The following is a 57,671-nucleotide window of genomic DNA, read 5'->3' as shown; positions in this document are numbered from 1 at the left end:
GCGCGCCAAGCTGGATGAGCAGTTCAGAATTACGGCATTGACCGAGATTACCAAGCTGGAGTCCAAGGATGGCACGGTGAAATTCCTGTTCGGTCTGCATGATGATCATGCGATTGAGACAGTTATCATGAAGCACAACTACGGTAACAGCGTATGCGTAACAACGCAGGTGGGTTGCCGGATCGGCTGCACCTTCTGCGCCTCTACACTTGGCGGACTTAAGCGCGACCTGACGGCAGGCGAGATTGTAGCCCAGGTCGTCCGCTCCCAGCAAATTCTCGATGCGCGCGGCGAACGCGTCAGCAGCATTGTCATCATGGGGACAGGCGAGCCTTTTGAGAACTATGAAGCAACGATGCGGTTTCTGCGCCTGATGATCCATGAGAAGGGCCTCAATATCGGCCAGCGGCATATTACGGTCTCCACCAGCGGGATTGTGCCAAGCATCTATAAATTTGCCGATGAAGATACCCAGATCAATCTGGCGATCTCCATTCATGCGCCCAATGATGCGCTGCGCTCCAAGCTGATGCCGGTCAACCGGCGTTATCCTTTTGATGATGTTATCGAGTCTCTGCGTTATTATCAGGCTAAGACCGGCCGGCGTATCTCCTTTGAATATGCGCTGATTGGCGGCGTCAATGATCAGAAGGAGCATGCGGAGGAGCTTGCCGGAGTGCTTAAGACTATGCTCTGCCACGTCAACCTGATTCCGGTCAATCATGTGCCGGAGCGCAAATATGTACGGACTTCCCGCAATGATATTTTTGAATTTCAGCGTGTTCTGGCCGACCATGGCGTGAATGTAACCATCCGCCGGGAGCAAGGCCACGATATTGCGGCCGCATGCGGACAGCTACGCGCCAAACACATGGAGTTGGGGTGAGGATATTTGATCAGAACAGTTCATGCCAGCGACATTGGCCGGGTACGTACGGTCAATGAGGATTCGGTCTGGATCGGCGTGACACGCCACGGTTATACCCTTGGCATTATCGCCGATGGAATGGGCGGACATTTGGCTGGCGACACCGCGAGCCGTCTTGCTCTGGAGACAATGAAGAATGCCCTGGACGGGCTCTTGCCTGATCTTCCGGAGGAAAGCTTGCGCGAAGCGTTGTCTGCCGCTATTTTGGAAGCTAACAGCACAGTCTATCAAGAGGCTTCAAGTGACGAGAAGTACCATAACATGGGCACCACTGTCGTTGCTGCGCTGCTGAAGGGGCCGGCGGGATTTATCGGCCATATCGGAGACAGCAGAGCCTACTTGATCAAGGACGGTGCAGCAATTCAGTTAACCGAGGACCATACGCTGGTCAATGAGCTGTTCAAGAGCGGACAGATCAGCCTCGAGGAGCTTGATAACCATCCGCGCCGCAATGTGCTCACAAGAGCGCTTGGAACGGATGCCGAGGTTGCGGCCGATCTGGCTCCTGTTAACCTGGCACTTGGAGAGCTTTTGCTGCTGTGCAGCGATGGACTGAGCAATTTCGTCAGCTTGGAGCATTTGGGCAAGGTTGCAGGAATCCTCGAAATACCGTTAGAGGAAAGAGCAGACCGATTACTTCAACTGGCATTGCTCGCCGGCGGCGGTGATAATATCAGTGTCGCTATGCTAGAACATCAAGGAGAGGCCGCAGTGCCCGAAACAAAGGAGTGGGGTAGATGATCGGTCACGAATTGGGCGGCCGTTACCAAGTCATCGAACGGATCGGGGGAGGTGGCATGGCGCTCGTCTATCGGGCACATGACATACTGCTTAACCGGAACGTCGCTATTAAAGTATTGCGCAACCAGTTTGTGCATGATGAGGAGTTCATCCGCCGCTTTCGGCGGGAGGCGCAGTCCGCTGCATCATTATCGCATCCGAATGTGGTCAGTATATACGATGTGGGACAAGAAGATGAAATTCATTATATTGTTATGGAATATGTCGAAGGCAAGAATTTGAATGAGATTATTAAAGAGCGGGCTCCGCTTCAGGTGGACGAATCCATCCGCATTGCTTCCCAGATCTGTGACGCACTTGATCATGCGCATCAGAATCAGATTATTCACCGCGACATCAAGCCGCATAATATTCTGATTGGCCGCAATGGCAGGGTAAAAGTGACGGACTTCGGAATTGCCCGGGCTGTCACCTCTACAACCATTACCCAGACAGGTTCAGTGGTGGGGTCGGTTCATTACTTCTCGCCGGAACATGCCAAAGGGGTTACTACAGGCGAGAAGTCCGATCTGTATTCTCTGGGAATCGTACTCTATCAGATGCTGACCGGAGTACTGCCATTCTTGGGCGAAAGCCCGATCAGTGTTGCTTTGAAGCACCTTCAGGAGGAATTTGAGGAGCCGCGTCTGCTGAATCCGCTGATTCCGCAAAGCGTTGAGAACGTGATTTTAAGATCTATGCGTAAAAATCCGGACGAGCGCTACCAATCGGCGAAGGAAATGCTCCATGATCTGGAGACCTGCCTGCTGCCGGAACGGCGGAGTGAAGCCAAGGCCATGTTCAATGACGACGATGACGAGGATCGAACGCGGGTTATTCCGGCAATCAAGCCGTTGCAGCGCGGACTCGGCAGCCGTGGCGGCGGAGATGACAGGGGCTGGCGCGAAGAGGAAGCTGCGTCTCCAGGCTCCGGTAAGGCGAAGCGGGGACGTGCTGTGCTGTGGGTGAGTCTCACGCTGATTATTTTGCTGGCTATGGGCGGTGTGGTATGGTATGTGAACGCCAAGCTTGTTGTGAATGAAGTGGCTGTTCCAAGCCTGACGAGCAAGTCCTTTGAGGACGCCAAAACTGCCCTCTCTGAAGTCGGACTCATCGCGGAGGAGCCTCCGCTGCAAGTATATAATCCAAATTACGATTCTAACATCGTATGGAAGCAAAGTAAGAATCCTAATACTATGGTAAAAGAAGGCACACATATCACTCTTACTGTAAGCACGGCCAAAGTACTCCCCAAGCTGCCTGAGTTGTCCACCAAAAGCTATGAAGATGCGGTGAAAACGCTGATTGCCGCAGGGGTGGAGCAAGGCCGGATCAGTCAGGACCCGCGCTTCAGCGAGGATTATCCTGAAGGTCAGGTAATCAGCTCTGAGCCGGCCGCCGGCACCGAATATGATCCGGAGACGGCAACCATCAAGCTGATTGTCAGCCAGGGGAAAGAGACCACGCCAATACCGGATCTCGTCGGATCGACTCAGCAAGAGGCCCAGGCGAAGCTGGCGGAAGCGGGACTTGTGCTGGGTGAAATCAAAGAAGAGTCCAGCTTTACTGTCGATAAAGGCAAGGTAATGGTGCAATGGCCCTATGAGAAGGGCGATACCGCTTCACCGGGCGAGAAGATTAATATTACGGTAAGCACAGGTTACCCGCCTGAGGCCTTGGAGTATACATTCAATGTGCCAGTCACTCCATCAAGTAAGGGCAAGAAGACCAAAATCCGCATTATCTATGCTGACGCACGCAAGGATGGCGAGAACCAGGAATGGGGCATACGCACAATTGCGAAGAATCAGATGCTGTCGGTGAATCTGCTGCTCGCCCCTAATAAGGACGGTTCCATCTCCGTCTACCAGGACGGGGAATTTATCGCAACCTATACAATAAAATACGCGGATGCCAAAAACGGTACTGTGCCGCAGCCTGAGCTCCCTACTGAGCCAACGCCTGTCCCAACACAGGCGCCTACTGATGTTCCGGTTACCAGCGAACCGACCATTGAACCGGAGATTCTACCGCCCAGCACGGATAACAGCGGAAATACCGGAGCGGTGAATCAGACGGGTTTTGTAACAACCAATGCAAATGATAAAGGAAAAAAGTAAGACAAATAAAAGATAAAGCGGCAGACGATTCTGAGATTTCTCAAGACAAGGCTGCCGCAGCAGAATGACCCATGTACCTTGCAGGCTTGGGTCATTTGTGCAATATCAGGAGAGGAAGGCTCATTATGTATGCCTGAGGGTATAATTGTCAAAGCGTTAAGCGGATATTATTATGTCAAGCCGCTCCACGAAGGATCAATCGCAGCGGAGGAGAAAGCTGTGCAGTGCCGGGGACGGGGGATTCTTAAGAAAAAGGGAATCACACCACTGGTTGGCGACCGGATTATTTATGTTCTGACCGAGAACGGGGAAGGCATGGTCGATGAAATTCTCCCCCGGGAGTCGGAGCTGATCCGTCCGCCGGTTGCCAATGTCAAGCTGGCTGTGCTGCTCTTCTCTGTGCGCGAGCCGGACATGAATCTGAATCTGCTGGATAAGTTTCTGGTGCACATTGAGCATTCCGGTCTGGAACCGCTGATCGTGCTCACGAAGCAGGACCTGGCAGATGATGAGGGCGAAGTCACTGCGCAGGTCAAAGCACTGTATGAACGCATTGGGTATGAAGTGCTGGTGACAAGTTCCCTTACGGGCGAAGGCGGCGAGGAATTGCGCAAACGTCTCGCAGGAAGCATCAGCGTCTTCTCCGGCCAATCCGGTGTCGGCAAATCAACGCTGCTGAACCGTCTTGTCCCCGGCCTTGAGCTGGAGACAGGAGAGATCAGCCTGCGCCTGGGCCGCGGACGCCACACTACCCGCCACGTGGAGCTGATGGACATCGGCGACGGCGGATTTGTGGCGGATACTCCAGGCTTCAGCCAGTTGGACTTTCTGGAGCTGGGTGTGGAGGAGCTGTCCACCTGCTTCCGGGAATTCGCCCCTTACGCCGAACAATGTAAATTCCGCGGTTGCAGCCACCTTCATGAGCCGGGCTGCCGCGTTGCTGAAGCTTTTCAGGCAGGCGACATCGCCAGCAGCCGCTATGAGCATTACAAGCTGTTCTATAATGAAATGAAAGATAAAAAGCGGAGGTACTAACATTATGATTACAATCGCACCATCAATATTGTCAGCCGATTTTGCCGCACTTGGCGCAGAGGTTGCAGAAGCCCAGGCCAGTGGTGGAGACTGGGTCCATGTTGACGTCATGGATGGCCATTTTGTGCCGAATATTACGCTTGGACCAGCGATTGTAAAAGCAGTGAAGGCACACACCTCATTGCCGCTGGATGTACATTTGATGATCGAGAACCCTGAACGTTATATTGCCGAGTTTGCAGCGGCAGGAGCCAGTGTGATTACGGTACATGCCGAAGCTTGTGTTCATTTGCACCGTGTGGTGCATCAGATCAAGGAGCTGGGTCTTAAGGCAGGTGTGGCTATCAATCCGGGCACTCCGGCGCTGGCTGTCCGTGAGGTGCTGGAGGATGTGGATTTGGTGCTGGTAATGACGGTTAACCCCGGCTTCGGCGGCCAAACCTTCATTCCGCATACTCTGGGGAAGATCCGCCAAATCCGCGAGTGGGCCCGGGAAGTGAATCATACGGAGCTACGCATTGAAGTTGACGGCGGTATCGCTGAAGATACGGCCCCGCTGGTTGCAGCGGCAGGCGCTGATGTGCTGGTGGCCGGGAATGCCGTCTTTGGACGCAGCGACCGCGCGGCCGCGATTAAGGCGATCCGGGAAGCTGCCGAGGCAGCGCTCCGTTAATCCTGACCCTGCTCAGACTAAAGGTTATAGGTCAAGTTATGAGCGCATAAACATGGTTACATGAGCAGAAATCTCATGTAGCCTTTTTTTGTTCAACAGGGAGGTCTGCAGTTCGTTTCGAAAGGCCGAGAGCCGGGAAAGTCTCCTACCGTACGGCATGAATTGATTGGAGGGTTAAGGATGAAATTTTACACGTTCAAGCTGCCAAAATTTTTGGGAGGTTTTGTTAAGGCGATTTTGAATACTTTTCAGAAAAATTGAGGAAGAATCTGAACAGAAAACATGAAAAAAAGCACCTTACGAATGTAAAGGGTGCTTTTTGCTTCATTATGAGATATCGCTAGGTCTAGGATAATCCAAGACTAAACGCGTTCAACTTTACCGGCTTTCAAAGCACGGGTGCTGACGTATACGCGTTTCGGTTTACCGTTCACGAGGATACGGACCTTCTGAACGTTAACTCCCCAAGAACGACGGTTGCGGTTGTTGGCATGGGATACATGGTTGCCGCTGCCCGGTTTCTTGCCTGTTACAGTACATTTGCGGGACATAGATTACACCTCCTTGATTACTTACACCTGCATAAAACAATACTTAAATATAATATCACAGCAAAAATTGCTTCGTCAACCGCTTCAAAAACATTTATTTCTTTAGTCTCTTATAGTACAATATAGATTAGTGTATTATGTCCAGTTAATCCTAGAATTGATTAGGCATAAAGTTAGGAAGGGGAATTCTCATTGAGTAAGCGTTCTATAAACGGGACAGATTTTACCGCAATGGTACTCGCCGGAGCGGAACAACTGCAGCAGCATGCAGAGCACGTCAATTCCCTTAATGTTTTTCCGGTTCCGGATGGTGATACGGGAACAAACATGAATTTGACGATGACCGCAGGCGCGAACGAATTGAAGAAAAATAATACGGCCTCTGTCGGCCAATGTGCAGGAGTATTGTCCAAGGGTCTCCTGATGGGTGCCCGGGGGAACTCTGGTGTTATTTTGTCACAACTCTTCAGGGGGCTTGGACGTTACGCAGCCCAATACGATGAACTGAGCGCGCAGCAGTTCGCAGCAGCGCTGCAGACCGGTGTGGATACAGCCTATAAAGCGGTGGTGAAGCCGGTAGAAGGCACGATTCTTACCGTTGCCAAAGAAGCGGCCAGACATGCCGTCTATTATGCGCGCCGCACGACAGATGTAACTGAGCTTATGACTGAAGTTCTGGCCAAAGCCAAAGAAGCGTTAGCCAACACGCCTGAGCTTCTGCCTGTGCTTAAGCAGGTTGGGGTCGTTGACTCCGGCGGTCAGGGCCTGGTGTACATTTATGAGGGCTTTCATCAGTACTTGACGAGTGGTGGCGCAGTTGTGCCGCAGTCTGTTCAGGGACAAGCTCCAGTTCCTGCAGCGGCACCGGCAGTGGTACTCAATAAACAAGAGAATATTTTGTCCTCCGTGCAGTCTTCTGCACAATCCCAACTGTCTACGGAAGATATTGAATTTTTATATGATATGGAATTTTTCATTAACCGGTTGCTTGGGAGCGCCGTAAAAGCGGAATTTGATGAGGAAGCTTTTCGGAAAGCGTTATCAGTAAATGGCGATTCGATTATTGTCATTTCGGATGATGAGACCATCAAGGTCCATGTCCATTCCAAAACTCCGGGCGATGTGCTGAATTTGGCGCTGCAGTATGGCGAGATTACCCAGATCCATATTCTGAATATGCGCGAGCAGCATCGTGATCTGCTGACCGCCGGGATGGATATTGCACCGATGCCGGATGTGTTTGCGGATATTCCGAAGGAAGAGAGCAGTGTGCAGTCACCGGCGGTTCCTCCGGCGGATGAAATGGCGCTATACGGATTCATTGCAGTCTCCTCAGGGGAAGGGATCTCGGATATTTTCCGAAGCCTTGGCGTAGATGCTATTCTGTCCGGCGGACAGACGATGAACCCCAGCACGGAGGATTTCGTGAACGCGATCTCGTCTATTTCCGCGAAGCATGTCTTCATTCTGCCTAACAATTCGAACATTGTGCTTGCCGCCCAGCAGGCCAAAGAGCTGCTCGAGGGTGAACGCGAAATCACCGTAATTCCAAGCAAGAGCATTCCGCAGGGAATTGCCGCTGCTTTTGCTTTCCAGGAGGAAGATACGGTAGATGCCAATACAAGCAGCATGCTTGAGGCCATTTCACAGGTCAAGTCGGGGCAGGTTACGAATGCGGTCCGCGATACGGTTATCGAGGATCTGGAGATCAAATCCGGTCAGTATATCGGGATTTCGAACTCCAAGATTGTCACTGCTGCCGATGACCTGCTGAAGGCAAGCCAGGCGCTGCTCGCTAATATGCTGGAGACCGGCGATGAGATTGTCACCGTGTTGACCGGGGCGGATTCAGAAGATAAGGTTACCGCATCGCTTGAAGGCTGGCTGGAAGAGGCCTTTCCGCAGGTTGAGGTTGAAATTCATAAGGGTGGACAACCGCTGTATTATTATCTTTTCTCAGTTGAGCCTTAAGTTAAAAGGTAGGGGGAGAAATTCATGAATCGTACCGTAATTGTCACCGACAGCACTTCCGATATCCCGCCGGTCATGGCGGAAGCGTATGGTATAGAGGTTGTTCCGCTGAACCTGATGTTCGGCGGGGAGACGTTCCGGGATAATGTGGATATGACACCGGAGCAATTCTATGAGCGTCTGCCCCTCTCGGCTCAACTGCCGACCACCTCTCAGCCGTCGCCGGATCAATATATGAACGTATATCGTGACCTTCTGGAGCGTAACCCGGATCGCACGATTCTATCCTTTCATATTTCTTCAGGGCTTAGCGGTACCTATCAGTCTGCTGTTCTGGCTAAATCCATGCTGGAAGAGGAGGGAGCGGCCATCACTGTTGTGGATTCGCTGTCCGCTTCTTACGGGTTCGGATTCATGGTGGTGCAAGCGGCGAGATTGGCTGCGGAAGGCAAAGACCCTGAGGAAATTTTACGGACTGTAGAGAATCTGCGTCAGTCACGCAAGCTGTACTTTCTAGTGGATACGCTGGAATATTTGCAAAAGGGCGGCAGAATCGGCAAAGCCTCCGCTTTTTTGGGTACGCTGCTTAATATTAAGCCGATTCTCTCTATTGATTCAGAAGGGATTATCTATGCGGTGGAGAAGGTGAGAGGCCGCAAGAAGGCAGTAGCCCGCATGATCGAGCTGTTCAAGAAGGATCTGCCGGGTGTGGACAAAATCAACGTGGCCGTGGGTCATACGGCTGAACCGGCTGCCGGCGAAGAGTTCCTTAAGGAGCTAGCCGGGCACTTCACCCTGGAAGAGAAAGTGCTGACCAATGTGGGACCTGTAGTAGGGAGCCATGTCGGCAACGGAACCTTAGCCGTATTCATTTGGCCCGCGTAAATAGGGGATGAACATGCTGCTATCACTCGAATCAATTGAAGTGAAACAAATAAATGGCGTGAGCGCTCAAAAGCAAAGCGAGCTTCACGCCTTTGGCGTCTTTACAGTGAAGGATCTGCTGGAGTATTATCCATTTCGCTATGAAGATTTTCGGCCCCGCTCACTTAGCGAGGTCAAGCATGGCGACAAGACGACTCTGGTTGCCAAGGTGATTGGCATTCCTGTATTGCAGCGTTTCGGCGGCAAGTCGCGCTTAAGCTGCAAGATGGTGGCTGAACCATGGATGTTCACGGCTACGTGGTTCAACCAGCAATATGTGCGTGAGCAGTTGACGGTTGGCCGTGAAATTGTGCTTACCGGCAAATGGGATCAGAAGCGGAACGCCATTACCGTGACCGATTATGAATTTACGGACAAGGGAGAGGGCAAAATCGGCACACTTCAGCCGGTCTACTCCGTTGGGGGCAAGATCACCCAATCCTGGATTCGTAAAATGATCAATCAGGGCCTTAAGCAGTATGGCGAGATGATTCCGGAAATCCTGCCGCATACGATCATGCGGAAATATGACTTCATGTCCCGCAAGCGGGCGATTGCCACGATTCATCAGCCGGAGGATACACGTGAAGGCCAGCAGGGCCGCCGCAGAATGGTGTATGAAGAGCTGTTTCTGTTCCAGCTCAAGGTGCAGGCTTTCCGTGTGCTGAGCCGTGGCAGAATGGACGGTGTAGTGCATACCGTGGACAACGCGACCGTTCGCCAGTTCGTGCGCAGTTTGCCCTTTGAGCTGACGGATGCCCAGAAGCATGTTGAACTGGAAATTCTGCATGATATGCGGGCGCAGTATTGTATGAACCGTCTGCTGCAGGGCGATGTAGGCTCCGGCAAAACAGTGCTGGCGGCGATCGCGCTGTATGCCACAGTGAGATCGGGATTTCAGGGGGCGCTGATGGTGCCCACGGAAATTCTGGCTGAGCAGCATATGCGCTCACTCACGAAGCTGTTTGAACCGTTTGGCATTACGGTAGGCCTGCTGACGGGAAGTGTGAGCGGGCGCAAGCGCAAGGATCTGCTTGCTTCGCTGCAGATGGGAGTGCTTGATATTGTTGTCGGTACCCATGCCTTAATCCAGGACGATGTTTTCTTCCGTGGACTCGGGCTGGTGGTCACCGACGAGCAGCACCGTTTTGGCGTCAACCAGCGCAGCGTGCTGCGCCGCAAGGGCTACAACCCGGATGTGCTGACGATGACCGCGACTCCGATTCCGCGCACACTGGCCATTACCGTCTTCGGTGATATGGATGTATCCACGCTGTCGGAGCGCCCCAAAGGGCGGGTTCCCATTACAACCTATTGGGTCAAGCCTGATCTGCTGGAGAGGGTCTTGAAGCTGGTCAGCCGCGAGATTGACCAGGGACGTCAGGCTTATCTGATCTGTCCGCTCATCGAGGAATCGGAGAAGCTGGATGTGCAGAACGCGATTGATCTGCATATTCAGATGTCGCAGGCTTTTCCCGATTACAAGGTAGGTCTGCTGCATGGCCGGATGACTCCGGGGGAAAAGGACGAAGTCATGCGTGCCTTCTACAGCAATGAACTGCAACTGCTCGTATCGACAACCGTCGTTGAGGTTGGCGTCGATGTTCCGAATGCGACGCTGATGATTATTATGGATGCGGACCGCTTTGGCCTTTCCCAACTGCATCAGCTCCGCGGCCGGGTTGGCCGGGGCCAGTATGCCTCTTACTGTGTGCTTATCGCCGATCCGAAGTCGGAGATCGGGCGGGAGCGGATGACGGCCATGACCGATACGGATGACGGCTTTGAGGTCTCAAGGCGGGATCTGGAGCTGCGCGGACCGGGGGATTTCTTCGGGACGAAGCAGAGCGGGCTGCCGGAGTTCCGGCTTGCGGATATGACCGCTGACTTCGAGGTGCTGGAGATGGCCCGGGATGATGCAGGTGAGCTGCTGAAGGATGCCGCGTTCTGGACCTCCCCCGAGTATGCGCCGCTGCGGGGTTATCTCCAGAACGAACAGATTTTCCAGGGAGATTTAATTGATTGAACAGGCACATGCCGCTGCTGCTCCTCATATACTGTGAATGATTGGATATGATTGGAGGTGCTGTGCTTGGGTTATCAGCAATATGGGATCAGTCCCCAACTGGTGGAACGCATCAAGCTTAAGATGAAGAATCCGGCTGTCAAAGAACGCATTAAGAATATGATTAATGGAGTTTCCAAGCAGGAGCTCCAGGACACAGCGGTTGTACGAAGACTGGTGCGCAATGCTTCGGCGGTACTGGGCGAGAGGCTGACGTCGGTGCAGGAGGACCAAATTGTAAAATTTGTTATTGCGCAAAAAATTGACCCCAGCAATACCTTTCACCTGATCCGGTTATGGGGCATGTTCCGCTGAAGTCGCACTGCTGCTGAAACGGACAAACCAAAAAAAGCGTTCCTGCGATGACAACGCAGGAACGCTTTTTTACTGGTGCGCCCGATAGGGACGATAGCTAGGCGGGGAAAGTCGGCTGAGGCAATGAACGCTAGTCACGGAAGAGGGCGGCCAGTCTTCTTCTGCCGGCGGTGTGGACAACCATTTGGCTGTCCTTATCGCACTCTCGGACAATGGAAGCAACCTCTTCCTCCTCCAGTTTGGTCGCGATACAGAACAGAGTGCCGGGCTGGCCTGCCGGATCTGCAGCCTGAATGAGCTTGGCTTCGCGGTCCAGCAAGAGACGCAGTGCCTGGCGGATTTCTTCAGTACGGCTGCTGGTGATCCAGATAGCCCTTGAGCGGGACAGATCCCTTAAGGAGATGCGTACAGCCTCAAAGGCGAGCAGATAGGCAATAATCGAATACATTGCCTGATCCCAGCCGAACAGCAGCCCGCCATACAACAGGATGGCGCAGTTTAACAGCATAATGAGAAGTTCCGCCGATTTGGGCGGACTGCCGCTGAGCAGGGCATAGCCCATGTCCGCTGCTCCGCTGCTCATCCCCCCGAAGCGGATGGAAATACCGATTCCGAAGCCAAGACATAACCCGCCAGCGATAGCCGCGCTTAGTGGCTCGCTGACCGCGGCAGGAGCATGATGCAGGGCAAGGGAGCCGATGATCAGGCAGATTAACGCAAGCATCACATACAGCGCGAAACGCAGATTGATCTGTCTTCGGGAAATTAAGATAAAAGGCAAATTGAACAGGAACAGAAATAAGCCAAGGCGCATTTCCGTAAGATGCGCGAATAAGGCGGACAGACCGGCGGGACCGCCGGGAACAAGCTTATGAGGCATCAGAAACAGTTCCAATCCGGCAGCGGCAAGCAGGCCTCCGGCAATAACGGCCAGGATACGAATGGCTTTGCGGTGGCGCGGCTGGGGTATTCCGTTCAGATTTTTCTTCACATGTTCTCCTCTCTCCCGGAGAGAACCGGAATTTTATTCGGGTTCCATTACAGACGCAGACTGTTTGGCTTTGCGGGCAAGATGCCGTTTTTCGAACCTGAAGATTTTATCAAGCAGCTTGTATATGATTTTGGATTCTTTGGTTAACAGGGGCCCCAGAATAGCCAGCATGAGCACATACATGGCCGCAAAGGGCTGAAGAATAGCCAGCAATCCGCCCGCCTTGCCCAGATTCGCCATAATGATGGAGAACTCGCCTCTGGAGACAATGGTCAGTCCAATGTTGGAAGAGGCACGCGGACTCAGACCGGCGCTGCGCCCTGCCAGCATCCCTGCTGCGAAATTGCCGATCAGGGTAACGATTACGGCGGCAAGCGAGTACCAGAGCGCATCCCCGCCCAGGGAGAGCGGATCAATGGTCAGCCCGAAGCTGAAGAAGAAGATGGCTCCGAAGAAATCGCGGAACGGAATGACCAGCTTCTCAATCCGTTTGACATGCTCGGTTTCGGCAAGCACCAGTCCGATGAGCAATGCGCCGATGGCTTCAGCCACATGAATCGTCTCGGAGAACCCGGCGATCAGAAAAAGGGCAGCGAAGATGACCACTGCAAACAGCTCGTTTGAGCGGATGTTGAGCACCCGGTTCAGCCAGGGAACCAGCTTGCGCCCGATCACGAGCAGCGCCAGCATATACCCGAGAGCGATCAAGGCGGACAGCAGCACACCGCCGAGCGAAGAGGAGCCGCTGAGCACCAGCCCTGACAGAATCGAGATATATACGGCAAGGAAAACATCCTCGAACATGATGATCCCCAGGATCATTTCGGTTTCAGGGTTGGCCGTTCTTTTTAAATCAACCAGGACTTTGGCGACGATCGCACTTGAAGATATGGTAGTGATTCCGGCAATAACGAGAATTTCCTCAAGCGGGAACCCGAGCGCCCAGCCAAGGATCAGACCGAGGGAAAAATTAATCAGGATATAAATGGTACCGCCCGATACGATCGAACGGCCCGCCTTGACCAGCCGTCCTACGGAAAATTCCAGACCGAGATAGAAGAGAAGGAAAAGCACACCAATCCTGCCCATAAACTCAATCAAGGCAGCACTTTCAATAAAACGGAAATCGAGGTGCCATATTTTGAAGGCGTGTGGACCTACAGCCATGCCGATCAGAATATAGAAAGGAATGACGGAGAAACGGAGCTTCGCGGAAATTAATCCGGCAAGGGCAATCAGGGCAATCGCGAGTCCAACTTCAAAAACGATATAATGATTCATCCATTAACCACATCCGTTCCGCAGAATGTGTTTGAATTGCTTATGCTGATGTCTCTCCCCGGCGGCAATGACGGTGCACTCTGCGCTTAGCACCACGTCCGGCCCGGGATTGATATGCTTCTGATGGTTTTTCTCAATAATGGCAATGATGGTTACCCCCGCGCGGGCGCGGATATCCAATTCTCCGATGCTGTAGCCCACACAGCCCAAGCCATTCTCCAGCCGGTACCACTCGATAATCAGATCATCAAGGGCAACTTCAATAGATTCCAGAGCTTTGGGTTTATAAGTGATTCCGCCGATCAGGGCAGAAATATGGCGTGCTTCATCATCATCAAGCGTAATCATGGAAATGCTCTGTTCCGGGTCCTCATAATCAAAATGGTACAGCTCGCGCCTGCCGTCGTCGTGGACAATCACTACAAGCTTATCGCCGCCACGGGTCTGCAGCACGAATTTCTTGCCGATTCCCGGCAAATCCGATTCTTTATAGTTCATGAAAGTCAAGCCTCCAGTTGAGATGTGTTTGGTTGTTCAGCACGGTATTTACAATGAATAAGGAAGAGGTTAGACGTATTGTGAAGTATATTTAAGCGGAGACAGCCGCCGCCGTTTGAGAATAAGGTAAATAATGGGATACAAAGATACGCTAAGGACAACAGCAAAAGCCTTCGCCGGAGGCACCGGGATGATTCCAGGGGGTGACAAACGCGATAAGGTCAGGATTTTTTGCGGCAATGAATGGGTACGTGCCGGGTGCATCATTTTATGCTCAAGCCGTACAATCTCGTAGCGGGTATGCTCCTCACTGCTGCTCTGGAAGTGCTGTGCATGCACCCCGGTAAAAGACAACAGCAGCAGCGGAATAAGAATTATCCTAAGCAGTCTCAATAAGGCCGTACGCGCTAAATATGTCATCTTGGGATCACCTCCTTACTGTATCTTGTGTATCAAGAATAACATAGGTGCCACAGGTGAACCAAATCGGAGACACATTTTTTTATTCAAAAAGATCGCGAAAAAGTGACTTTATAACAGATAGGATGAGAAAAACGAAGTAAACTGGACTTTTTAGATAAATTTTGCTTGGGAAAAGAATAATATGAACAAATGGATGCTTTTAACGGGTTCGACCCTATGGTGTAAGCATTAAAAAATGCAAGAAGCTCATGAGTTTCGGCTGTCCGAATCTCTGATCTCCTTGCATTTATTTGTATATGTCATTTGCACCCAGCTAGAGTACCCGCTGCATATTCAGCGTGACTTTGCTCCAATAGCCGCTGTCCAGCTCGCTGATTTGAACCCCAGGATCACCCCAGGTGTGGATGAATTTACCGTCTCCGATATAGATGCCAACATGGCCCGGAATCGCATCGCTCGTAAAACGTCCTGGAACCGTGAAGAAAATCAGGTCGCCTACGGCAAGCTCCCCGCGGTTGACCCGGGTGCCAAGATTGGCCTGGTCTTTGGCGAGGCGGGGCAGATTGACCCCGAATTTCTTGAAGACATGCCGGGTGAAGGAGGAGCAGTCAAAGCGCTTGGTTTCTTCATAGGGTCCTGCACCGAATTCATAAGGAACACCCAGGAACTTCTTGGCATAGGCCACCAGCTCGCTGCTGTCCGCTGCGGACAGGCTCTGAATGCGCAAAGGCTTTGGCGTAGCGGTTTTTCCGGTCATTGTATGGTCTTCACGCACAGCCGGCGAGGCAATATTGATCTCCCCGGTGCTGGGATTCCAGCCTACCTCGGTTTGCAGGAGCTTGGACAATGCGTTCGGAGTGATATAAATTTGACCGTTCCGCCGCATGGGAGCCTCTTGCAGCTTAACCTTCCGGCCGAGGGAGAACACATGGGGGGAATTAGGGCGCAGCATGTACATAACGTCTGTATAGCCGATTTTGGCATACCCTCCGCTTGAGGTGTCATCTTTCATCCGGTAGCCGATGGATGCGGCTGCTGGCTTCAAGGGAATCCAATAAAGGCCGTTCTTGTCGGTGAAAGAGGATTTCTCATAGTAGCTGCCCGCATTTGATCCCGAAGGGGTTATCGAATTGACCTTTGGAGTCTGGCCCTGCTTAGTGTAGCTGCAGGCGGTACTCGATAGAAGAGCAGCAGTGAGGAGGGCGGCGGCAGCAATCTTTATAGGTTTATTAGTTGTCATATGGCACGCTCCATGTTCAGAACTGTACCCTAAGTTTGTGCAGGGAGTGCGTTTTTATGTGAACCGGAGGAAGGTAATGAATGTCAGCAACGAATGAAATGGAACAATTTATGCTTCTAACAATTGGAGTCCAGCAGTGATAAATCATTGACGGAAAATCATCCTTTATATAATATAGGTCTAATAGAATTGCGACATGGCTGCGGGATTCGTGAGGGCTTTTGCTTTAACGCTTTTATATATAAAAGCAATACTGCTGAGACGCTGACTCCGGGTGAACGCGCTGATCCTGTAACCAGAAAAGGGGTTATTGTATGAAAACAAAGAAAATATGGTTGAGCTTGAGCTTGTGTCTGATGCTGGCCGCTACCGGCTGCGGAGCTAACAAAAATAGTGACAGCGCGGCTGGACCTTCAGCAGGTGCAAGTGCTGCAGCGTCTAACGGAGGAAATGCTGACAAGAAATCTTATACAATTGCTATTTCGCAATACGTTGAGCATCCGTCGCTGGACGCTACCCGGGAAGGGTTTCTTGCCGCGCTCAAGGATGCCGGCATCGTCGAAGGCGAGAACCTGAAGGTCGATCTGGAGAATGCGCAGGCGGACCAGTCCAACAACCTTTCCATCGCCCAGAAGATTGCGGCGGATAAGAATGATCTGGTGCTTGGTATCGCCACACCGTCTGCCCAAGCTGTTGTTCAGAATGTAAGCAAGGATACACCGGTTCTCTTCGCGGCGGTTACTGACCCGCTGGACGCGAAGATTGTGAAGGATCTGGATCATCCCGGCGGTAACGTTTCCGGCGCATCTGATACAAATCCTGAGTCCATTACACGGCTGATGACATTTATTGCGACCCAATTTCCGAATGTGAAAAAACTGGGTCTGATCATTAACGAGGGTGAACCGAATGCTGTAGTTATGGCTGACATTGCCAAGAAAGAGCTGGACAAGCATGGCATTGAGCTGGTCAAAGCAACAATCACTAATACTTCAGAGGTGAAGCAGGCCGCTGAATCGCTTGTGGGCCGGGCGGATGCTTTCTACATTACACTGGATAACTCGGTGGTAAGCGCTGTGGACACAATTATTCAAACTGCCAATGACAACAAAATTCCATTCTTCTCCGCAGACCGCGACACTGTTGAGAAGGGGGCCTTTGCAACGGTAGGGTTCAAATATTATGATCACGGCTACCAGGTGGGACAGATGGCTGTGGAAGTGCTGAAAAATGGCACAAGCCCCGGCGATATGAAGGTAACAATGCAGGAGAAGCTGGACCTCATCCTCAACCTGAAGGCCGCGGCTGCACAGGGCATTAAAGTGACTGATGCCATGAAGGCTGAAGTGGCTGATCAGGCCAACAATATTATTCAATAAGATACAGACACAAGCAGAAACGGCTATGCTGATCTTCAAAGGACAGTATTCGTTTCGGGGAGGGCGCCACTATGTATGATTCAATACTTGGAGCTATAGAAATGGGCTTGATTTACGCTTTTATGGCTTTGGGAGTATATATTACTTTTCGTATTCTTGATTTTCCTGATATGACTGTGGATGGAAGCTTCACCACCGGCGGAGCGATTGCCGCAATGATGATTACGCATGGCTATTCGCCTTGGCTGGCAACGCTCTGTGCGCTGGGAGGCGGAATGGCGGCAGGCATGTGCACTGGACTTCTCCATACCAAGGGAAGGATCAATGGACTGCTGTCAGGTATTCTGATGATGATTGCCCTCTATTCAATTAACCTGCGGATTCTCGACAACAAACCCAATGTTTCACTGATGGGGGAGGATACGCTGTTCAGCTCCATTAATCCTTTATTGGTTATGCCCTTCGTAATGCTTGCGGTCAAACTCCTGATGGATCTGTTTCTGCGGACCGATCTGGGGCTTGCCCTGCGGGCTACCGGCGACAATACGCGGATGATCCGCAGCTTTGGGGTCAATACAGATTCGACGACTATTCTTGGCATCAGCCTGGCGAACGGGATGGTGGCGCTCTCGGGAGCACTTATTGCCCAGTATTCTGCATTTGCAGACTCGTCTATGGGGATTGGCATGATTGTGATCGGGCTGGCTTCGGTGATTATCGGCGAGGCGATCTTCGGAGCGGGAACGATATTCCGCGCCACTTTGGCGGTTGTGCTTGGCTCGATTGTCTACCGTATCGTGGTGGCTCTGGCCCTGCGCGTGCCGTGGCTGAAGTCTTCAGATCTGAAGCTGATTACGGCGATTATCGTCATCATTGCTTTGGTCTTCCCGTCAGTACAGCGATTCCTGAAGCAAAAGAACACGGCCCGCAAACGGAGCGCTGAGCTTGCCAAGCAGGCTCTGCGCAGCAAGAGAGGGGGCACGGCTGATGCTAAAGCTTGATAATGTGTCCAAGCTGTTCAATCCCGGCAGCCCGGACGAGAAGATCGCGCTGCTGGGAATTGATCTGGAGCTGAATGCCGGAGATTTCGTGACGATTATCGGCAGCAATGGCGCCGGCAAATCAACGTTGATGAATGTAATATCCGGTGTAATGAAGCCCGATCTCGGAGAAGTGCGCATTGAAGGCAGCCCAATCAGCGGCTTGCCGGAGTTCAAGCGTGCCCGCTGGATCGGCCGGGTTTTTCAGGACCCTATGGCCGGCACGGCTCCGCATATGACGATTGAAGAAAATCTGGCGATGGCCCTCAAGAGAGGGCAGAGCCGGGGCTTATCATTTGGCGTATCCGCTGCACGGCGGACGATGTTCCGTGAACAGCTCAGCCGGCTGGGCATAGGCCTTGAGAACCGGCTGCGTGCAAAGGTGGGGCTGCTGTCCGGCGGAGAGCGTCAGGCGCTCAGCCTGCTTATGGCCACCTTCACCCAGCCGCAGATTCTGCTGCTGGATGAGCATACGGCGGCACTCGATCCTTCACGTGCCGAGCTGATTACCAGACTGACTGAGTCGATTGTCCGTGAGATGAAGCTGACTACGCTGATGGTTACCCATAATATGGATCAGGCAATCCGGTTAGGCAACCGGCTGATCATGATGGACAAGGGAACCATCATTCTGGATATTGACGAGGAGCGCAAGAAGGACCTGACCGTAGAGCACCTGCTGGGTGAATTTGAGTCCATCAGCGGGCATAAGCTCGCGGATGACCGGATGATGCTGGGCTGAAGCATGTCCCCGTAATTAAGGCCATGCTGCGGCGTAGCGGAGAATTAACTGGAAGAGTTAAACCTAAGACCTGGGAATACAGTGAGTGTGGACTGTATCCTCAGGTTTTTTGGTTTATATTTCCAAAACAGAGAACTTCGTATAAAATATAAGAAATTGATAGAGAAAGCAGAGTGATCGGATTATGGTCTCCAAAAATAAGAGCGCTTTCAAAAATTTCGGAATCTTTAACAAAATGATTATGCTGATTTCATTTTTGCTCTTGCTGTCCTTTCTGTTTTCGCTCATCTTCCTGCAATATGTATACCGTATTTATGACCATCAAATTTATGAAAAAGCGTCTGAGGTGCTGGGAATGTCCTCGATCAGCATCGAGAATGAGCTTAAGGAGTTGGAGCAGTTGTCCTTTACGGTAGTTTCGGATGAACAAATCCAGCAATGCCTGCGGCAGCTTCAGGATAACCCTTCGCCCTATGAAAGGCAGCTCCTGCATAATAAAATCATTAACCGGCTGGTAGCCTTTGCGGGTGCAGAGAAGTATGTCTACTCAATGATGCTGATGGATACGAACGGTGGAGCAATGACGGCAGGCAACCGGGAGGGAGTGTCCCAATCGCTGCAGGATGAGTTGAAACCGCTTGCGGCGGCGGGTGCGGGCAGTAATGTCTGGTACACCCAAGGCAGTAAAAACTCCCTGCTGGCCGTGCGTCAGATCAAATCGTACACTGGCTCGACCTTCACGCTGGATAATCTGGGCACACTGGTCATCCGCATCCGCATAGACCGGATCATAGCTGACAGCACCAGCATGGCAGAGGATGGCGGTCAGTTTATTGTCATTGATAAGGCGGCCAGCCGGACCGTCTATCCCGGGAAGCCGTTATTGTTACCCCAGGAGCTGGCGGAAGAGGTGCAGCGGCCTGAATCCTACCGTACCGCCAGCTACAGCAAAGGAACGTATTTTGTAGTCAAGACCGGCTCCTCCTACATGAACTGGATTTACATCAATGCCACTCCCTTTAATGAAATGTTCAAGCAGATTACTTTTGTCAAAAGGCTGGTTGTGATCGTCTTCGCCTGTATTTTGCTGCTGGGGCTGCTGCTGGGATACCGGCTGGCCCGGAGTCTGGTAAGGCCGATTTCCAAGCTGACGGAGAAAATGAAGCGGATCGAAAAAGGCGATCTGGACAATCTCGAGGAGCAGGCGCTTGGGTTCGTCTCACAAACGGCCCAGGATGAGGTAAGCCAGCTCAACCGCACCTTCAAAATGATGATCCGCCGGATCAGAGAGCTGATTGAAGAGAACTATGCTAAACAGCTAGTTATCCGGGAGACGGAGCTGAAGGCGCTGCAGGCGCAGATCAATCCGCATTTTCTTTACAATACGCTGGAATCCATTAACTGGCTGGCCAAGGTGAACAAGCAGGCGAAAATCTCTGAAATGGTGGAGGCGCTCGGATTTCTGCTGCGCAGCTCCATCGGGCTGAAAGATCCGCTGATTACGCTGGAGAAGGAGCTTGGTATCGTCCGAAGCTATATCACTATTCAGCGCACGCGGTTTGAGGAGCGGCTGGATTTTCATATGGATATCCCGGAGGCGCTGCAGGATGCGCTGATTCCAAAGCTGACGCTGCAGCCGCTGGTTGAGAACGCCATTCGCTATGCGCTTGAACCAAATATTGAGCCTTGCACCATTTCAATCTCCATTATCCGCGAGGAGGATACGCTTGATCTTAAGGTCAGTGACAATGGTCCGGGAATGACGGGTGAATTCATCCGTGAGCTGCAGCAGGGCAGAATCCAGACCCGGGGGGAAGGGATCGGACTGGCGAATATAAGGGAGCGGGTGCAGCTTGTTTTTGGACAGGAATGGGGAATGGAAATTGAGAGTCAGCCGGGAGAAGGGACAACGATTCATGTGCGTATCCCCTATTTGAGAGGAGAGGTCAGACATGTATAAATTGCTGCTCGTTGACGATGAACGTTTGATTCTGGAAGGGATTTCACAGGTGGTGGATTGGGAGAAGGCGGGAACGGAGCTGGCAGGGACGGCCCGCAACGGGATTGAGGCGCTGGAGAAGATAGAGGCACTGGCCCCGGATATTGTGATCAGCGACATTTCGATGCCGGGGCTGGATGGACTCGGTCTGGTAGAGCGCTGCAGTCAGAAGTTCCCGGCCATAAAGTTCATTATGCTGACTGGCTACAAGGATTTCGATTACGCCTGCACTGCCATGCAGCATGGGGTCAAGCATTATTTGCTGAAGCCCTGCAATGAGCAGCAAATCCACGAAGCGCTGATAGAGCTTGTGCAGGAGCTGGATGAGCGGAAGAGCCGCGAGCAGTTCGTCATGGAGATGAAGCATCGGCTGACCAAGGTGCTGCCCCATGTCAAAGAGCAGTTTCTGAAAGAATGGATCTCCAATAAAACCTATGGCAGTCATGATCTCGACTACTATCAAGAGCTGTTCGACACCCGGCTCGACGACAAAAACGTAAGGCTGATTCTGCTCCATTTGGAGGGTTCCTTTGAATATGAGCATCTGTTCGCGCTGCAAAATATTGCAAAGGATATGCTCTCTGAGGTGCTCCTCAGCACGACCATCGGATCGCATGTGCTGATTCTGCTGGAGCAGCCGGATGATGGGAGGCAGCAGTCTGATTTGCTCGAGCGGATTGCTGAGGTGAAGAAGATTTTTCATAATTTCTACAAAATCCACGTCACAATAGCGGTTAGCGACCAGGGCCGGATGATTCACTCCCGCACTCTGTACCGGCAGACGCTGCAGTGCCTCAATCACCGTTTTTATCTGGAGGAGGGCAGTCTGATCACAGCGAGCGATATCCCCGCAGATGAGCTGAGCGGCAAAAACGAGATGGATCTGGAGGAGGAGCAAATCTGCCTGTTCATTAAGGCGGGGGATCAGAACGCAGTTGAAGCGGAGCTGGAACGGCTATTTGGTGTATTATCGGAGCAGCGTTTTGATATCAACGTGACCCGCTCCTATGTGCTCCAGCTCTATTCGGCGATGATAAGACTCTGCATACCTGAGGAACGGGGCACCTTCACTTCCGGGCTGGCGGAGCTGGCAGAGCTGGGCAATTTGAGCAGTCTGAAAGCTTTTGTCAAAAAAGAAGCCGGACGTCTCACCCAGATGTATGACCGCCATTTCGTGACCCGCCAATCCTCGATCGTGGACAAGATGCTCCGCATTATTGAGGAGGACTACTGCAATTCGGAGCTTTCTCTTAGCTCGGTCGCCGCTGAAATGCTGTACATGAACCCGGATTACCTTGGGAAAATTTTCAAAAAAGTGACCGGAGAGAAATTCTCCAACTATGTGACCCATTACCGGATTAACAAAGCCTCCGAGCACATTATCCGCAGCGGAGATGTGAAGGTGTTCGAACTGGCGGAGCTGTACGGCTTCGGCGGCAATGCCCAGTATTTCAGCCAGGTGTTCAAGAAGGTTACTGGCAGGACGCCTACAGATTTTATGAAACCTCAAGTGAATGGTACAGGTGAATGAACCTGATTATTGAACAAAGATAACGGTTTTTTGTATTCAAGAATGATCCGGAATTTGCGAAAATTTACACATGGAAGCGTTACCAGTGGAACTGGCCTTCCTGCTCACTATCATTTTACGTAAAGGGGAGAGTTGAATTTGAAAAAGAGATTCGCATTATTGGCCGTACCCGTATTGTTATCCTTGCTGGCCGGATGTGGCGGGAACAACAGCAATAACGCCAAGGACTCTGCAGCCACAAACGCCGCAGGCAATCAGACGTCAGCCCCGGCAGCCAGCAGCTCGTCAGAACCGGTAACTCTGCGGATTGCCTGGTGGGGCGGCGATACGCGGCATTCTTATACACAGCAGGTCATTGATATGTATGAAGAACAGCACCCTAACGTCAAGATCGAACCGGAATATGCTTCCTTTGATGATTACTGGAAAAAGCTTGCACCCCAGGCTGCGGCCAACCGTCTCCCCGATATCGTGCAAATGGATGTGTCTTATATCAATCAATACGGCTCGAATGGACAACTGGAGGATATGACCTCTTATCTGAACAAAAGCATCCAGGTTGGCGACGTAAATGAAAATGTCCTGGCTACCGGTAAAATCGGTGAGAAGCAGTACGGAATTCCGCTGGGCGTTAATGTGCTTGGTTTTCATTATGATCCTGCGCTCCTGAAAAAGGCCGGCGTGGATTCGATTCCGGAAAATTGGACTTGGGATCAATACAAGGAAATCGCCTTGAAAGCCAAAGCTGCCGGGCTCTACATTGACGGCTCGATGGCGGCGGATGTCTTTTTCAACTACTATCTGCGCACCAAAGGCTTGTCGCTCTACAACACAGACGGCTCCGGGCTTGGTTATGAAGATGATGCGCTGTTCACCGACTTCTTCGGGATGCTGTCGGATCTGATCGCGCAAGGTGCAGTTCCGTCGCAGGACAAACTGAGCCAGAACAAAGGTGTAATCGAAGAGTCGGATATTGTTAAGGGAACAGGCATCGGCGTCTGGCAGTGGTCGAACCAATATGTGGCCTTGCAAATCGCTGTTAACCGTCCGATGGCGCTGGCACAAATGCCGGGACCGGATATGGAAAAAGGGCTGTATATGCAGCCAAGTATGTATTGGTCGATTACAGCCAATTCCAAAGTCAAAGAAGAAGCGGCTAAATTTATTGATTTCTGGACCAACAGCGCTGAAGCCAACAAGCTGATTAAGGGTGAACGCGGCGTGCCGATTTCCAGCAAAATCAAAGAATCCCTCGCTACGGAGCTGACGGATTCCGGCAAGCAGGTATTCCAGTTTGTCGCTGATATGGAACCAAAAACCTCTCCTATGAGCCCGCCGGTAGGTTCTCCGGAAGTCGTAGCCCTGCTCACCGACCTTGCGGAGCAAATGAACTTCGGACAGATTAAGCCGGATGCCGCTGCTGCGCAGTTCCGCAAAGAGGCTACAGAGATTCTCGCCAGCCGTTAACAGAGTGTAAGACCATACTGTGATTCTACAAGATTGGAGTTGGAGACCTTGGCTGTGAGCAATCCTCTTACCGCTAATCCGCAGGCCTACAGAGCGAAGAGACCGTTTGGACAGCGGCTGCGCAAAAACTTAACGGGTTATGCCTTTATCAGTCCGTTTGTGATCGGCTTCCTATGCTTCACGCTGGTGCCGATGATTATCTCGCTCTACCTGAGCTTCACCAAATATAATCTGTTCGCCCCCCCGCGCTGGGTGGGGCTGGACAATTATATCAAAATGTTCACCGGTGATCCGAAATACCTGCATTCTCTAACGGTGACGCTGATGTATGTTTTTATTGGTGTACCGCTTCGACTGGGTTTTGCCCTGTTTGTGGCAATGATTCTGAATACCAAGTCGCGAATGGTGGGAGCTTACCGTACCGTGTACTACCTGCCTTCCATCATCGGCGGCAGTGTCGCCGTATCTATCATGTGGCGCAATATTTTCAGCGATACCGGGATTATTAACGGCATGCTTGGCTTTTTCGGAGTGGGGCCTGTAAGCTGGTTCGGAAATCCCAATGCTGCGCTGGTCATGCTGATTACGTTGTCCGTATGGCAATTTGGTTCATCCATGCTGATCTTTCTGGCCGGGCTAAAAAATATTTCGGGTGAAATGTACGAGGCTGCAAGCGTGGACGGAGCGAGCTTCTTCCGTAAATTCTTCAAGATTACGCTGCCGCTGCTCAGCTCAGTGATTTTGTTCAACCTGGTCATGCAGACGATCAGCGCGTTTATGACCTTCGTGCCGGCCTATATTATCTCCAAGGGCGAAGGCGGCCCGATGGACGGAACGATGCTCTATTCGCTGTATCTGTTCCGCCAGGCCTTTATGTTCAACAACATGGGCTACGCTTCGGCAATGGCTTGGGTGATGCTGCTGCTGGTAGGAATAATGACAGGCATTCTGTTCAAAACATCGAAATCGTGGGTCTTCTACGAATCGGGAGGAGGAAAGTGAGCCATGGCGAAGAATAAAATCAAATGGCCGGTCTATCACATTCTTATCGGCGGGCTCGCCATCATCATGCTCTACCCGATTCTCTGGATGATCATGAGCTCCTTCAAAGAAAGCCGGCTGGTATTCGTTACCGCGCAGACGCTGCTTCCGCATCCCTGGGAATGGGGCAATTACGCCAAGGGCTGGGAAGGCGTGGCCGGATATTCCTTCGGTGTCTTCATCAAGAACTCGTTCGTTATCGTTGTGGTGGCAACGGTTGGCGCCGTCTTCTCCTCATCGCTGGTCGCCTTCGGCTTCGCCCGCAACAAATTTATCGGGCACGGCCTGTGGTTCGGAATCATGATGATGACGCTCATGCTGCCTTCGGACGTTGTGCTGGTGCCGCAATATATAATTTATACGAAGCTGAACTGGCTGGACAGCATCCGGCCCATCGTAATCCCGCAGTTCTTCGGTGTACCGTTCTTTATCTTCCTGATGCTGCAATTTATCCGTACGATTCCGGCGGAGCTGGACGAAGCGGCGACCATTGACGGCTGCGGCAAATTCCGGCTCTACTATAAGATCATTCTTCCGCTGATCCGCCCTTCGATGGCAACGGCGGCCATCTTCTCCTTCTACTGGCGCTGGGAGGACCTGCTCGGACCTGTGCTCTATCTCAATTCCCCAGCCAAATATACGGTGTCTATGGGACTTAAGATGTTCCTCGACAGCGAATCGGTATCCAATTGGGGACCGATGTTCGCAATGTCCGTACTGAGCCTTACACCGGTGATGCTGATCTTCTTCATCTTCCAAAAGCAGATTGTCGATGGCATCAGCACCAGCGGTCTGAAAGGCTAGTCTTAAGCGTCAGATGACAGGCGGAGCTGAAATTACGCGGGGAGAAAGGTGCGCGGTTACGTGGAAAGCTATCGTTTTGATTTTGGTCTGGAAGCTGCGGCTCCCGGATACACCAAGGTGAAACCGGATACAGTCTATACCGCTGGACAGGGCTATGGCTTCGCTCCCGGTTCGGCGGTGTACGGGCGGTTTCGCGGCGGAAGTGACACGCTGCTTCATGACTGCTGTATCCCGTACAAGGCGAAATTTCTTGCCGATGTGCCGGACGGGATTTACAGAGTCACCATACTGGTCGGCGATTCTCTCGCCGATACCAGCACTCTGATTACCGCCGGAGCGGGAAAACATATGCTCGAACCGTTGAACGTGCCGGCAGGGCAGTATCAACGGGAAGCCTTCGTCGTACGGGTCAGCGGAGGGCAGCTAAGCCTAACCTTCTCGGGACCGGCTCCCAGGATCAACGCTCTGGACATTCAAGCAGACCGTGAAGCGCTGGCGCTTGTGCTTGCCGGGGATTCAACCGTTACGGATCAAGGCGAAGAAGGATATCCTTATGCGGGCTGGGGCCAATTGCTGCCGCAGTTCTTTAAGCCCGGCGTTGTCGTGGATAACCGCGCTTTATCGGGACGCAGCTCGAGAAGCTTCATCGGTGAAGGCCATTTGCAGCAGATCGCCGCCGGGCTTCGGCCGCGCGACTATCTGTTCATCCAGTTCGGCCACAATGATTCCAAACCGGATGAAGCGCGCCATACTGAGCCTTATACAACCTATAAGGAGCATCTGCTGCTGATGATTACCGCCGCCCGGGACGCTGGCGCATATCCGGTGCTGGTTACCCCGATGCACCGGCGGCGGTTCGATCAGGAGGGCCGCATTGTGGACACGCATGGCAATTATTTGCTGGCAATGCGGGAGCTTGCGGCTGACGAGCAGGTGCCGCTGATTGATCTGGAGCCGCGCAGCCGCAAGCTTTTTGAAGCCTATGGACCGGAAGGCAGCAAGGAGCTGTTCATGTGGAGTTATCCCGGGGAATATCTCTGTCACCCCGCCGGCGTGCAGGACAACACGCACTTTCAGATTCTTGGCGCGCGCCTCCTGGCACAGCTTGTGGTCGAGGGCATCCGCGAGGCCGGACTGAACGACCTTATTATTCACTTGCGCCAGGGCGAGTAGCCCTGGTGGTAACAAACACTATAATAAGATGAACATCTACGACTAGTAAAAGGGGCGGAAGTAACGGAGGGGATGTTTGGAACTGGAGGAGCGAGAGCGTCCGCCTTTATGTTTGGATTTCTACCGCGATCAGCGGTTCCAATCAGAGAAATCCAAACATAACAGCGGCCGGAAGTCCAAACAATCCCCGCAGTTACGACCAGACCTTATGATGGAAGCCTAAAGTTCAGATTATTTTTTAAAGAGAAAGGTGTGAAAAAGAATGCCTGCTTTTATCTACGATGAAGAACAAATCAAAGCCACCATAGACCGTGTGGTCGAACGCACCCTGCGTATGGACTTCTCCTGGGACTGGCCGGGAGGCGTTGCTTTCTACGGGATTTGTGAAGCCTATGAGGCAACGGGCAAAGAAGAATATTTGCTTGCGCTTAAGACTTGGGTCGATGACAACATTGCCGAGGGTTTGCCCAAGCTGTCCGTCAACGGCGTGTCCATCGGGCACTGTCTGATCACGCTGTATCAGGCTACAGGGGAGCAGATGTACCTGGACATCGCCACTGAGATGGCTGAGTTTCTGCGGCATAAGGCGGAGCGCTTCGCACAGGGGATTTTTCAGCATACAGTGAATTCCCTTACCCATGTATTCCCGCAGCAGGCCTGGGTGGATACGATGTTCATGGCCGGCTATTACCTGCTGCGTATGGGCGTTCTGCTGGATAACCGGGAGTATATTGAAGACGGATTGCTTCAGTACCACGGGCATGAGGAGTTTCTGCAGAATTCCGATACCAACCTGTATTATCACGGCTGGGATCATGTGAATCAGAATAATATGTCGGGCATCTACTGGGCACGCGGCAATTCGTGGGCAGCGTTAACAATGGCCAAAGCACTGCGGCTGGTAGAGGTCACTCATCCCTCGTTTATGATTATTGAAGGCTCGCTGCGCGACCAGCTTGCTGCGCTTGTCCGCCTGCAATCGCCTGAGGGCTTGTGGCATACCGTGCTTGATGATGATCCCTCTTACCTGGAGATGTCCGCATCGGCGGGGATTGCCACTGCGGTGCTGATGCAGGGAAGGCTCTACAACAAATATTCGCAGCTTGCTCTCCAGGGGATTTTGTCCAGAATCAAGGAAGACGGCACAGTGACCGAAGTATCTGCGGGTACAGCCGTGATGAATGATATCGACGGATACCGCCAGGTTCCGAACAAAAGGATTCAGGGCTGGGGCCAAGGCCTGACACTGGCGTATCTCTCCCAGGTGCTGCGGACGACTAGCAATCCGTTTGGTTAATATTACTATTTTCTCTATATTAGTTGAACTATACATCATAAAAAAGGTAAATCAGAGAAATCCAAACATAACAGCGGCCGGAAGTCCAAACATTCCCCGCAGTTACGACCATAGCCGAATTTAATTAATATAGTTATGCCTAACCCGCATATACTCAATTGAACCTCACCTAAAGAAACGGATTCCGTCTCTTGCATGCTCCGCAGTATTCCATACTGCAGAGCCCTCTGCGGAGACCGGGGATGCCGTTTCTGTGTGTGAAAAGGGAGGCGCATTTGCTGCATTTTTCAGGTATACTATTCCTATCTGTCTTAGAAGCGAGGGCACTTATGGATATTAATCTGCACACAGAATCAATTGTTAAACTGCTTGTGGCCATGCTGTTCGGGCTGTTCATCGGTATCGACCGCCAATTGAAACAGAAACCGCTGGGGATTCGGACCAGTATGGTCATCAGTATTGCGAGCTGTCTGGTGACGCTCGTCTCCATTCACGCATACGACAAGTTTGGAGGAACGAATCATCCGAGTATGGACCCGATGCGTCTGGCGGCGCAGATTGTCAGCGGGATCGGGTTCCTGGGAGCGGGTGTGATTCTGCGCCGGGGCGGGGATGCCATATCCGGCCTGACCTCGGCGGCGCTGATCTGGACCGCATCGGGGATCGGAATCGCGGTCGGCGCGGGGTTTTTTGTGGAGGCGGGTTATGCCGTTATACTGCTGATGTTCGCCGTGAACGCCGTACCGTATTTGATCAGGCTTATCGGACCACAGGTATTGAACAAGCATGAAATTTCCGTCACCATTATTATGGAGCCGAATTATGTATTGACTGACGTAATTCAGAAGATTGAGCAGCACCAGGCGGCAGAATCCAGAAAATCGAAAAAAAACGGACGGATCATCCGGCGGACAACGATTAAGGATCTTGAGGATGGCAGACAGGTGATTGAGATGCTGATCTCTGCGCCAGACCGTGAATATGTTACAGAAATTTACTATGATGTGAAGAAAATCGAACATGTGATGAGCGTGGAGGTTGAACAACTGTAAAAATGACATTTTACCTCCTGGGCAGATGTGGTAATCTATCTAGGAGAGAGTCATTTTGAGATTATGGAAGGGAGAAACATTTAATGTCAATTACAGCATATGAAGGACAATACGAGGGGGAAGCGGCAATCTGGCTGAAGGCTGGCCGTTACGAGGCAGCAGTACTGCCCGGAATCGGCGGCAACCTGATCTGCTTCCGCGATACCGAAAACGGTTACCGTTTCCTGCATGAGCCGGGTGCGGAAGAGATGGAAGGCTTTAAAGCCAATCCGGGGATTCATGGTATTCCGGTATTGTTTCCGCCGAACCGGTATGAGGATGGGAAATTTCCGTGGAATGGACAAACCTATCAGCTCCCGGTCAATGAAGCGGCAACGGGCAACCATCTGCACGGGTTCTTACATACAGCAGCATGGCAGGTGGAGGAATTCGGCGCCGGCAAGAACGAAAGCTTCGTGACTGTAGTAGTCAAAGTGGATGAAAATCATCCATCTTACCAGTACCTTCCATTCAAATACACGATCAAGCTGCGCTACAGCCTGGGAGAAGGAGGTTTGTCCCAGCACTTGCAGGTGCATAATGATGGAGAGAAGCTTATGCCTTGCCTGCTCGCCTTCCACACAGCGATTAATGCACCGTTCGCACCCGCAAGCTCGCCGCAGGATTACCGCGTGAAGCTGACTCTCGGCAAGCGTTGGGAGCTTAATGACCGCATGCTGCCGACAGGCGCATTCCAGGAGCTTACCGCCGATGAGGCTGCACTGCGTGACGAAGGGTTATATCCTTTCTATGCCCCCATGGACAATCATTATACCGCTGTGGCCCAGAATGGACGCAACCGCATGGAGCTTACGGACAGCAAAGCCGGAGTTACTCTAGTATATGATGTCGGAACCTCCTACAAGCAATGGATGATCTGGAACAACGGCGCTACAGAAGGCTTCTTCTGCCCAGAGCCGCAGATCAACCTGGTCAACGCGCCTAAGGTGGATCTGCCGGCAGAAGAAATTGGTCTGTTCAGCCTTGCACCAGGCGAATATTGGGAAGAAACCGGCCGCTTGTACGTGAAATAGATGATCCTATCCGTATAGTTAGCAGGTGCAAACGGGGTGCAGAGATTTTTTGCTGCGCCCTGTTTTTTTGCTGCCTCTTTTTAAGCCTCCTTTAAGAAAAGAGGTGTATACTATTCGTTTAGACAGATAGGAGTGGATTGTTTTGCGTCATTTTTTACCTTCCAAAAAATTAGGATTATTCCTGCTCAGCTTGCTGCTGGGAGGTTTTGTGCTGAACTTTTTCATGCAGGCGGCTTCCCTTCAAATGGATTTCATGAGTGTATTAGTTTGGATTGGGAATTCCTATTGGCTGTATATATGCGGAAGCCTGTTATTTTTCTTTATTCTATTAGCCTTTTCGGTGGTTTTACCTAATATCTATACGGGTCCGGCGCTTGCTTCGGTGCTGATTCTTTTGCTGGGCATTGCCAACTATAAGAAACAGCACACGACGGGGGAGCCGTTATTCCCGTGGGATTTGATGCTGCTGAAAAACGCCTCTGAAATGAGCAAAATTACCAAAGGCATGATCTCTCCGCTGGCCATCGGGCTTGGGGTTCTGCTGGCCGCAGGAGTAATCTGGATAATCATCAAGCTGCCCAAGGTCAGAATTCAACTGCCGCTGCGTTTCTTTTTTACAGCCGTGTCCGTTGGTATGATTGCCGGTTTTATTGTGATGGTCAGCGGGCAAGCAACGTTCGCCTCCTCTCTGAATTACCAGAATATTTTTTGGAACCAGAAGGTGAATTACTCGGAAAATGGCTTTGTGTTTGCTTTTGCGGGAAATCTGCGCCAGAACCTGCTAGAGAAGCCTGAGGGATACAGCCGCAAGGCGATAGAAGACATTGCCGCAAAATATAGCGCCTTGCCGGATACGGCTTCTGCAAAAGCGACGGCGAAGCAGCCTAATATCATGTTCATGATGGATGAGGCATTCTTCGATCCTACCCGGCTGCCGGGTCTTGAATTCAGCGAAGATCCGTTAACGTTCATTCATCAGCAAGAAAATGTCACCCCAGCCGGATTTCTGCTCTCCCCCGAGTTCGGCGGCAATACGGCGAATGTCGAATTTGAGGCGTTGACGGGGCTGTCGATGTATTTTCTCGGTGACGGCTCAATTCCTTACCAGCAGCGGATTGTCAAAATGTCCTCGTTGCCTTCCATCGTCAGCATCCTGAAGGAACGGGGCTATCAGACGCTTGCGCTGCATCCGTTCGACGATACGTTCTACAACCGCAACCGGGTCTATCCGGTGCTTGGCTTTGACCGGTTCACGAGCGAGAAGGATCTGCAGGATGCTGAGCGGATCACACCGAATGGTTACATCTCCGACAAAGCTGCTGTGCAGGAGGCCGTCCGTGAGCTGAAAGCGTCAGATACTCCAACCTTTTTGCATTTGGTAACGATGCAGAATCATTTTCCCTTTACCAAAGGGCTGAATGGTCCCAATACCATTACCGTGCAGGGAGAAGCGGAGGAGCGGAAGGACGAGCTGGAAACCTACGTTCAGGACACGAAGCTGACCGATGAGGCGCTTAGCCTGTTGCAGCAGGAGCTGAAGACGATTAAGCGGCCTACGATTGCTGTGTTCTGGGGGGACCATCTTCCGGCACTGTCAGCGGGAATCTATACGGATGCGGGCTGGGATCGGGAGCCGAGACTTAAGCATGAAACCAAGCTGATGGTTCTCGCTAATTTCGACATCGGCAAGGAGCCGCTGGGAACGATCAGCCCTGCCTATCTGGGGCCAACCGTATTTAAGCTGTCGGGCCAGCCGCTGACACCCTACTACAAAATGCTGGAGCAGGTTCAGACAGAGCTTCCCGGCCTGAGCAAAAACGTGCTGATCGGCGCTTCCGGTGTGCTCTCCGAGCTTACTGCTGACCAGCAGGCGCTGCTGGATGACTACCGCATGGTGGAATATGATCTGCTGGAGGGAGAAGGGTACGCCGCGGAATTGATGTATTAGAATTACCGTAAATATAGTATAGACGGCGGGATATCAAAGATTTAATATAAAAAAGCAGTGATCCTTACTTCAAAGCGATCCTGCTTTTTTCTAACGCCGGTATCTTATCCTCGTTTGTTTTGAAAGGGGTTACAATTGTGAAAAAGCTGTGGCTGGTCTATGTGCTGCTGATTGGCATTTTCCTGATTTATGTGCTGAATTACAAGCTGCAGGCCAAACCCGCAGACCCGTGGGAAACCGCCGGACTTCGCGGCAATATCGCAGACAAATACGTGATGGTTACGTTTCAGAGCGGCATTGACTACTGGAAAAGCGTGCTGAAGGGCTTCGAGGATGCGGCAGAGGAGCTGAACGTCTCCGTAGAATACCACGGCTCGACGCAGCATAATGCGAGTGAGCAGATGACGGTGCTGGAGCAGGTCATTGCCAGGAAGCCCGCAGGCATCGCGATATCGGCAGTGAATTCCAAGCTGCTCACGGCTACCATCAACAAGGCGGTGGAGAGCGGCATACCGGTGGTGCTCTTTGACTCGGGGGCGCCGAACAGCAAAGCGTATTCATTCCTTGGCACTAATAATTACAATGCCGGGGTCGAGGCGGCCCGTAAAATGGCCGAGCTTACCGGAGGCAAAGGCGAGGTCGCGATTATAACAACGCCTGACCAGCATAATCATCAGGAGCGGACCGAAGGGTTCAGCTACACCGTACGCAGCGAATTTCCGGGGATGAAGCTGGTGTCGGTGAAGGATGGCCGCGGCGACCAGGTCGCTTCGCGAGAGGCAGCGGAGCAGCTTTTGACCCAGTATCCGCAGCTTGCAGGGATTTTTGCTACAGAGTCCAATGGCGGGATCGGTGTGGCCGAAGCGGTGGAGGCGCAGCAGGGCAGCGTGTCAACGCTGAAGATTATCAGCTTCGACACGGATAAAGGCACACTTGATCTGGTAAAGGAAGGGAAGATCGCGGCAACGATGGCGCAGGGAACCTGGAATATGGGCTATTGGTCTCTAATGGAGCTGTTCCAATTACACCGCAATCTGGCGGAGAATCCGAATGCTTATACGGGGAACAAGCCGCTGCCCGTGCCGGATACAGTGGATACCGGAATCGACGTGGTGACCCGGGCCAATGTGGACAACTATTATGCCAAATAGGCTGCGGCAGAGGAGGAAATGCGGATGCGCAGAGGCAGCCTGATGATGGAGAAGCTGAAATTCAACAATTTACCGATCCGTTACAAGCTGATTATCCATTTTCTGCTGATCAGCATTTTGCCGTCCATCGGGCTTGGGCTGCTGATCGGCTGGACCGTTGACCGCATAGTGGAGCAGCAGAGCAATGAGAATACGATGCAACTGATCGGCAAGGTCAATTCGGCGCTGGAGAATGATGCAGAGAATTTGCAGAAAATAACCTATCTGATCTCCTTCGACCCGGGGGTGCAGGCGTTCCTGAAGGGCATAATGAAGCCTCCGGCACAAGCCGCAGGCCCGGGTGTCAAAGGGGAGTCGGCGGAATATACTATCCGCAAGTTTCTCCAGGGCTTTACTACACTCAGCTCCGAGATTGCCGGGATCATGCTGGTCAACCGGGATGGAGATTTCATCAGCAATGAAATGTATACCCGTCCCGGTACGACTCTGACTAGCGAGAAGTGGTACAAGGAAGCCGTGTCCAATAAAGGGATTTTCAAAATTGTAGGACATCCCTACGGCCGCGCAGTCATGTCCCATGTGGACTACAAGGAGAGCGAGGTTGTGTCAGCCGTCCGGGCGATTATTGATCCTGAGACACAGGTGGTTCAAGGGGTTGTGCTCGTGGATCTGAAGCTGCGTGTCATCGCTGAAACGGCCAAGGACGTTACACTGGGCAAAACGGGCTACCTGACGGTGTTCGATGACCGGGGAGAACTGATCTACTCGCCGCCGCATCCTTTTATGAGCAATATTCCTGCGGGTCTGTTCACCGGAACCTCAGGCATTACTTCGGAGAGCGTAGACGGCCGTGATTTGCAGTTGATCTACAGAACCTCATCCTTTACGGGCTGGACGACCCTGGGCGTGTTCCCGATGGAAGAGTCGGCCTTTGGAGTGCGGGAAATTACCTTTAACGTTGTCACCTTTGTATTTGTTGTCTGTATGCTGGGCATGACTGCTTCGTTCTATTTGGCCTATTCCATTTCCCGCCCGATTGGACAGCTCGCTTCCTTCATGAGCAAAGCGCAGTCGGGGGATTTGACGATCCGCTACTGGGGCAACCGCTCCGACGAAATCGGCCTGCTCGGACGCAGCTTTAACACCATGCTTGCCCAGATTTCCCGGCTGCTTGCCTTAACGGAGCTGCAGGCACGGCAGAAACGGGAGGCGGAGCTGCGCAGTCTGCAGGCGCATATCAAGCCGCATTTTCTGTACAACACCTTGGATACTATACACTGGATGGCCCGCAGCAAGGGGGCTGAGGATATTGCCGAGGTGGTACAATCCCTCTCCAAGCTGTTCCGGCTGGGGCTCAGCAAGGGCAGTGATCTTGTTCCGCTCTCCGACGAGCTGGAGCATATCGTAAGTTATCTGAAAATCCAGCATGTCCGCTACAGCAGCAAGCTGAATTATAGTATTCATGTAGAGCCTCAACTACAGGAGCTGTATGTGCTGAAGCTGCTCCTGCAGCCGATGGTGGAAAATGCAATTTATCACGGAATTAAGGAGCGGCGCGGTCCCGGACAGCTTGACATCGAGGTAAGCCAGCGGGAAGGCGATCTGGTCTTAACCGTCCGCGATGACGGAGCGGGGATGCCGGAGGAACGCCTTGCCCTGTTGCAGCAGCGTCTACAGGAGGTGGGAAGCGCGACATTCGATGCCGCCGAAACGGAGCAGCCTTTGCCGGGCAGCACGGGGAGCGGATATGGAATCCTGAATGTGCAGGCCCGGATCAGGCTCACTTACGGCGAGCCGTACGGACTCAGCATTGCAAGTGAACCGGGCGCAGGAACGGTAGTGACTGTCCGCCATCCGGTGGTCCGCAGCAGCTATCCGGATGATTGATGAGAATAGGAGGAACCTTGAGCGCATGGATTACTGGAAGGTTATGATTGCCGATGACGAAGCGATTATCCGTGACGGCATTAGACAATGTGTAGATTGGGAAGAGCTTAGCATGCAGGTGGTCGCGGAAGCGGAGGACGGCGAAGAGGCGCTTGAGCTGGCTATTGAGTGTGAAGTGCACATTGCGCTGGTCGATCTGAACATGCCGATCATGCATGGCATTGAGCTGATGAAGAGACTGAGAGAGGACCTGCCTCACTGCAAAATCATTGTCATCACCGGACATGATGAATTCTCGTATGCCCAGGAGTCGATCCGGCTGCAGGTGAATGATTACATTCTCAAGCCCGCAGAGCCGAAGCAGCTCATGCAGGTGCTGCGGGGGGTCAGGGATGAGCTGCGGCTTGAGCAGCAAAAAAGCCAGCATCTGCAGCAGGCCTCCCGGCAGATTCTCAAGAATTTTCCGCTGCTGCGGGAACGCTTCTGCCAGGAGTGGCTGGAAGGCAGCTTAAGCCAGAGCGAAATCAGAGAGCAACTGCGGTTCCTGCAATTGCCCGAGGAGCGGCCGGAGCTGATCGGCATCATCCGCTGGAGATGGGAAGCCCATCCGTCAGGACTGAAGGAGCAGGAGCGGCAGTTGTTTCTGTTCGCGATTGAGAATATCGTTACGGAGCTGCTGCAGGATTATCCCAAGGCCGTTTTTCGCGATGCCGCCGGCCAGATTATCATTCTGCTCTGGGATGCTGCGGGGGAGAAGGTGTTAGCCGGGGCTGAAGCGGCGGTGCGGAGCAATCTCAAAATCGCTGCGCAAGTGGCGACACAAGCGGTCCAAGGTGATATTACCGGGCTGGCTGCGGCCTACCGCAAATGCAGAACGGCTCTAACCCGGGAGCAGCCGCTGTCGCCATTGGTCCGCAGAGCCAGACAGTATATGCTGGAGCACTACGGCGAATACGGGCTTACCCTGGAATCCATAGCCGGCAGCCTCCAGGCTTCGCCGGTCTATCTCAGCCGGTTGTTCAAGCAGGAGCTGGGCGAATCCTTCGGAACCTACCTGACGCAGATCCGCATCCGCAAAGCAGCGCAACTGCTCCACTCGACAGAGCTGAGCATTCTTGAGGTGGCCGAGCGCACAGGCTACGAAACCCAGCATTATTTCAGCACTGCGTTTAAGAAGCAAACCGGCGTCTCGCCCCTGCAATTCCGTAAAGGCGTGCTGCGGAGTGAAGAGGAGCTGACTTGAGCATCCAATGAAATTGAATCAATACCGTTTCGGCCGAAGCCGTGTTCCTTGTCCTGAGGAGCGCGGCTTTATTCATTTTCCCAATGAGAACGCTAACAAAGTTTGATTTTTATAAAAACAGTAGCCTGAGTATAAATACGCCTCCCTGTCCCCCTTGCTATACTCAACTTGTCAAGCGGAAGGTATCCGCCAAGGACACAGAACAGTTCAGGGGGTAGTGCACATATGAAAAAATATGCATGGATGATGTTGACACTGGCACTTGTATTGATTTTAGCGGCTTGCGGCAACAACAGCGGCGGCAACAGTGCGGGCGGAAGCTCGGAAGGCGCGAAGGGCAAGGTGGGGATCGCTATGCCAACCAAGTCCTCGGAGCGCTGGGTAAATGACGGCAACAACATGGTAAAAGAATTCGAGAAGCTGGGTTATGGTACGGATCTGCAATATGCGGAAGACGTGGTGGAGAATCAGGTCTCACAGATTGAGAACATGATCACCAAAGGCGTAAACGCTATTGTAATCGCTTCAATTGACGGTGAGGCGCTGACGGATGTGCTGCAAAAAGCGCATGATGCGGGTGTCAAGGTTATCGCTTATGACCGTCTGATCAAAAAAAGCGAATATGTCGATTACTACGCCACCTTCGACAATTTCAAGGTCGGCGTGCTGCAAGGCTCCTATATTGAAGAAAAGCTGGGCCTGAAGGAAGGCAAAGGGTCGTTTAACATCGAGCTGTTCGGCGGTTCACCGGATGATAATAACGCCTATTTCTTCTTTGACGGTGCGATGTCTATCCTGAAGCCTTACATTGATTCCGGCAAGCTGGTCGTCCGCAGCAAGCAGACAACGATGGACAAAGTCGCTACTCTGCGGTGGGACGGTGCAGCCGCTCAAGCCCGGATGGATAATCTGCTTAGTGCAAATTATGCCAGCGACAACCTCGATGCCGTCCTTTCTCCTTACGATGGCATCAGCATCGGGATTCTCTCCTCTCTTAAAGGTGTAGGCTATGGTTCGGGAGACAAGAAGCTTCCGATTGTAACCGGACAGGACGCAGAGCTGGCTTCGGTCAAATCCATTCTGGCCGGCGAACAAACGCAGACTGTATTCAAGGATACCCGCGAGCTGGCTAAAAAAGCAGTGGAAATGACGGAAAGCGTGCTGAAAGGTACGGAAGCGGAAGTCAACGATACAACGACCTACGACAATGGAGTGAAAATCGTACCTTCCTACCTGCTGGAGCCGGTCTCCGTAGATGCCAGCAATGTAGACAAAGTGCTTGTGGACGGCGGCTATTATACCAAAGATCAGCTCGGCAAATAACCGGCTGAAATCCTTATAAGAGAAGCGGAAGATGCGGCGGCAGTCCTTGTAAAAGGGGGCTGCCCGCCGCAGCCGCTTCTACAGTCACAACGAAAGCTGGGTGAGAGGCAAATGAGTGAGATTATTTTGGAGATGAAAGGCATAACGAAGACCTTCCCCGGAGTCAAAGCGCTTTCGAACGTGAACCTTCAGGTCAAAGCCGGTGAGATTCACGCGCTCTGCGGAGAGAACGGGGCGGGTAAATCCACTCTGATGAAGGTGCTGAGCGGGGTGTATCCGCATGGAACGTATGAAGGGGATATTTTGTTTCATGGCAAGGTATGCCAGTTCAAAGACATTAAGGACAGTGAGGGCCTGGGCATCGTCATTATCCATCAGGAGCTGGCGCTGATTCCGTATTTGTCGATTTCGGAGAATATTTTCCTCGGCAATGAGCAAGCGAAGCGCGGGGTAATCAACTGGAATGAAACGACGGTAAAAACCAAAGAGCTGCTGCAGACCGTCGGCCTGAGCGAATCGCCGTTTACCCGGGTATCAACAATAGGTGTCGGCAAGCAGCAGCTCGTGGAGATCGCCAAGGCGCTGTCCAAAGAGGTGAAGCTGCTCATCCTTGACGAACCGACAGCGGCGCTGAACGAGGATGATAGCGAGAATCTGCTTACGCTGATTTTAGAGCTGAAGAAACGCGGAATTGCCTCGATTATCATTTCACACAAATTGAACGAAATCGAGAAGGTAGCGGACTCTGTGACGATCCTGCGTGACGGGCAGACGATCCGCACTCTGGATATGAAGCTTGATGCGGTGACGGAGGATGTCATTATCAAGGGCATGGTTGGGCGCGATTTGACGAACCGTTATCCGGAGCGGACCCCGAAGCTTGGCGAGACCATCTTTGAGATCCGTGACTGGGAGGTATACCATCCGGCACAGACCGACCGCAAAATGCTGGACAAGATCAATCTCCATATCCGCCGCGGGGAAGTGGTCGGCATCGCCGGTCTGATGGGAGCGGGACGGACGGAGCTGGCGATGAGTGTCTTCGGCAAATCGTACGGCAAACGGATCAGCGGCCAGATCTACATGCACGGCAAAGAGGTTCACCTGAATGACATCAACAAAGCAATCGACAGCGGACTCGCCTATGTGACCGAAGACCGCAAGCATTACGGATTGATCCTGATTGACGACATCAAGCGGAACATCTCGCTCAGCAGCCTGAAGAAGCTGTCCCGCCGGGGTGTGATCAATGAGAACGAGGAAGTGCTGGTCGCAGAGGAATACCGCAGGAAGCTGAATATCAAAACGCCGAGCATTTTGCAGAAAACGGTCAATCTCAGCGGCGGCAATCAGCAAAAGGTGGTTCTCAGCAAATGGATCTACGCCCAGCCGGACATCCTCATTCTGGATGAACCTACACGCGGTATTGATGTGGGAGCCAAATATGAAATTTATGCGATCATTAACGGGCTTGCGGCAGAAGGCAAAGGGGTGCTGGTCATCTCGTCCGAGCTGCCGGAGATCATCGGAATGTGCGACCGGATATATACGATGTGCGAAGGCCGCATCAGCGGCGAGGTGGAGCGGGAGGATGCGACGCAGGAGCTGTTGATGAAATATATGACACGAAGCAGGGGGTAACACCGATGGGAGCCATAAACGATATTTTTAAAAAGAACATCCGCCAATACGGCATGATTATTGCACTGATCTTCATCTCGATTTTTTTTCAAATTCTTACGGACGGCATTCTGCTCAAGCCGCTTAATGTTACAAATCTCATCCTGCAGAACAGCTATATTCTGGTGCTGGCTATCGGCATGGTGCTGGTCATCATTACCGGGCATATTGATCTTTCGGTCGGCTCGGTAGCCGCTTTTATCGGCGCATTGTCGGCAATCATGATGGTGGATATGCAGATGAACCCGGTGCTGGCCGTCATTCTCTCGCTGCTGATGGGGGCACTTGTTGGTGCATGGCAGGGCTTCTGGGTCGCTTATGTCAAAATTCCCGCATTTATCGTAACCCTAGCCGGGATGCTGCTGTTCCGCGGTCTGACGATGATTGTGCTGAACGGCCAGTCCATCGCCCCTTTTCCAAAAAGCTTTCAGAAGATCAGCTCGGGTTTCCTCCCGGATTTCCTCACCGGCAGTACGCTGAACGGGCTGACTCTGGTTGTAGGCGTTATTCTCTCGGCCCTTGTTGTCTATCAGGAATTCAGAAACCGTAAGATATCTGTAAAATACGGCTTTGAGCAATCACCGGTATGGCTGTCCATCACTAAAGCGGCTGCACTGGTAATCGTCATCAACCTGTTTACCTTCGTGCTGGCAGCGTACAACGGGATTCCGAACATTCTGGTCATTCTGATGGTACTGATTGTTATTTACTCCTTCGTGATGAATCACATGACGATGGGACGGCATATCTACGCGCTGGGCGGCAATGAGAAGGCAGCCAGCCTCTCCGGTGTTAAAACCAAACGCGTTACCTTCTGGGTGTTCGTCAACATGGGCGTACTCGCCGCCTTGTCCGGTCTGGTCTTTGCGGCCCGCCTGAACTCTGCAACGCCAAAAGCCGGAACCAACTTCGAGCTGGACGCCATTGCAGCCTGCTTCATCGGCGGCGCCTCCGCTTCCGGCGGGATAGGGACGGTGGTCGGAGCTATCATCGGCGGCCTGGTTATGGGCGTAATGAACAACGGTATGTCTCTCGTCGGCCTCGGCGTCGATTGGCAGCAGGGCATCAAGGGACTGGTGCTGCTGCTGGCGGTAGGCTTTGATATATACAACAAGTCGAAGACGGCGTAACCGAAGAACCGGATAGAAGCAAGAACCGGAAGAGAACTGCGTAGAAATTTATTCTGCGCAGTTTTTCTATTTGGCTTGAAGCCCGGTACAGTTTGGCTTATGTCTGCTGCTTCTGGTCGCTTTGGCTCGCAATCAACCGGTGCGCCACAAAACGCCATAACTCATATCCGCTCCCGCAGCGCCTCTTCAAGCAAGATCTCCCGGTCAATAATCTTTGACTCCTCACCCCGCAAGTACTCTGTTATAATGTTTCAATATGAGAACGATTGCAGAGGAGATCCGGCAGTACAATTATCAACAGGAGGCCACAAATGCAAATTATCGCCATGCTGACCATGCTGATTGATCATATCGGCTACATGTTTTTCCCCGGAGAGCTTGCCTGGAGGTATGTGGGGAGAATTGCTTTTCCAATTTACTGCTACGCGCTGGTGCAAGGGCATATACATACATCATCCAGGCCGAGATATTTGCGGCGGCTGCTGTGGATTGCGCTGATTACCCAGATTCCTTATAACCTGGCGCTCGATCCCGGCGGCTGGAATGTGGTGTTCACCTTATTGCTGTCCGCTATAGTGCTTGCTATACTCGATAAGCTGCCCAATCCTTGGTTCGGAGCTCCGGTTGTCATCGTGGCTTTCCTGATCATGGACCGTCTGCCGCTGGATTATAACGCCTATGGTCTGCTGCTGGTGCTGATCTTCCGCTATGCCCGTTCCTACTGGCTGATTCTCGCGCATTTTGTGCTGAACGGCATCTTTCTCTTGTACTATGGCTGGTTTGTGCAGCTATTCAGCATAGTGCCTACTATACTGATCGGAGCGGCACCGGGCTTCTGGAAGCTTTTGGAGAAAAGAAGACTGCCGCGCTGGATTTGGTGGTCCTTCTATCCGGTACATTTAGCGGTGCTGGCCGTGGTGAAGATTCTTTTTTTTCAGGAATGGGTATCTATAGATTGGCGAAGTTTATTTCTGTTATAATTCCGCCTTTCAGCAGGCAGTATGAGCTACAATCCTTCCTCTATATGAGTTGATGGATATATATTACAAAATAAGCTTAGAGGAGACATGCTATGAGGAAAATGAAATCAAGAACAAAATGGTTGCTCCCGATTCTCGCCCTGCTCTTGATTCTGGCAGGGTGCCAGACCGTAGCCGGATTTGACGTCAACAAGGCGCTGCTGGGAGATTTGGATGTACAATCGTCTGAGTCCAGCACGACATTGTCGCTGAAAGCTGTACCTGCCGCAGGCATTAGCGCAGATGATCAGAAAGTGGTAGATCTTATCAATTCATTCTCCCTGAACATCAGCAAAATGAAGCTTCAGGATAACGGCAATATTTCCGCAAGCGGTACTATCGGGTACAAGCAGGTATCCATTCCGTTTAACTTCTTCATCGACAAGACGGCTGTTGTCTTTACCGCTGAAGGAGCGAAACAGCCATTTTACTTCCCGGTGCAAGACTATGAAAAAACTGTGGGCGTAGAAGGACTCAACCCGGACAAAGCGAAGGAAATTTCCAAGCTTCTTACACAGTTCGTGGTGAAGAATCTCCCGAATCCCGGTGCGATCAGCGTCGCTTCCGTAAATGAATCTGTGTATGGCGAGCAACTGAATCTGACCAAGCTACATACGGAGATTACAGGTGATGAAATGCCTGCCCTGGTGAAAAGCTTCCTGAAAGCTGTCTCCAAGGATACGGAGGGCTTTACCGCATTTATTGCCGGCCTGTATGATTACCTCTATCCGATTCTGAAGGCGAACGGCATTGATTCCAGTGCATTTAGCGATCTGGGCTTTGGTGAAATTCCGCTGGAGGACAAGGAAGGAGTCGTTACTGTAGCGCATGATGCAGCCAAATTGGCTGTGGATGCTCTGCTGCTTGTCTATGATAAGCAACTCCAGAATCTCTACGACACAACTCCTGAGCTGAAAACAGTCCTCAGCAAGGATACGAAGCTGAATGTCGATCTGTTTGTGGACAGCGGGTTCCATGTGCGCAAGCAGAATGTCGCGCTGAATGTCGCGCTTCCATCAAGTAAGGATCTGCCGCTGCAGAGCATCTCCTTCAAGGTGGAGACCCAGACCTGGAATGTTAACGGTCCGGTGACTGCCGATGCGATCAGCACGGCTGGAGCGCTCGATCTCTCCACGGCAAATCTTACGCCTGGGCAGACGCTGAGAAGCTTCGAGCAAGGCTCATCTGTGTATAACCTGCTTAAGAATGATTTTGGCGTTACCAGCAAATCCCTGACGATCGCGCCGGATGACGATTATTATTATCCGATTGTTGAAGGGGGCACAACCTATGTGCCGCTGCGCTATCTGGCGGAGGACCTGGACGCAGTAGTCGAATGGGATGGGGCGAATCGTGCCATCCATGTTACAGATGATGTATACGGCGATAAGCTGGTCTTCAAGATCGGCTCTGCACAAGCTCTGATTAACGGCAAAGCGGTGAAGCTCCCGCAGCCGGTATTCGTTGACGAATACGGTGACGCTTATGTGCCGCTTCGTGTGCTTGCAGAGGGACTACATGCCAAGGTGGAAAAAGATGAGGACGGCTACATTTACATTGACCGTCCTTAAATAGTAAATATGCAAAAAGCCGGAACCTCATAAACAGAGGTTCCGGCTTTTTGCCGTACACATCACTATTGCTTGTTTAGAATCATTTTGAGAGAGACATTACTGGACCCGCTATCCTCAGCCATGCTCTGGATGTAACCGGACATGAACCCGCCATCCATGCTTGCCCACAGCTTGTAGCCGGGCATGGCTTTAATCTCATCTAAAGAATCTGCGGCAGTTCCCGCAAAGTATTTCACATTCAGCTTAGCCATCACCTCAGCCATAGATTTTTTGTCACTGGCGCTGAAGGTGGAGTCTTGCAGGCGTGACATGGCCTTATCAGAAGATTGGATTGCAAATGTATCCTCCGCGTACTTTTTAAAGTTGAGCAAATTAGGGTCGGTTATTCCGTTGGCCTTGGCCCAGCCCTCCACATCCACCGAAGCAGAATTGTAGGTTACTTCCCGGGATACAGGATTGAAGGTCATCGCTCCGTACTGGTGCGGGTTCACGGCCATCGCGCTGGTGGCAATATCATAGACCGGGGACTCCGTAAGGCCGTCCGAATTACGCGAGTCTCCGGTGTGTGCAATATCCTGCATGTGGATATGGCCGGACAACACCAGATTGAGTCCGTCCTTGCGCATCGTCTTCATCGTCTCCTGGCTGTTGTTAAGCTTGAAGCCGGATACGGACATGGAGGTATGGCTGAGCAGATTGTGGTGCATGACCGTAATAATGGAACCGTGCTGCTCTGCCGCCAGCTTCGTACACTCATCCATCCATGAAAGGGTAGAAGGCAGGATGCGGCCGTCCGTCTGCGGGAAGCCATAGCTCTCGTTCTTGGCATATTGGCTGCTGTCAATCATCAGTAGATACAGCTTCGGGGCAGCTTTTACGAAATAACTGAGGCTGATCTTATCTCTCGACAGGGCTTCGTCTAAGCCGAAATCGGCGTATAAGCTGGTATAGTCGCTGGGAGTGATGTGCTCTGCCAAGACCTGCTTGTCACCCTTGAACGACCTCGCCCAGGGGTTATTCAAATCGTGATTGCCCGGGATGACATAGACATCGGTTCCCGCTTCTTCGACGCGTTTCAGCTTCTCTGCCAGCTTCTTGTGGCTGCTTGCTTCACCGTTATTGGTCAGGTCCCCGCTGAGAATCAGGAATTTCGGCTTTTTCTGCTGGACCTCATAGACGAGAGATTCCATAAGCTCATTGCTGTAGGGCAGAATTTTACCGTCACCGCCGTTTACATAGGTCTGAAAGGCTTCTCCGCCATCCTCCAGGTCATTGTCCAGATAGTGGGTATCTGTAGCCACCCAGAACGATACCGGACCCGATCCTTCTGCTTCCGCTTCTACGGCTGCAGTATCGTGAGATTGGGAAGGGGAGCCGTCCTTGCAGCCTCCAAGTATAATAGCTGCTGTCAGCAGCGTAGATAATGCTAGTGCGCTTGTAATTCTGCGTTCTATAGAGCCTTTCATCTTCAGCAATGGTATCTACACCTTTCTTCTGCACATTTGCTGAATCATTGTAGCTTATTTACAGCAGGATTGTATATCGAAAAGTGAGTAACTGTTTCAAAAACATACGATTGTGATTATTGAAAATAGTGGATAGTGTATAAATCTTCTCAAGATAGCGACAATATTGGAGAATGGGTCTTGTGTTTCTAAAATAAAGGTGTTAAGATTTAAAAAAGTAAGTAACTATATTAAACGGAGGTAGTTATATTATGTCTAAGAATTTCCTGGAAGCAGTACAAAGCAGACGTTCCATCTATGCACTAAGCAAAGAGTCTACAATTTCCGATGCCCGGATTCAAGAGATCGTAGAGGCGGCCGTATTACATAGCCCAACTTCATTCAACTCCCAAAGCTCCAGAGTGGTAGTGCTTCTGGGTGATAAGCATGACAAGGTATGGGATATTACAACGGAAACCTTGCGCAAAATTGTTCCGGCTGATTCATTTGAAGGCACTGCACAGAAATTGGCCTCCTTCAAGGCCGGATACGGTACTGTATTGTTCTTCGAGGATCAGGCTGTTGTGAAGAATCTGCAAGAGAACTTTGCACTGTACGCCGAGAACTTCCCGATCTGGTCCAACCAATCCTCCGGCATCCTGCAACACGTTGTATGGACCGCATTCGCAGAAGAGGGTCTTGGAGCTTCACTGCAGCATTACAACCCGCTGATCGACGATGAAGTGAAATCCACCTTCGGCATTCCGGCTGACTGGAAGCTGATTGCCCAAATGCCTTTCGGCAAGACGGCTTCTGCTCCTGGCGATAAAGAATTCCAGCCGGTTGAAGACCGCGTGAAGGTCATTAAATAAGCCGCTGTAAGCCAAAGCGCAAAAAGAGACAGGCGATTGACAGCCTGTCTCTTTTTGAATGATATAAAGTTCCTGTCCGGCTTCTGCTTACTTGGTGGCTGGGGCTTCACTAGCAGCCGGAGCTTCGCTTGCACCAGGAGAAGCGGATGCATCTGTCTTGGCATCGGTAAGCGAATTGGTAATCTTGGCTTTGGCGGTCAGCTCTTGCAGCCAAGTGGAGGACATTTCGGATACCTTTTGCGCTTTCAGCGTTTTAGCGATTTCGTCTTTTTTCTCGGCAAGCGTATATTCATGTGCCTCTTTACGGTCGGTTACTTTGATTATGTGGTAGCCGTAATCGGATTTGACTGCACCGCTTGTTTCGCCAACCTTAAGCTTGAAGGCAGCATCGGAGAATTGGGCAACCATGTCGCCTTTTTTGAAGAAATTAAGGTCGCCGCCTTTGTCCTTGGAGCCGGTATCGGCGGATTTCTCTTTGGCCAGTGTGGCGAAGTCTGCTCCTTCTTTCAGTTGCTTGACAATGGCATCGGCTTCTTCTTTGGTCTTTACAAGAATATGGGAAGCGCGTACTTCTTCTTCCTGCTTAAAGGAAGCTTTGTTGTCATTGTAGTATTTGGTAATTTCTTCGTCGGTTACTTTAACCTTAGGTTCAACCAGCTTGCGGATTTCCACTTGAAGCGGCATTTGCTTTTTCAGGTCATCCAGTGTCATGGAGCTTTGCTGAAGGGCGCTGTTCAGACCTTCTTCGCCGCCGAATTGGGCTTTCAGATCTTCAATCTCTTGCGTAATGTCAGCATCAGTCACCTTGATGTTGGCTTTCTTCGCTTCCTGGTCCACGAGTGTGGTGGTGATCAGGTTCTGCAGGGTGGATTTACCGCCGGCTTCAACCAATTTATCATAAAGCTGCTCTTTGGTGATGTCCGTTCCATTCACAGAAGCAACGGCTGTTTTGTTGTCATTCTTTTGGAAGGGCTGTACGATTAGAACAACGATCAGGGCTGCAGCCAGCACAAGCGAAGCCACCATCCAGCCCTTGCCGCCTTTGGCAGATGGGGTCGAGGGAGGTGTGCCGTCTCCAATCTTGTTCATAACGGGCACATTTCCATTGCGGGCTGTTTCATTGGCGTCCTCGAAAACCCCGCCAGCTTCCTGCTCAGTTACCTGCTCCGCTGCCGGCACAGCTTCGGGCTCCGAAGCTGCTCCTTCATTGATATCGGAAGTATTGCCCGCTTCCGGTGTTTCATTGTTGTTCAGGTGTTCATTTTCATTGAAATCTTTTTTGTCCATTATAATTAATGACTCCCTTCAATATAGGTGTTGCCTGTCTTTCTACAACTTTACCAGAAATCAGGATTCCAAACCTTAAGAAAGTATAAAAAAGCGAATTTACTTTTTAAGATTCCCTTAAGATACAAGCCGGAGGGCTTGTAATCTGTGAAGCGCAGGTGAGCTGATCTGCAAGGAAAAAGCCGGCAATGTATGGGCGCCCATACGCTGCCGGCTTTGAAGGGGAGCGGGAAATCCTGCTGCTCCCGTACAAGCGGATATGTATCCGCTTAAGAGCTGAGGCCTCTCAGCAGATGGCGTATGCCTTCCTGCTTCCGTCTGGGAACCCGGACGGACTTGGCATAGAGGCCCATCTCGCCGAAATAAATGCAATCGTCCTCAATGGAGCTGATCTTGTTAAGATTAACATAACAGCCCCCGTACACATGATAAAAATTGGAATTTGATACTAAACGGTGCAATTGCTCGGCAGTCATTCTCTTTTTAATGTTGTAGTTTCTGCCGTGGAATATGACCAAATCGTGGTCACCGACCTTAAAGAACAGAATGTCCGTATCCACCTCGAAGTCCTCATACACATTTCTGGCTTCCAGCAGGCTGCTCATTCATGTTCCCCCTTTATAAAGAATTGAATCAAAAATGTTAGCGCTTTCATTGTAACACAGCATCGCTGCTTTGAGAAGCCTAATTTTTTAAATGATTTGTGACCTTTTTTTCGTTAGATTTGTCATAGCGGCAGAAAAAATGTAAATTATATAGATGACATAATTGATAACCACTGGAGGAGGATTACCGAGATGAAGGAAAATACTAGATTGCTGTTATTTACCGGCTCCTACGCAAGTGCTGCGGAGAGCGGGGTTCAGGTGTTTGAATTTGATGGAGAGGCTGGAGGCACGCTGACACTGCTGGATACGGCCCAAGGTCTTACGAATCCGACCTTCGTGAATGTAGATGCTGAAGGCCTGCGGCTGCATGCTATCGGAGAGAAGCCGGGGGCAGACGGGGGCAAGGAAGGCGAGATTATATCCTTTGCCATTGATCCGCAGGCGGGCAAGCTGACCGAGCTGAAGCGGATTGCGACCATGCCTGCTGCGGGTCAGACGCAAACAACGACCTGCCATATCTCAAGAGAGCCCGGCAATGAATATATTGTTGTATGCAGCTATCATGGCGGTCTGGTGGGCCTGCTGGAGCTGGATCAGGAAGGGCTGCCTGTCCGGTTGACGGATACTGCGGTACATACGGGTCAAAGAAATCTTCCGGGGCAGGACAAGCCTCACCCGCATTCCGCCATTTTTAGTCCGGATGAAAAATTTCTGTTCGTCTCCGACCTTGGTCTTGATTTGATCCGCACCTACCGTATTAACCGGGAGAAGCAGACACTGGAAGCCCTGGGCGACACGCTGCTGCATGAGGGAGCAGGCCCGCGCCATTTCGTGTTCCACCCGGACGGCAAGTCCGCATATGTGATCAACGAATTGGACAGCACGGTGACTTCCTTCCTGTATGACAGCGCGGAGGGTACTCTGACAACTGTGGCTACCGTATCCACACTGCCTGAAGGTTACTCGGGAAATAACGGCTGTGCTGAAATTGCCTTGTCCGGGGATGGACGATACCTGTATGGCTCTAACCGCGGACATGACAGCATTGTGGTGTATGCGGTTGATCCGCAGACCGCTCAGCTTACACTTCTGGAGCATGTATCCACACGCGGCGGCCATCCGCGCCACTTCGCGCTTACCCCGGACAGCGGCTATTTAATTGTCGCCAATCGTGACGGCAACAACCTGGTGGTCTTCAGCGTTAACCGGGACAGCGGACGGCTGAGCTTCACAGGCAATGAGGCAGCGGTATCCAAGCCGGTATGTGTTAAGCCGGCATATTTTCCGGTGTCTGCCGATCAATAACATTTCGAACCCGTCTCTGTAGAATTCCTTATATTTCAAGCAAAAGGAACACCGGAGGCCAATGCTCCGGTGTTCCTTTTGCTGAACAGACATATTCATTTCAGTGAAACGGGTTTAAACGGCACAACCGTGGACACGGCTGATTTAAACAGCACGTTCTGTTTGCCGTCGCCCTGGCCCTCCAAGGTGATGGTATAGGCATCATAAGAGGTTACAAGTCCCTGCATTTTGACTCCGTTAGTTGTAAATATCGTCACGGGAACCTTGGTTGAGATACATTGATTCAACAAGCGCTCTTGCAATTTTAGAGGTTCCACTGTGGCAGCACTCCATCTTTTTATAAATTGACTTCAGGTAACATTATACCACGGGGATGCCCGACTCTGAAAATACGCTCAAGCGGCTTAGATATAGACAAGGGGGAAGTTATGTTGCAAAATCAATACGGGTCCAGAGGTTTTCGCTTTTTTTTATGGTTTATGCTAGCTTTTTTGGTGATTGCTGTATTTGTGAAGCTGGACAGGATCGCCTTCTTCGATAACTTAATCATTCATGTTGTACAATCGGCGGAATCGCCTGCGCTTACTTCACTAGCGAAAGGATTGTCCCTGGTCGGCTCCTCCAAGCTGGCGGTCGGGATTTCCCTGCTGGCGATGGCGCTGCTCTTTTTTGTGCTGAAGCGCCGCGTGGAGCTGTTGTTGTTCCTGGCGGTCGGGTTAGGCTCACAGTTGCTGAACACTATGATGAAGGGATGGTTTCACCGCGAAAGACCGAGTATTCACCGGCTGATCGAACAGGCGGGGTACAGCTTTCCGAGCGGTCATTCGATGGCTGCCTTTTCCTTGTATGGTGTGCTTGCTTATTTGCTCTGGCGGCATATGCGGAACAGACGGGAACGAATCGTGCTTCTTGTATTCACCGTTCTCATGACGGGGGGCATCGGCTGGAGCCGCATCTATTTAGGAGTGCATTACCCGAGCGATGTTATTGGGGGATATGCGGCCAGCGGAGCCTGGCTAATGTTGTGTATCGCGATTTTTGAGGCGTACCGCAATTCCAGAAAGCTGAAGATAGCATAAGCAATGCGGATACCCGGGGCAGCCCGCAAGGTATCCGCATGCTTTTGAGACTCCTGAAAATATCGTTTGCCTGCATCCAATCAACGATTTTTCGCAGACTTCTCTGAGGCCCTGGATTCGTGGAATTGCCCGGCATGGCTAATATTGAGCTTCAGCAGAGCGGGCAGCCCTTCCTTCAGCTTATTGGCTTCAGCTTTGGTAAGACGGCCGTCCTTTATGGCTTCCTCAAGTCTGGGACTTGCTGCTTCGCTAAGCTTCTGGAGGTATTGCTCCTCGCTCCAGCCTTTTTTCTCCCGGGCCAGTGTATAGAGGGTTTTTCCCGACTTCAGACTGCGGACAATCTCTGCACGGTCCATGTCGAGCAGGTTGGACGTTTCGTTAAGGATGAAATATCCTCCCGCCCGGAAGCCCCTCTCTTTGCCGGCTGGATGGTGGTGCTCCGTCTTGGTGTGAAATGCCTTATCCGGCGCAGTAGTAGGTACGCCTCCGGCAGCACTCTCGGCAAAAGACGCAGTTGGCGCCGAGCCGAGCAGAATTGCTGCAACAATTATTTTTGTGATATGGTTGGTCATAGTTTCACCTCGTCTGCTTTTATGGGTAAATATGTCTGTACCTGTATAGAAATGACCCGAATCACATCAATCTATACATAATTCAGTGAAGCCTGTGCACACGATACTTCGAGGAGGGTTATAATTTGGCCTTTGGCGCCCGCGTACTTAAAACAGGATTGGCCGTTACACTTGCCCTATATTTATCCATTCTGCTGCAGTTCCCTACTCCGGCAGGTGCGGCCATTGCGGCAATTTTTGCCATGCAGCCCTCCATTTACAGATCGTGGAGATATTTTTTGGACCAGATTCTGACCAGCACCATAGGGGCGATTCTGGCTCTGCTGGGGGAAATGCTGCTGTCCAACAAGCCGATTGCGGTCGGATTGGTATGTATTCTTGTGATTATGATCAGCATGAAAATGAAACGGGCCGATACCATCGGCCTGACGCTCGTAACGGTCATCTCGGTGATGGATGCCTCAGGCCAGTGGCAGTTTGCGTTGACCCGCTTTCTGCTTACAATGACAGGTATTGTAGCTGCATTTATAATTAATATTACCGTTTTCCCGCCAAAGCCGCGCAAGCAGTATATCCAGCAGATTGAGAATGTCTTTGGCAGCCTGTCGCTGCTGCTGCGGACGGCGGTGTCGCATGAAATGAAGGAAAGTGTCTTCCGCGACGAGAAAAAAACACTGGAGGATTCCATCAAGTCGCTTGCGGATAAATATGCTCTGTTCGAGGAAGAACAGAAGCAGCTTGGGAGCGCCAAATACAGCGAGACCCGGCAAATGGTTGTCTACAAGAATCTGCTCACTTCCCTGCAGAAGGGCTTCGAGGTGCTTGAGGCGGTGGACCGGCATTATTTCCAGGCCGAACGGACGGAGCGGACGGATGAGCTGTTCGACCGCCATTTGGAGCAGTTGATCAAATATCATGAGACGATTCTGCTTAAATTCGAGAACAAGCTGAAGCCGGGAGCGAGTGATACTGATCCGCTGGGCAATGATAACGACAGCTTTCTGGAGGAGGCCATCAAGAGCTATGACGCTGAGAAATCCGGACAATTGCGGCTGTCTGTAGTGGCGGCGGCGATATACGACTACGGGTATCAGCTCGAACGCCTTGACAAGCTGGCTGACCAGATCAACCGGCTGTCGGCAAATGAAAAGGATTAAGGGGATGAGTTGCAGTGGAGAAACATGATAGTGAATGGAAAGAGGAACAGGAACGGGTGACCGGGGTCACAAGGCTGTTGTCGGCCCATATCCGGCGGCTGTCCGAGGAGCTGGGTCTTCACCGCAGCGACGTCGTGGATATGCGCAAGGACTTCTGGGAAGAGGTTACGGTGAACTTCAGCAGCCCGGATGATCTGGGGGAAACCTCCACAAGCCTGCGGCAGCAGTCCCAAATCCTGAACGAACGCGAGCGCCATCACCTGCAATCGAGCAAAGCGCTTAAAAAATATAAAAAGCTGGTGTTATCCCCTTATTTCGGCCGGATTGATTTCTCGGAGACCCGTGACGGAGAAGCAGAGAAAATCTATCTGGGCATCGGCTCGCTGATGGAGGATGATGGCACTTTCCTGATTTACGACTGGCGGGCGCCAATCTCCAGCCTCTATTACGATGGGGCGCCGGGTCCGGCAGCGTATGATACACCGGGCGGTCTTGTAACCGGGACGATGGCGCTGAAACGCCAATTTGTCATCGGCGACGGGAAGATAGAGGTCATGTTTGATACAGGGGTAACCATAGGCGACGAGCTGCTCCAGCAGGTGCTCAGCCACAGTGCGGATGACCGGATGAAGAGTATCGTGGCGACCATCCAGAAGGAGCAGAACGCAATCATCCGCAATGACAAGAGCCGGATGCTGGTGGTCCAGGGCGCTGCCGGCAGCGGGAAAACCTCGGCGGCGCTACAGCGCGTGGCATACCTTCTCTACAAATACCGCGAGGTGCTGCAGGCCGATCAGATGCTGCTGTTCTCGCCGAATCCGCTGTTCAACAGCTATGTATCCACCGTTCTGCCTGAGCTTGGCGAAGAAAATATGCAGCAGACCACCTTCCAGATGTATCTGGAGCACCGGCTGGGCCAGGAATTTCAGCTTGAGGATGTCTTTAGCCAGACCGAAAGTCTGCTGAATGCCCCTGAAGGGTCTGATGCCGCCACGCGCCGTGAGGGGATTACTTATAAATCCTCGGTGCAGTTCCTGAGTGCCATCCGCCGCTATGTCAATCTGCTGGAGCGTGAGGGAATGCTCTTTAAGCCCCTTATGTTTCAAGGCCGTGCCATTGTCGGCAAAGAAGAGATGGAGCGGCAGTTCTACTCCTATGATGTCAACATTACGCTGGCGAACCGGATAGAGCTGATGACAGGCTGGCTGCTCAAAAAAATCGCTGCATTCAGCATGGAAGAACGTGGTGCCGCTTGGGTGGAGGAGCAAATCGAGCTGCTGGATTCCAGCGAGTATCAGCGCGCTTACCAGACAATGCGCCGCAAGGGCGGCGGGCATAATGAGAGCTTTGATGATTTCGATACCGAAAGAAGCCTGCTGGCCAGATATATCGTCAGCCAGCGCCTGAAGCCGCTGCGCGGCTGGACCAAGCGGGGACGGTTCGTGGATGTCAAAGCGCTGTACTGCCGGCTTTTTCAAGACCGCGGGCTTATGGAGAATCTGGACAGCGGCAGAGCGCTTCCAGAGGCCTGGGATGAGATTTCCAGACAAACGGTGGAGTCTCTAAATATGAACGAGCTGGCCTATGAAGATGCCACGCCTTTTCTATATTTGAAGGAATTAAGCCAAGGCTTCCGCACCAATACGCAGATCCGCCATGTTATCGTTGATGAAGTGCAGGATTATTCCCCGTTCCAGCTTGAGTTCATGCGGCGCTTGTTCCCGCGGGCCAAAATGACGGTGCTTGGCGACTTGAACCAGGCGATCTATGCCCAGGGAGAAGTTTTAGGCGAGCTGGCCGGGCTGGTTAGCATCTATGGCGCTGAGAATACGGAAGTGGTCTCATTGACCCGCAGCTACCGCTCCACCTATGAGATCGTAGAGTTCACGCGGGCAATGATTCCGGGAGGAGAGAAGATTGTTCCATTCAACCGGCGGGGAGAGTCCCCGCAGCTAACTGTGGTAGACACTGAGGAAAAGCTGCTGGCTTCGGTGGAGCAGGATGTGCTTGATTTGCATTCCCAGGGCTATCATTATGTGGCAGTGATCTGCAAAACAGCCGAGGAGAGTGCACGTGTACACGCCAAGCTGCAGAACAGCCTGCCGGTGAGACTGGTGACCAAGGATACTCCTAATTTTCAAAAGGGTACTTTGGTGCTTCCTGCATACTTGGCCAAAGGCGTGGAATTTGATGCCGTCATTATTTACGATGGTTCAGAAGAAAGATATGGCCGCGAAAGCGAACGGAAGCTGTTCTATACCGCTTGTACACGGGCGATGCATTTGCTGCATATCTACAGTCTGGGACAGCCCAATCACTTCCTGCCTGCGGCGGCCCGCGAGTCTATGGCGGCGGAAGTGCGGCCGCTGTAACGCTTAACGAGCAGAATCGCGCCGTAGATGAGAAGCAGCAATGCGGGAGCCAGCGCCGAGTAACGGTACATGTCAGCGTAGCTGGTATAAAGGGCAATTGAACCCAGTATCATGGAACCAACCGCTACTCCAAGGTCGAGAGAGTTGAAGAACATGCCGTTGGCCATTCCGCGCTGGCGGGGCTCCACGGATTGGATCATCCAGGTCTGCAGTGCAGGCTGCATCGAGCCGAAGCCAAGACCGTAGCATAATGCCGCCGGTAAAAGGGCAAAGGTCGTAGTCGCAAAGGAGAGCAGCAGCAGGCCGCAAATGATGAACAGGCTGCCGGGAAGCAGCAGGGCTGCCGGACCGTAGCGGTCAAAAATTTTACCGGATAACGGCCGCACAATAACAATGGCAATAACATTGAACATAAAGAAGTAGGCGATATGCTCCAGGTGAACCTCGACCCCGTAGAGGGCCAGAAATCCGAGCAGCCCCCCGTAGGAAATGGAGAGCAGGAAGTTCAGCAGGCTAGGGATCAGCAGTCTGCGGAAGGCTCCGCCCTTAGCTTCCGGCAGCTTGGCCGCGGCGGGCTCTTTGTGATGTGCCGGCAGCTTCGTGCTTAAGCGGTATCCCAGAGGAAAGATCAGCGCAAGTGCCACTGAGGTTGAGAGCAGCAGCGAGACAAAGCCCGGACCCTGCAGCAGGCTGAGTCCGATCAGCGGACCGACAGACATCGCTACGCTGGTGGACAATCCGAAATAGCCCATACCCTCACCCATCCGGCGGATAGGGATAATATCGGAGGCCATTGTCGGAAAAGCGGTGCTGGTCATGCCGAAGCCGATGCCGAACAGCATGCGCAGCAGCAGGAACACAAGTATGCTTCCGGCCCAGTAATAGCCGATTACGGCAACGAGTATTATTGCGAGCCCAAGGAAGATCAGCAGGTTGCGCCCGCCGCGCTCCAAGGCCTTGGCTGAGAAGAGGCGGGAAGCGATGGCGCTTAGCGCGAAGAGACTGGTGACAAGGCTAACCTGTACGGAGGAAGCGTGGAGCGTCCCTTCAGCATAAGCCGGGAGGGTAGAGAGGGTCATCTGCAGGCCGGTGAACAGCAGCAGATTACACAGGGTTAGAATGATAAAGGACTGAGTCCATAGCCGTTCGGGTGATTGTTTCAATTTGTCGTTCTCCTATTCTTGTGTTGAATTTCCGGTGTTGTAATAGATCAGCTCCAGCATGCTTCGCAGCTCTTCAAGCTGCTTCGGATTCAGTCCTCTTACGGCAGCGGCAACCGTCTGCTGCTCCAGGGACAGGGTGCTGTCAATCAGCGCTTTCCCTTCTTCCGTGGCATAGAGCTGAAATGCACGTCGGTCAGCAGGACTCATTGTTTTTCGGATAAAGCCTTTTTTCTGCAGCAATTCTACAATCCGGGCGGTTGTCGGCTGGTCCTTGGCGGTAGCGGCGGCGACGTCCTTCTGGTTGATGCCATCCCGGTCACAGATCATGAGCAGCGCAGACCATTGTTCAGGAGTGATGTCGTAAGGCTTCAGCACACGGGCGAAACCACTGGATATCCTCCGGTGCGTCGAGCCAAGCAGAAACCCGAGGAGCTGCTGGGGTGAGGATGGGGACATAATCATGCTCCTTTCAAAATTACTTGTCATAACAATTATAATTAAGACAAGTAATTTGGTCAATGCAAAACAAAAAAGAGCTTCCCTCAGCAGATGCTGAGAAAAGCCCGGTTAGATTGATATTTTACTGAAGTTCTTAAGCTTGAGGCACTTTTTCCCAGTCCTTCAGGAAACGTTCGATGCCGTTATCGGTCAGCGGGTGCTTCCAGAGGGAAGGCAGCAGCGAGCCTGGAATTGTGGCGATATGTGCGCCGGCAATGGCTGCTTGCTCCACATGGGCAATATTGCGGATGCTGGCGGCGATAATTTCCGATTTCAGGCCGTAGTTGGTCAGAATCGTCTTCAGATCGGAGATCAGCTTCATGCCGTCAACGCCGATATCATCCAGGCGCCCAACGAACGGGCTAATATAAGTAGCGCCAGCTTTGGCGGCCATCAGGCCTTGAGCTGCGGAGAAGATTAGGGTAACGTTGGTTTTGATGCCTTTTTTGGTTAATTCATAGCAAGCCTCCAGACCATCCTCAGTCATCGGGAGCTTGATAACGACATTGGGTGCCCATTCAGCAATTTCGTAAGCTTCCTTAAGCATTTCTTCGGCTTTCAGGCCAATAACCTCTGCGCTGACCGGACCCGGCACAATTGCAACGATTTCTTTGATTACGTCTTTGAACAGTCTGCCTTCTTTGGCAATCAGCGACGGGTTCGTCGTAACGCCATCCACTAATCCGAGGCGGGTAATACGTTTGATTTCTTCAATATTTCCGGTATCCAAGAAAAACTTCATTTCGTGGTATCCTCCCTTGGTTTCTTATGGATTGACAAACAGTATGCACGACTTCATTATGAATCATGCTGCCTGAAGTTTCAACTGTTAATATGAATATTTCAAAATAACTTTATAGAATACGCAAAAAAGTTATGATCTGCTGGTCTGGCCCATTCCCCGGTGTGTTCTCTACATGATAATATAGAAGCGGTGTTGTCTATATTGCTGAAATGACAGGTGATTGGAATGATGATGTTATATGCGGGGGCTGTTCTGTTTCTGCTGCTTGCTGCCGGAATCATAGCCTTCCAGAACAGCAAGCTGCTCTCCAGGCAAGAGGCTGAGGAATCTGCCGGGCGTATCAGCAGTTTAATGTACTCCGTCTACTATCAGTCCTTCGCGGACAATGAAGAGCGGGCGGAAGCCGTTCCCTTGTTTCAGTTCACAGTACGTTCGGAGACGGATGGAGCGCTCTCCGCAGGAGAAGCCGATAAGACGATTGCGCTATGCCGTGTTCCGGCCGGCAGCGGTGAGATGGCGCTCTCGGGCGCACAGAGCTGGATGCTGGGCAGCATTCGTGAGGCTGCACTGCGCGGTGAGCGGACGTCGTCAACTTCTTTCCCGGACAAGGCGGTCCGCAAGGGAGAGAAGGAGCTGATCACCCGGCTTGAAGCTGCGGTGAAAGAGGAAACCGAGTATGCTAAGCTTCATTAAGAATAAAGGAATGATATGGGGGAGAAGGTATGGCAACTGGTGCGGAAGTGGATTTTGTAGTGGTTGATCCCGAGAACCGGGATTTGCGGACGTTAATCGAACATCTCGATATCGAGTTGAAATCACGGTATCCGCATGAGACCATTTATGTTGTCGATTTCTCCGACCCGAAGGTGCGGGAAATGATCTTCGTGGTGGCTTATTTGGAAGACAAGCCTGTAGGCTGCGGCGGGTTGCGTCCCCTTGCCCCAGACCACGCGATAATGGAACTGAAGCGGTTCTACGTGGACCCGGGTACCCGCAAGCGGGGGATTGCGGACAAGATGCTGCTGAGCCTGGAACAGAAGGCTATAGCAGCGGGCTGCGGGGAGATTAGACTGGAGACAGGCATCAAACAGCCGGAAGCGATAGCACTCTATGAGAAGCACGGCTACCGGCCGATTGCATTGTTCGGACCTTACATAGGCGATCCCGACAGCCTCTGTTACGGTAAAATGTTAATCTGAAGCATACTAAGCGTGATATTT

53 protein-coding genes (2 of these 53 cut by a window edge) are annotated in these 57,671 nt (G+C 51.9%); 38 read left to right on the top strand and 15 right to left on the bottom strand.

Annotation, left to right across the window (positions count from 1 at the left end; translation table 11 throughout):
* From rlmN to spoVM, 6 genes are all read left to right on the top strand, one after another.
* Positions 1–886 carry the 3' portion of a 23S rRNA (adenine(2503)-C(2))-methyltransferase RlmN gene (rlmN, locus tag B212_RS0113930; RefSeq protein WP_028530819.1) on the top strand. It extends 155 nt beyond the left edge of the window, so only the last 886 of its 1,041 coding nucleotides appear in the window; the start codon falls outside the window, past its left edge; it ends in the stop codon at positions 884–886.
* Between the two features lie 6 nt (positions 887–892).
* On the top strand, positions 893–1,669 hold the full coding sequence (locus B212_RS0113925) for a Stp1/IreP family PP2C-type Ser/Thr phosphatase (protein ID WP_019911447.1): 777 nt from the start codon (positions 893–895) through the stop codon (positions 1,667–1,669).
* The gene (pknB, locus tag B212_RS0113920; RefSeq protein ID WP_019911445.1) at positions 1,666–3,828 is read left to right on the top strand and encodes a Stk1 family PASTA domain-containing Ser/Thr kinase; all 2,163 of its coding nucleotides are present in this window, start codon (positions 1,666–1,668) and stop codon (positions 3,826–3,828) included. The genes B212_RS0113925 and pknB overlap by 4 nt, the downstream gene beginning before the upstream one ends.
* Positions 3,829–3,957: 129 nt before the next feature.
* Complete coding sequence (rsgA, locus tag B212_RS0113915; protein WP_019911444.1) at positions 3,958–4,863, top strand: ribosome small subunit-dependent GTPase A; 906 nt, start codon at positions 3,958–3,960, stop codon at positions 4,861–4,863.
* 4 nt (positions 4,864–4,867) lie between these two features.
* The gene (gene rpe, locus B212_RS0113910; protein ID WP_019911443.1) at positions 4,868–5,536 is read left to right on the top strand and encodes a ribulose-phosphate 3-epimerase; all 669 of its coding nucleotides are present in this window, start codon (positions 4,868–4,870) and stop codon (positions 5,534–5,536) included.
* Positions 5,537–5,716: 180 nt separating this feature from the next.
* A complete protein-coding gene (gene spoVM, locus B212_RS31435; protein WP_019424875.1) occupies positions 5,717–5,797 on the top strand; it encodes a stage V sporulation protein SpoVM in 81 nt (26 codons plus the stop codon).
* Between the two features lie 101 nt (positions 5,798–5,898).
* Here the strand turns inward: spoVM and rpmB are convergent, their stop codons facing one another.
* Positions 5,899–6,087 (bottom strand): 50S ribosomal protein L28, encoded by a 189-nt coding sequence (rpmB, locus tag B212_RS0113900; RefSeq protein WP_019911441.1) that lies wholly within the window; start codon positions 6,085–6,087, stop codon positions 5,899–5,901.
* A gap of 192 nt (positions 6,088–6,279) precedes the next feature.
* Between rpmB and B212_RS0113895 the strand changes: the two genes are divergently transcribed.
* The 4 genes from B212_RS0113895 (at position 6,280) to B212_RS0113880 (ending at position 11,362) form a co-directional block, all read left to right on the top strand.
* Positions 6,280–8,058, top strand: a complete 1,779-nt coding sequence (locus B212_RS0113895) for a DAK2 domain-containing protein (protein WP_019911440.1) — start codon at positions 6,280–6,282, stop codon at positions 8,056–8,058.
* Positions 8,059–8,082: 24 nt separating this feature from the next.
* Positions 8,083–8,943: a DegV family protein gene (locus tag B212_RS0113890; RefSeq protein WP_019911439.1), complete on the top strand. Its 861-nt coding sequence runs from the start codon at positions 8,083–8,085 to the stop codon at positions 8,941–8,943.
* Positions 8,944–8,956: 13 nt separating this feature from the next.
* Positions 8,957–11,008: an ATP-dependent DNA helicase RecG gene (gene recG / locus B212_RS0113885; RefSeq protein ID WP_019911438.1), complete on the top strand. Its 2,052-nt coding sequence runs from the start codon at positions 8,957–8,959 to the stop codon at positions 11,006–11,008.
* 66 nt (positions 11,009–11,074) lie between these two features.
* Positions 11,075–11,362, top strand: a complete 288-nt coding sequence (locus tag B212_RS0113880) for a stage VI sporulation protein F (RefSeq protein WP_019911437.1) — start codon at positions 11,075–11,077, stop codon at positions 11,360–11,362.
* A 130-nt stretch (positions 11,363–11,492) separates the two neighbouring features.
* Here B212_RS0113880 and B212_RS31430 read toward each other — a convergent pair whose 3' ends face one another.
* The 5 genes from B212_RS31430 to B212_RS0113855 all read right to left on the bottom strand — a co-directional run bounded on the left by B212_RS31430 (position 11,493) and on the right by B212_RS0113855 (position 15,795).
* Positions 11,493–12,353, bottom strand: coding sequence for a YitT family protein (locus tag B212_RS31430; RefSeq protein ID WP_019911436.1), 861 nt, complete (start codon positions 12,351–12,353; stop codon positions 11,493–11,495).
* Between the two features lie 33 nt (positions 12,354–12,386).
* On the bottom strand, positions 12,387–13,634 hold the full coding sequence (locus B212_RS0113870; protein ID WP_019911435.1) for a cation:proton antiporter: 1,248 nt from the start codon (positions 13,632–13,634) through the stop codon (positions 12,387–12,389).
* 3 nt (positions 13,635–13,637) lie between these two features.
* A complete protein-coding gene (locus B212_RS0113865; protein WP_019911434.1) occupies positions 13,638–14,132 on the bottom strand; it encodes a cation:proton antiporter regulatory subunit in 495 nt (164 codons plus the stop codon).
* A 69-nt stretch (positions 14,133–14,201) separates the two neighbouring features.
* Positions 14,202–14,552, bottom strand: a complete 351-nt coding sequence (locus B212_RS0113860) for a hypothetical protein (protein ID WP_019911432.1) — start codon at positions 14,550–14,552, stop codon at positions 14,202–14,204.
* 316 nt (positions 14,553–14,868) lie between these two features.
* Positions 14,869–15,795: a C40 family peptidase gene (locus B212_RS0113855; RefSeq protein ID WP_019911431.1), complete on the bottom strand. Its 927-nt coding sequence runs from the start codon at positions 15,793–15,795 to the stop codon at positions 14,869–14,871.
* A gap of 314 nt (positions 15,796–16,109) precedes the next feature.
* Here B212_RS0113855 and B212_RS0113850 point away from each other — a divergent pair, with 314 nt between their 5' ends.
* From B212_RS0113850 to B212_RS0113750, 21 genes are all read left to right on the top strand, one after another.
* Positions 16,110–17,174 (top strand): ABC transporter substrate-binding protein, encoded by a 1,065-nt coding sequence (locus B212_RS0113850; protein ID WP_019911429.1) that lies wholly within the window; start codon positions 16,110–16,112, stop codon positions 17,172–17,174.
* Positions 17,175–17,245: 71 nt separating this feature from the next.
* Positions 17,246–18,175: an ABC transporter permease gene (locus B212_RS0113845; protein ID WP_019911428.1), complete on the top strand. Its 930-nt coding sequence runs from the start codon at positions 17,246–17,248 to the stop codon at positions 18,173–18,175.
* The gene (locus B212_RS0113840; RefSeq protein ID WP_019911427.1) at positions 18,162–18,956 is read left to right on the top strand and encodes an ABC transporter ATP-binding protein; all 795 of its coding nucleotides are present in this window, start codon (positions 18,162–18,164) and stop codon (positions 18,954–18,956) included. The genes B212_RS0113845 and B212_RS0113840 overlap by 14 nt, the downstream gene beginning before the upstream one ends.
* Before the next feature lie 184 nt (positions 18,957–19,140).
* The gene (locus B212_RS0113835) at positions 19,141–20,916 is read left to right on the top strand and encodes a sensor histidine kinase (protein ID WP_019911426.1); all 1,776 of its coding nucleotides are present in this window, start codon (positions 19,141–19,143) and stop codon (positions 20,914–20,916) included.
* Positions 20,909–22,486, top strand: a complete 1,578-nt coding sequence (locus B212_RS0113830) for a response regulator transcription factor (RefSeq protein WP_019911425.1) — start codon at positions 20,909–20,911, stop codon at positions 22,484–22,486. Before B212_RS0113835 ends, B212_RS0113830 begins: the two co-directional genes overlap by 8 nt.
* A gap of 138 nt (positions 22,487–22,624) precedes the next feature.
* Positions 22,625–23,953 carry an ABC transporter substrate-binding protein gene (locus B212_RS0113825; RefSeq protein WP_036668159.1) on the top strand — a complete coding sequence of 443 codons (1,329 nt, stop codon included), beginning with the start codon at positions 22,625–22,627 and terminating at the stop codon, positions 23,951–23,953.
* Between the two features lie 117 nt (positions 23,954–24,070).
* The gene (locus B212_RS0113820; protein ID WP_028530817.1) at positions 24,071–24,955 is read left to right on the top strand and encodes a carbohydrate ABC transporter permease; all 885 of its coding nucleotides are present in this window, start codon (positions 24,071–24,073) and stop codon (positions 24,953–24,955) included.
* 3 nt (positions 24,956–24,958) lie between these two features.
* Positions 24,959–25,798, top strand: coding sequence for a carbohydrate ABC transporter permease (locus B212_RS0113815; RefSeq protein ID WP_019911422.1), 840 nt, complete (start codon positions 24,959–24,961; stop codon positions 25,796–25,798).
* Positions 25,799–25,858: 60 nt separating this feature from the next.
* Positions 25,859–26,971: a rhamnogalacturonan acetylesterase gene (locus B212_RS0113810; RefSeq protein ID WP_019911421.1), complete on the top strand. Its 1,113-nt coding sequence runs from the start codon at positions 25,859–25,861 to the stop codon at positions 26,969–26,971.
* A gap of 262 nt (positions 26,972–27,233) precedes the next feature.
* Positions 27,234–28,268, top strand: a complete 1,035-nt coding sequence (locus tag B212_RS0113805) for a glycoside hydrolase family 88/105 protein (RefSeq protein ID WP_019911420.1) — start codon at positions 27,234–27,236, stop codon at positions 28,266–28,268.
* 329 nt (positions 28,269–28,597) lie between these two features.
* Positions 28,598–29,320, top strand: coding sequence for an MgtC/SapB family protein (locus B212_RS0113800; protein WP_019911419.1), 723 nt, complete (start codon positions 28,598–28,600; stop codon positions 29,318–29,320).
* Positions 29,321–29,403: 83 nt separating this feature from the next.
* Positions 29,404–30,393: an aldose 1-epimerase gene (locus tag B212_RS0113795; protein WP_019911418.1), complete on the top strand. Its 990-nt coding sequence runs from the start codon at positions 29,404–29,406 to the stop codon at positions 30,391–30,393.
* A 142-nt stretch (positions 30,394–30,535) separates the two neighbouring features.
* Positions 30,536–32,341 (top strand): LTA synthase family protein, encoded by a 1,806-nt coding sequence (locus B212_RS0113790; RefSeq protein ID WP_019911417.1) that lies wholly within the window; start codon positions 30,536–30,538, stop codon positions 32,339–32,341.
* Between the two features lie 137 nt (positions 32,342–32,478).
* The gene (locus B212_RS0113785; protein ID WP_019911415.1) at positions 32,479–33,492 is read left to right on the top strand and encodes a substrate-binding domain-containing protein; all 1,014 of its coding nucleotides are present in this window, start codon (positions 32,479–32,481) and stop codon (positions 33,490–33,492) included.
* A 24-nt stretch (positions 33,493–33,516) separates the two neighbouring features.
* On the top strand, positions 33,517–35,379 hold the full coding sequence (locus B212_RS0113780; RefSeq protein ID WP_019911414.1) for a cache domain-containing sensor histidine kinase: 1,863 nt from the start codon (positions 33,517–33,519) through the stop codon (positions 35,377–35,379).
* A 25-nt stretch (positions 35,380–35,404) separates the two neighbouring features.
* Complete coding sequence (locus B212_RS0113775) at positions 35,405–36,622, top strand: response regulator (protein ID WP_019911413.1); 1,218 nt, start codon at positions 35,405–35,407, stop codon at positions 36,620–36,622.
* Positions 36,623–36,847: 225 nt separating this feature from the next.
* Positions 36,848–37,945 (top strand): multiple monosaccharide ABC transporter substrate-binding protein, encoded by a 1,098-nt coding sequence (gene chvE, locus B212_RS0113770; protein WP_019911412.1) that lies wholly within the window; start codon positions 36,848–36,850, stop codon positions 37,943–37,945.
* 111 nt (positions 37,946–38,056) lie between these two features.
* Positions 38,057–39,586 (top strand): multiple monosaccharide ABC transporter ATP-binding protein, encoded by a 1,530-nt coding sequence (gene mmsA / locus B212_RS0113765; protein ID WP_019911410.1) that lies wholly within the window; start codon positions 38,057–38,059, stop codon positions 39,584–39,586.
* A 5-nt stretch (positions 39,587–39,591) separates the two neighbouring features.
* Complete coding sequence (mmsB, locus tag B212_RS0113760) at positions 39,592–40,755, top strand: multiple monosaccharide ABC transporter permease (RefSeq protein ID WP_019911409.1); 1,164 nt, start codon at positions 39,592–39,594, stop codon at positions 40,753–40,755.
* 311 nt (positions 40,756–41,066) lie between these two features.
* Positions 41,067–41,735, top strand: coding sequence for a TraX family protein (locus B212_RS0113755; RefSeq protein ID WP_019911407.1), 669 nt, complete (start codon positions 41,067–41,069; stop codon positions 41,733–41,735).
* Positions 41,736–41,827: 92 nt separating this feature from the next.
* Positions 41,828–43,345 (top strand): copper amine oxidase N-terminal domain-containing protein, encoded by a 1,518-nt coding sequence (locus tag B212_RS0113750; protein WP_019911406.1) that lies wholly within the window; start codon positions 41,828–41,830, stop codon positions 43,343–43,345.
* A 65-nt stretch (positions 43,346–43,410) separates the two neighbouring features.
* Here the strand turns inward: B212_RS0113750 and B212_RS31425 are convergent, their stop codons facing one another.
* A complete protein-coding gene (locus B212_RS31425) occupies positions 43,411–44,814 on the bottom strand; it encodes a metallophosphoesterase (RefSeq protein ID WP_232231554.1) in 1,404 nt (467 codons plus the stop codon).
* 251 nt (positions 44,815–45,065) lie between these two features.
* On the opposite strand from B212_RS31425, the gene B212_RS0113740 reads away from it, so the two are divergent.
* Complete coding sequence (locus tag B212_RS0113740) at positions 45,066–45,665, top strand: nitroreductase family protein (RefSeq protein WP_019911403.1); 600 nt, start codon at positions 45,066–45,068, stop codon at positions 45,663–45,665.
* A gap of 87 nt (positions 45,666–45,752) precedes the next feature.
* Here B212_RS0113740 and B212_RS0113735 read toward each other — a convergent pair whose 3' ends face one another.
* Entirely contained in the window at positions 45,753–46,952 is a 1,200-nt protein-coding gene (locus B212_RS0113735; RefSeq protein WP_019911402.1) for a peptidylprolyl isomerase, read from the bottom strand.
* Positions 46,953–47,221: 269 nt separating this feature from the next.
* Positions 47,222–47,557 (bottom strand): LytTR family transcriptional regulator DNA-binding domain-containing protein, encoded by a 336-nt coding sequence (locus B212_RS0113730; RefSeq protein ID WP_019911401.1) that lies wholly within the window; start codon positions 47,555–47,557, stop codon positions 47,222–47,224.
* 192 nt (positions 47,558–47,749) lie between these two features.
* Between B212_RS0113730 and B212_RS0113725 the strand changes: the two genes are divergently transcribed.
* On the top strand, positions 47,750–48,865 hold the full coding sequence (locus B212_RS0113725) for a lactonase family protein (protein ID WP_019911400.1): 1,116 nt from the start codon (positions 47,750–47,752) through the stop codon (positions 48,863–48,865).
* A 95-nt stretch (positions 48,866–48,960) separates the two neighbouring features.
* On the opposite strand, the gene hfq is transcribed toward B212_RS0113725, so the two are convergent.
* Complete coding sequence (gene hfq / locus B212_RS0113720) at positions 48,961–49,182, bottom strand: RNA chaperone Hfq (RefSeq protein WP_019911399.1); 222 nt, start codon at positions 49,180–49,182, stop codon at positions 48,961–48,963.
* A gap of 111 nt (positions 49,183–49,293) precedes the next feature.
* Between hfq and B212_RS0113715 the strand changes: the two genes are divergently transcribed.
* The gene (locus B212_RS0113715) at positions 49,294–49,944 is read left to right on the top strand and encodes a phosphatase PAP2 family protein (RefSeq protein WP_019911397.1); all 651 of its coding nucleotides are present in this window, start codon (positions 49,294–49,296) and stop codon (positions 49,942–49,944) included.
* Positions 49,945–50,024: 80 nt separating this feature from the next.
* Here the strand turns inward: B212_RS0113715 and B212_RS0113710 are convergent, their stop codons facing one another.
* Positions 50,025–50,516 (bottom strand): hypothetical protein, encoded by a 492-nt coding sequence (locus tag B212_RS0113710; protein WP_019911395.1) that lies wholly within the window; start codon positions 50,514–50,516, stop codon positions 50,025–50,027.
* Positions 50,517–50,641: 125 nt separating this feature from the next.
* Here B212_RS0113710 and B212_RS0113705 point away from each other — a divergent pair, with 125 nt between their 5' ends.
* Positions 50,642–51,673, top strand: a complete 1,032-nt coding sequence (locus B212_RS0113705; protein WP_019911394.1) for an FUSC family protein — start codon at positions 50,642–50,644, stop codon at positions 51,671–51,673.
* A gap of 14 nt (positions 51,674–51,687) precedes the next feature.
* Positions 51,688–54,045 carry an RNA polymerase recycling motor HelD gene (gene helD, locus B212_RS0113700; protein WP_019911393.1) on the top strand — a complete coding sequence of 786 codons (2,358 nt, stop codon included), beginning with the start codon at positions 51,688–51,690 and terminating at the stop codon, positions 54,043–54,045.
* Here helD and B212_RS0113695 read toward each other — a convergent pair.
* The 3 genes from B212_RS0113695 to fsa all read right to left on the bottom strand — a co-directional run bounded on the left by B212_RS0113695 (position 53,988) and on the right by fsa (position 56,448).
* Positions 53,988–55,208, bottom strand: a complete 1,221-nt coding sequence (locus tag B212_RS0113695) for an MFS transporter (RefSeq protein ID WP_019911392.1) — start codon at positions 55,206–55,208, stop codon at positions 53,988–53,990. The two genes, helD and B212_RS0113695, sit on opposite strands and share 58 nt — an antisense overlap.
* Before the next feature lie 12 nt (positions 55,209–55,220).
* Positions 55,221–55,664, bottom strand: a complete 444-nt coding sequence (locus tag B212_RS0113690; RefSeq protein WP_019911391.1) for a MarR family winged helix-turn-helix transcriptional regulator — start codon at positions 55,662–55,664, stop codon at positions 55,221–55,223.
* Positions 55,665–55,800: 136 nt separating this feature from the next.
* Complete coding sequence (gene fsa / locus B212_RS0113685) at positions 55,801–56,448, bottom strand: fructose-6-phosphate aldolase (RefSeq protein WP_019911390.1); 648 nt, start codon at positions 56,446–56,448, stop codon at positions 55,801–55,803.
* Between the two features lie 228 nt (positions 56,449–56,676).
* Between fsa and B212_RS0113680 the strand changes: the two genes are divergently transcribed.
* Complete coding sequence (locus tag B212_RS0113680; protein WP_156830125.1) at positions 56,677–57,144, top strand: hypothetical protein; 468 nt, start codon at positions 56,677–56,679, stop codon at positions 57,142–57,144.
* Positions 57,145–57,173: 29 nt separating this feature from the next.
* Positions 57,174–57,650, top strand: a complete 477-nt coding sequence (locus tag B212_RS0113675; RefSeq protein WP_019911388.1) for a GNAT family N-acetyltransferase — start codon at positions 57,174–57,176, stop codon at positions 57,648–57,650.
* 6 nt (positions 57,651–57,656) lie between these two features.
* Here the strand turns inward: B212_RS0113675 and B212_RS0113670 are convergent, their stop codons facing one another.
* Positions 57,657–57,671 carry the 3' portion of a hypothetical protein gene (locus B212_RS0113670; protein ID WP_019911387.1) on the bottom strand. Its footprint extends 183 nt past the window's final position, so 15 of the gene's 198 nt are visible here — the last part of the coding sequence; its start codon lies off the right edge, out of view — the gene reads right to left on this strand; it ends in the stop codon at positions 57,657–57,659.

Source organism: Paenibacillus sp. HW567 (assembly GCF_000374185.1).
Lineage (GTDB): Bacteria > Bacillota > Bacilli > Paenibacillales > Paenibacillaceae > Paenibacillus_AQ.
This window is presented reverse-complemented; position numbering and strand designations above follow the sequence as displayed.

Bases quoted from the DNA above. Each gene is read 5' to 3' on its own strand.
- B212_RS0113755 (WP_019911407.1), top strand. From the start codon at position 41,067: ATGCAAATTATCGCCATGCTGACCATGCTGATTGATCATATCGGCTAC.
- B212_RS0113815 (WP_019911422.1), top strand. From the start codon at position 24,959: ATGGCGAAGAATAAAATCAAATGGCCGGTCTATCACATTCTTATCGGC.
- B212_RS0113850 (WP_019911429.1), top strand. From the start codon at position 16,110: ATGAAAACAAAGAAAATATGGTTGAGCTTGAGCTTGTGTCTGATGCTG.
- pknB (WP_019911445.1), top strand. From the start codon at position 1,666: ATGATCGGTCACGAATTGGGCGGCCGTTACCAAGTCATCGAACGGATC.
- B212_RS0113870 (WP_019911435.1), bottom strand. From the start codon at position 13,634: ATGAATCATTATATCGTTTTTGAAGTTGGACTCGCGATTGCCCTGATT.
- B212_RS0113845 (WP_019911428.1), top strand. From the start codon at position 17,246: ATGTATGATTCAATACTTGGAGCTATAGAAATGGGCTTGATTTACGCT.
- B212_RS0113740 (WP_019911403.1), top strand. From the start codon at position 45,066: ATGTCTAAGAATTTCCTGGAAGCAGTACAAAGCAGACGTTCCATCTAT.
- B212_RS0113710 (WP_019911395.1), bottom strand. From the start codon at position 50,516: ATGACCAACCATATCACAAAAATAATTGTTGCAGCAATTCTGCTCGGC.
- rpe (WP_019911443.1), top strand. From the start codon at position 4,868: ATGATTACAATCGCACCATCAATATTGTCAGCCGATTTTGCCGCACTT.
- B212_RS0113800 (WP_019911419.1), top strand. From the start codon at position 28,598: ATGGATATTAATCTGCACACAGAATCAATTGTTAAACTGCTTGTGGCC.
- B212_RS0113730 (WP_019911401.1), bottom strand. From the start codon at position 47,557: ATGAGCAGCCTGCTGGAAGCCAGAAATGTGTATGAGGACTTCGAGGTG.
- B212_RS0113830 (WP_019911425.1), top strand. From the start codon at position 20,909: ATGTATAAATTGCTGCTCGTTGACGATGAACGTTTGATTCTGGAAGGG.
- B212_RS0113715 (WP_019911397.1), top strand. From the start codon at position 49,294: ATGTTGCAAAATCAATACGGGTCCAGAGGTTTTCGCTTTTTTTTATGG.
- B212_RS0113750 (WP_019911406.1), top strand. From the start codon at position 41,828: ATGAGGAAAATGAAATCAAGAACAAAATGGTTGCTCCCGATTCTCGCC.
- B212_RS0113780 (WP_019911414.1), top strand. From the start codon at position 33,517: ATGCGCAGAGGCAGCCTGATGATGGAGAAGCTGAAATTCAACAATTTA.
- recG (WP_019911438.1), top strand. From the start codon at position 8,957: ATGCTGCTATCACTCGAATCAATTGAAGTGAAACAAATAAATGGCGTG.
- spoVM (WP_019424875.1), top strand. From the start codon at position 5,717: ATGAAATTTTACACGTTCAAGCTGCCAAAATTTTTGGGAGGTTTTGTT.
- mmsB (WP_019911409.1), top strand. From the start codon at position 39,592: ATGGGAGCCATAAACGATATTTTTAAAAAGAACATCCGCCAATACGGC.
- B212_RS0113735 (WP_019911402.1), bottom strand. From the start codon at position 46,952: ATGGACAAAAAAGATTTCAATGAAAATGAACACCTGAACAACAATGAA.
- B212_RS0113855 (WP_019911431.1), bottom strand. From the start codon at position 15,795: ATGACAACTAATAAACCTATAAAGATTGCTGCCGCCGCCCTCCTCACT.
- mmsA (WP_019911410.1), top strand. From the start codon at position 38,057: ATGAGTGAGATTATTTTGGAGATGAAAGGCATAACGAAGACCTTCCCC.
- B212_RS0113835 (WP_019911426.1), top strand. From the start codon at position 19,141: ATGGTCTCCAAAAATAAGAGCGCTTTCAAAAATTTCGGAATCTTTAAC.
- B212_RS0113805 (WP_019911420.1), top strand. From the start codon at position 27,234: ATGCCTGCTTTTATCTACGATGAAGAACAAATCAAAGCCACCATAGAC.
- fsa (WP_019911390.1), bottom strand. From the start codon at position 56,448: ATGAAGTTTTTCTTGGATACCGGAAATATTGAAGAAATCAAACGTATT.
- B212_RS0113775 (WP_019911413.1), top strand. From the start codon at position 35,405: ATGGATTACTGGAAGGTTATGATTGCCGATGACGAAGCGATTATCCGT.
- B212_RS0113725 (WP_019911400.1), top strand. From the start codon at position 47,750: ATGAAGGAAAATACTAGATTGCTGTTATTTACCGGCTCCTACGCAAGT.
- B212_RS0113840 (WP_019911427.1), top strand. From the start codon at position 18,162: ATGCTAAAGCTTGATAATGTGTCCAAGCTGTTCAATCCCGGCAGCCCG.
- B212_RS0113890 (WP_019911439.1), top strand. From the start codon at position 8,083: ATGAATCGTACCGTAATTGTCACCGACAGCACTTCCGATATCCCGCCG.
- rpmB (WP_019911441.1), bottom strand. From the start codon at position 6,087: ATGTCCCGCAAATGTACTGTAACAGGCAAGAAACCGGGCAGCGGCAAC.
- B212_RS0113675 (WP_019911388.1), top strand. From the start codon at position 57,174: ATGGCAACTGGTGCGGAAGTGGATTTTGTAGTGGTTGATCCCGAGAAC.
- B212_RS0113865 (WP_019911434.1), bottom strand. From the start codon at position 14,132: ATGAACTATAAAGAATCGGATTTGCCGGGAATCGGCAAGAAATTCGTG.
- rsgA (WP_019911444.1), top strand. From the start codon at position 3,958: ATGCCTGAGGGTATAATTGTCAAAGCGTTAAGCGGATATTATTATGTC.
- B212_RS0113690 (WP_019911391.1), bottom strand. From the start codon at position 55,664: ATGTCCCCATCCTCACCCCAGCAGCTCCTCGGGTTTCTGCTTGGCTCG.
- B212_RS0113680 (WP_156830125.1), top strand. From the start codon at position 56,677: ATGATGATGTTATATGCGGGGGCTGTTCTGTTTCTGCTGCTTGCTGCC.
- B212_RS31425 (WP_232231554.1), bottom strand. From the start codon at position 44,814: ATGAAAGGCTCTATAGAACGCAGAATTACAAGCGCACTAGCATTATCT.
- B212_RS0113795 (WP_019911418.1), top strand. From the start codon at position 29,404: ATGTCAATTACAGCATATGAAGGACAATACGAGGGGGAAGCGGCAATC.
- chvE (WP_019911412.1), top strand. From the start codon at position 36,848: ATGAAAAAATATGCATGGATGATGTTGACACTGGCACTTGTATTGATT.
- B212_RS0113860 (WP_019911432.1), bottom strand. From the start codon at position 14,552: ATGACATATTTAGCGCGTACGGCCTTATTGAGACTGCTTAGGATAATT.